At 60.9% G+C, this 57,671-nt stretch carries 46 protein-coding genes, 1 tRNA gene and 1 pseudogene (1 of these 48 running past the window's edge); 16 read left to right on the forward strand and 32 right to left on the reverse strand.

Translation table 11 applies throughout. The features are described 5' to 3' along the window. A partial coding sequence (locus GA0061105_RS20615; RefSeq protein WP_483434106.1) for an acetyl-CoA C-acetyltransferase occupies positions 1-505 on the reverse strand: 505 nt, incomplete at its 3' end. A gap of 239 nt (positions 506-744) precedes the next feature. On the opposite strand from GA0061105_RS20615, the gene phaR reads away from it, so the two are divergent. Continuing rightward, positions 745-1,320, forward strand: a complete 576-nt coding sequence (phaR, locus tag GA0061105_RS20620; RefSeq protein WP_064696642.1) for a polyhydroxyalkanoate synthesis repressor PhaR — start codon at positions 745-747, stop codon at positions 1,318-1,320. Here phaR and GA0061105_RS20625 read toward each other — a convergent pair. From GA0061105_RS20625 to mtgA, 5 genes are all read right to left on the reverse strand, one after another. After that, entirely contained in the window at positions 1,315-1,722 is a 408-nt protein-coding gene (locus GA0061105_RS20625) for a hypothetical protein (protein ID WP_092752538.1), read from the reverse strand. The genes phaR and GA0061105_RS20625 overlap by 6 nt on opposite strands. A 245-nt stretch (positions 1,723-1,967) precedes the next feature. Next, positions 1,968-2,153, reverse strand: a complete 186-nt coding sequence (gene rpmF, locus GA0061105_RS20630) for a 50S ribosomal protein L32 (protein ID WP_003543812.1) — start codon at positions 2,151-2,153, stop codon at positions 1,968-1,970. Positions 2,154-2,309: 156 nt separating this feature from the next. Next, on the reverse strand, positions 2,310-2,957 hold the full coding sequence (locus GA0061105_RS20635) for a glutathione S-transferase family protein (protein WP_092752540.1): 648 nt from the start codon (positions 2,955-2,957) through the stop codon (positions 2,310-2,312). Positions 2,958-2,970: 13 nt separating this feature from the next. After that, entirely contained in the window at positions 2,971-3,693 is a 723-nt protein-coding gene (locus GA0061105_RS20640; protein ID WP_092752541.1) for a DUF1868 domain-containing protein, read from the reverse strand. 95 nt (positions 3,694-3,788) lie between these two features. Beyond that, positions 3,789-4,526 carry a monofunctional biosynthetic peptidoglycan transglycosylase gene (gene mtgA / locus GA0061105_RS20645; RefSeq protein ID WP_092752543.1) on the reverse strand — a complete coding sequence of 246 codons (738 nt, stop codon included), beginning with the start codon at positions 4,524-4,526 and terminating at the stop codon, positions 3,789-3,791. A gap of 135 nt (positions 4,527-4,661) precedes the next feature. On the opposite strand from mtgA, the gene GA0061105_RS20650 reads away from it, so the two are divergent. After that, positions 4,662-5,576, forward strand: coding sequence for a polyprenyl synthetase family protein (locus GA0061105_RS20650; protein WP_064696637.1), 915 nt, complete (start codon positions 4,662-4,664; stop codon positions 5,574-5,576). A gap of 9 nt (positions 5,577-5,585) precedes the next feature. Here GA0061105_RS20650 and hisC read toward each other — a convergent pair whose 3' ends face one another. The 4 genes from hisC to GA0061105_RS32910 form a co-directional block, all read right to left on the reverse strand. Then, positions 5,586-6,647: a histidinol-phosphate transaminase gene (gene hisC / locus GA0061105_RS20655; RefSeq protein WP_064696636.1), complete on the reverse strand. Its 1,062-nt coding sequence runs from the start codon at positions 6,645-6,647 to the stop codon at positions 5,586-5,588. Positions 6,648-6,663: 16 nt separating this feature from the next. Beyond that, entirely contained in the window at positions 6,664-7,914 is a 1,251-nt protein-coding gene (gene ispG, locus GA0061105_RS20660) for a flavodoxin-dependent (E)-4-hydroxy-3-methylbut-2-enyl-diphosphate synthase (protein WP_092752545.1), read from the reverse strand. Between the two features lie 96 nt (positions 7,915-8,010). Next, positions 8,011-9,204 carry an MFS transporter gene (locus GA0061105_RS20665; RefSeq protein WP_092752547.1) on the reverse strand — a complete coding sequence of 398 codons (1,194 nt, stop codon included), beginning with the start codon at positions 9,202-9,204 and terminating at the stop codon, positions 8,011-8,013. A gap of 64 nt (positions 9,205-9,268) precedes the next feature. After that, positions 9,269-9,442: a hypothetical protein gene (locus GA0061105_RS32910; protein ID WP_167358570.1), complete on the reverse strand. Its 174-nt coding sequence runs from the start codon at positions 9,440-9,442 to the stop codon at positions 9,269-9,271. Between the two features lie 333 nt (positions 9,443-9,775). Between GA0061105_RS32910 and GA0061105_RS20670 the strand changes: the two genes are divergently transcribed. From GA0061105_RS20670 to GA0061105_RS20680, 3 genes are all read left to right on the forward strand, one after another. Further along, positions 9,776-10,549, forward strand: coding sequence for an amino acid ABC transporter substrate-binding protein (locus GA0061105_RS20670; protein WP_092752549.1), 774 nt, complete (start codon positions 9,776-9,778; stop codon positions 10,547-10,549). 94 nt (positions 10,550-10,643) lie between these two features. Further along, positions 10,644-11,324 carry an amino acid ABC transporter permease gene (locus GA0061105_RS20675; RefSeq protein WP_088682954.1) on the forward strand — a complete coding sequence of 227 codons (681 nt, stop codon included), beginning with the start codon at positions 10,644-10,646 and terminating at the stop codon, positions 11,322-11,324. Next, on the forward strand, positions 11,321-12,082 hold the full coding sequence (locus tag GA0061105_RS20680) for an amino acid ABC transporter ATP-binding protein (RefSeq protein ID WP_064696631.1): 762 nt from the start codon (positions 11,321-11,323) through the stop codon (positions 12,080-12,082). The genes GA0061105_RS20675 and GA0061105_RS20680 overlap by 4 nt, the downstream gene beginning before the upstream one ends. 50 nt (positions 12,083-12,132) lie before the next feature. Here GA0061105_RS20680 and GA0061105_RS20685 read toward each other — a convergent pair whose 3' ends face one another. The 3 genes from GA0061105_RS20685 to GA0061105_RS20695 all read right to left on the reverse strand — a co-directional run bounded on the left by GA0061105_RS20685 (position 12,133) and on the right by GA0061105_RS20695 (position 17,365). After that, positions 12,133-12,705, reverse strand: a complete 573-nt coding sequence (locus GA0061105_RS20685) for an NADPH-dependent FMN reductase (RefSeq protein ID WP_092752551.1) — start codon at positions 12,703-12,705, stop codon at positions 12,133-12,135. A 266-nt stretch (positions 12,706-12,971) separates the two neighbouring features. Continuing rightward, entirely contained in the window at positions 12,972-16,436 is a 3,465-nt protein-coding gene (pyc, locus tag GA0061105_RS20690) for a pyruvate carboxylase (protein ID WP_092752553.1), read from the reverse strand. A 173-nt stretch (positions 16,437-16,609) separates the two neighbouring features. Further along, positions 16,610-17,365 (reverse strand): helix-turn-helix transcriptional regulator, encoded by a 756-nt coding sequence (locus GA0061105_RS20695; RefSeq protein ID WP_064696628.1) that lies wholly within the window; start codon positions 17,363-17,365, stop codon positions 16,610-16,612. Positions 17,366-17,752: 387 nt separating this feature from the next. Between GA0061105_RS20695 and GA0061105_RS20700 the strand changes: the two genes are divergently transcribed. After that, the gene (locus GA0061105_RS20700) at positions 17,753-19,516 is read left to right on the forward strand and encodes a glucan ABC transporter ATP-binding protein/ permease (RefSeq protein WP_064696627.1); all 1,764 of its coding nucleotides are present in this window, start codon (positions 17,753-17,755) and stop codon (positions 19,514-19,516) included. Positions 19,517-19,897: 381 nt separating this feature from the next. After that, a complete protein-coding gene (locus GA0061105_RS20705) occupies positions 19,898-20,251 on the forward strand; it encodes a VOC family protein (RefSeq protein WP_092752555.1) in 354 nt (117 codons plus the stop codon). A gap of 109 nt (positions 20,252-20,360) precedes the next feature. Here GA0061105_RS20705 and GA0061105_RS20710 read toward each other — a convergent pair whose 3' ends face one another. From GA0061105_RS20710 to GA0061105_RS20765, 12 genes are all read right to left on the reverse strand, one after another. Further along, on the reverse strand, positions 20,361-21,599 hold the full coding sequence (locus GA0061105_RS20710) for an OpgC family protein (RefSeq protein ID WP_092752557.1): 1,239 nt from the start codon (positions 21,597-21,599) through the stop codon (positions 20,361-20,363). Between the two features lie 101 nt (positions 21,600-21,700). Further along, on the reverse strand, positions 21,701-30,220 hold the full coding sequence (locus GA0061105_RS20715) for a glycoside hydrolase family 94 protein (RefSeq protein ID WP_092752558.1): 8,520 nt from the start codon (positions 30,218-30,220) through the stop codon (positions 21,701-21,703). Between the two features lie 850 nt (positions 30,221-31,070). Beyond that, positions 31,071-31,253, reverse strand: a complete 183-nt coding sequence (locus GA0061105_RS20720) for a hypothetical protein (RefSeq protein WP_064696624.1) — start codon at positions 31,251-31,253, stop codon at positions 31,071-31,073. A gap of 162 nt (positions 31,254-31,415) precedes the next feature. After that, positions 31,416-32,165, reverse strand: a complete 750-nt coding sequence (locus GA0061105_RS20725) for an ABC transporter ATP-binding protein (RefSeq protein WP_092752761.1) — start codon at positions 32,163-32,165, stop codon at positions 31,416-31,418. Continuing rightward, entirely contained in the window at positions 32,162-32,995 is an 834-nt protein-coding gene (locus tag GA0061105_RS20730; protein ID WP_092752560.1) for an ABC transporter ATP-binding protein, read from the reverse strand. Before GA0061105_RS20730 ends, GA0061105_RS20725 begins: the two co-directional genes overlap by 4 nt. Beyond that, on the reverse strand, positions 32,992-33,927 hold the full coding sequence (locus tag GA0061105_RS20735; RefSeq protein WP_092752562.1) for an ABC transporter permease: 936 nt from the start codon (positions 33,925-33,927) through the stop codon (positions 32,992-32,994). The genes GA0061105_RS20730 and GA0061105_RS20735 overlap by 4 nt, the downstream gene beginning before the upstream one ends. After that, entirely contained in the window at positions 33,924-34,991 is a 1,068-nt protein-coding gene (locus GA0061105_RS20740) for an ABC transporter permease (RefSeq protein ID WP_092752563.1), read from the reverse strand. The genes GA0061105_RS20735 and GA0061105_RS20740 overlap by 4 nt, the downstream gene beginning before the upstream one ends. Before the next feature lie 18 nt (positions 34,992-35,009). Continuing rightward, complete coding sequence (locus GA0061105_RS20745) at positions 35,010-36,653, reverse strand: ABC transporter substrate-binding protein (RefSeq protein ID WP_092752565.1); 1,644 nt, start codon at positions 36,651-36,653, stop codon at positions 35,010-35,012. Between the two features lie 102 nt (positions 36,654-36,755). Beyond that, complete coding sequence (locus GA0061105_RS20750) at positions 36,756-37,814, reverse strand: dipeptidase (RefSeq protein WP_092752566.1); 1,059 nt, start codon at positions 37,812-37,814, stop codon at positions 36,756-36,758. A gap of 267 nt (positions 37,815-38,081) precedes the next feature. Continuing rightward, on the reverse strand, positions 38,082-39,107 hold the full coding sequence (locus GA0061105_RS20755; RefSeq protein ID WP_064696618.1) for an ABC transporter permease: 1,026 nt from the start codon (positions 39,105-39,107) through the stop codon (positions 38,082-38,084). A gap of 34 nt (positions 39,108-39,141) precedes the next feature. Next, positions 39,142-40,683 (reverse strand): sugar ABC transporter ATP-binding protein, encoded by a 1,542-nt coding sequence (locus GA0061105_RS20760; protein WP_064696617.1) that lies wholly within the window; start codon positions 40,681-40,683, stop codon positions 39,142-39,144. Positions 40,684-40,751: 68 nt separating this feature from the next. After that, entirely contained in the window at positions 40,752-41,681 is a 930-nt protein-coding gene (locus GA0061105_RS20765; protein WP_092752568.1) for a sugar ABC transporter substrate-binding protein, read from the reverse strand. Between the two features lie 307 nt (positions 41,682-41,988). Between GA0061105_RS20765 and GA0061105_RS20770 the strand changes: the two are divergent. Next, positions 41,989-42,484: pseudogene (locus GA0061105_RS20770) on the forward strand (DUF1993 domain-containing protein). Positions 42,485-42,542: 58 nt separating this feature from the next. Here GA0061105_RS20770 and GA0061105_RS20775 read toward each other — a convergent pair. Further along, complete coding sequence (locus tag GA0061105_RS20775; protein ID WP_092752570.1) at positions 42,543-44,105, reverse strand: alkaline phosphatase family protein; 1,563 nt, start codon at positions 44,103-44,105, stop codon at positions 42,543-42,545. Next, a complete protein-coding gene (galE, locus tag GA0061105_RS20780) occupies positions 44,083-45,066 on the reverse strand; it encodes a UDP-glucose 4-epimerase GalE (protein ID WP_064696613.1) in 984 nt (327 codons plus the stop codon). Before galE ends, GA0061105_RS20775 begins: the two co-directional genes overlap by 23 nt. A 250-nt stretch (positions 45,067-45,316) precedes the next feature. Here galE and GA0061105_RS20785 point away from each other — a divergent pair, with 250 nt between their 5' ends. Continuing rightward, complete coding sequence (locus tag GA0061105_RS20785) at positions 45,317-45,961, forward strand: ThuA domain-containing protein (RefSeq protein ID WP_092752572.1); 645 nt, start codon at positions 45,317-45,319, stop codon at positions 45,959-45,961. 60 nt (positions 45,962-46,021) lie between these two features. Here GA0061105_RS20785 and GA0061105_RS20790 read toward each other — a convergent pair whose 3' ends face one another. The 3 genes from GA0061105_RS20790 to GA0061105_RS20805 all read right to left on the reverse strand — a co-directional run bounded on the left by GA0061105_RS20790 (position 46,022) and on the right by GA0061105_RS20805 (position 50,223). After that, on the reverse strand, positions 46,022-46,276 hold the full coding sequence (locus GA0061105_RS20790) for a DUF2934 domain-containing protein (RefSeq protein WP_064696611.1): 255 nt from the start codon (positions 46,274-46,276) through the stop codon (positions 46,022-46,024). 211 nt (positions 46,277-46,487) lie between these two features. Beyond that, entirely contained in the window at positions 46,488-47,900 is a 1,413-nt protein-coding gene (locus GA0061105_RS20795) for an RtcB family protein (RefSeq protein WP_092752763.1), read from the reverse strand. A 769-nt stretch (positions 47,901-48,669) separates the two neighbouring features. Continuing rightward, entirely contained in the window at positions 48,670-50,223 is a 1,554-nt protein-coding gene (locus tag GA0061105_RS20805; RefSeq protein ID WP_092752574.1) for a TROVE domain-containing protein, read from the reverse strand. Between the two features lie 208 nt (positions 50,224-50,431). Between GA0061105_RS20805 and rtcR the strand changes: the two genes are divergently transcribed. Next, entirely contained in the window at positions 50,432-52,039 is a 1,608-nt protein-coding gene (gene rtcR / locus GA0061105_RS20810) for an RNA repair transcriptional activator RtcR (protein ID WP_064696608.1), read from the forward strand. A 149-nt stretch (positions 52,040-52,188) separates the two neighbouring features. Here rtcR and GA0061105_RS20815 read toward each other — a convergent pair. Then, positions 52,189-52,263: transfer RNA gene (locus GA0061105_RS20815), tRNA-Gly, on the reverse strand. 257 nt (positions 52,264-52,520) lie between these two features. Here GA0061105_RS20815 and GA0061105_RS20820 point away from each other — a divergent pair. The 4 genes from GA0061105_RS20820 to GA0061105_RS20835 all read left to right on the forward strand — a co-directional run bounded on the left by GA0061105_RS20820 (position 52,521) and on the right by GA0061105_RS20835 (position 55,018). Further along, a complete protein-coding gene (locus tag GA0061105_RS20820) occupies positions 52,521-53,030 on the forward strand; it encodes a prolyl-tRNA synthetase associated domain-containing protein (protein WP_092752765.1) in 510 nt (169 codons plus the stop codon). Between the two features lie 55 nt (positions 53,031-53,085). After that, positions 53,086-54,060 (forward strand): thioredoxin, encoded by a 975-nt coding sequence (gene trxA / locus GA0061105_RS20825; RefSeq protein ID WP_064696607.1) that lies wholly within the window; start codon positions 53,086-53,088, stop codon positions 54,058-54,060. 73 nt (positions 54,061-54,133) lie between these two features. Further along, on the forward strand, positions 54,134-54,820 hold the full coding sequence (locus GA0061105_RS20830) for an LON peptidase substrate-binding domain-containing protein (RefSeq protein ID WP_208601681.1): 687 nt from the start codon (positions 54,134-54,136) through the stop codon (positions 54,818-54,820). 9 nt (positions 54,821-54,829) lie between these two features. After that, positions 54,830-55,018 carry a Trm112 family protein gene (locus GA0061105_RS20835; RefSeq protein ID WP_064696606.1) on the forward strand — a complete coding sequence of 63 codons (189 nt, stop codon included), beginning with the start codon at positions 54,830-54,832 and terminating at the stop codon, positions 55,016-55,018. Between the two features lie 16 nt (positions 55,019-55,034). On the opposite strand, the gene GA0061105_RS20840 is transcribed toward GA0061105_RS20835, so the two are convergent. Continuing rightward, positions 55,035-56,249, reverse strand: coding sequence for a ubiquinone biosynthesis hydroxylase (locus tag GA0061105_RS20840; protein ID WP_092752576.1), 1,215 nt, complete (start codon positions 56,247-56,249; stop codon positions 55,035-55,037). Positions 56,250-56,333: 84 nt separating this feature from the next. On the opposite strand from GA0061105_RS20840, the gene tesB reads away from it, so the two are divergent. Together tesB and GA0061105_RS20850 are read left to right on the forward strand one after the other, a co-directional pair. After that, the gene (gene tesB, locus GA0061105_RS20845; protein ID WP_092752578.1) at positions 56,334-57,218 is read left to right on the forward strand and encodes an acyl-CoA thioesterase II; all 885 of its coding nucleotides are present in this window, start codon (positions 56,334-56,336) and stop codon (positions 57,216-57,218) included. A gap of 210 nt (positions 57,219-57,428) precedes the next feature. Then, positions 57,429-57,671, forward strand: the 5' portion of a protein-coding gene (locus GA0061105_RS20850; protein ID WP_003543684.1) for a P-II family nitrogen regulator. The gene runs 108 nt beyond the window's last position; only the first 243 of its 351 coding nucleotides appear in the window; its start codon is at positions 57,429-57,431; its stop codon lies beyond the right edge, outside the window.

Genomic DNA, 57,671 nt, shown 5'->3' on the forward strand with positions numbered 1-57,671 from the left:
ACTGCCGTGCGATATTCTCGGCGGTGATGCCCATGTGGTAGCCGTGGAAGGCGTCGGTCAGGCCGTCCTTGATCATTGTGTCGACCATCTTCATGTCGCCCATCTTGACGCCGCCGCGAAGATGCGCGCAATGCGGCGCCATCGACATCGATTCCTGACCGCCGGCAACGATGATCCTGGCGTCGCCGGTGGCGATCTGCTGCATGCCGAGCGCGACGGCGCGCAGGCCCGAGCCGCAGAGCTGGTTGACGCCCCAGGCCGTCGCTTCCTTCGGAATGCCGGCCTTGATCGCCGCCTGGCGGGCCGGGTTCTGGCCTTCGCCGGCAGCCAGCACCTGGCCGAGGATCACCTCATCCACCTCGCCGGCATCGACGCCGGCACGCCCGAGCGCCCCCTTGATGACGGCCGCGCCGAGTTCATGTGCGGGGACCGTTGCGAAAGCGCCGTTGAACGAGCCGACGGCTGTCCGACCTGCGCTGGCGATGACCACGGATGAATTGCTCATGGGGAGGCTCCTCGTTTTACGTCCCACTTACATAAGGGGAAACTGGCAAAGCTTTGAGCACAAGTCAAACGCGAAGACCGCTCGGCGCCATTTTTCCGGTGGCCGCCGTCAAAGCCGATTCGTTTGATCTGTTAAAGGTTTGCCGCAGCGCACAAAGAGATTGTCACCGGCCTTCTTTTGCGTTTACAGTCTGAAGTGGAGGAACATCCAAACATCAGACGGGGGTTCAGGAGACTGATATGGCGAAGAATGAGGGTCAGATTGTTATCAAGAAATACGCCAATCGCCGCCTGTATAACACAGGCACCAGCACCTATGTGACTCTGGAAGATCTGGCGGAGATGGTGAAGAGGGGCGAAGATTTTATCGTCCAGGATGCAAAAAGCGGGGATGATATCACTCATTCCGTGCTGACCCAGATCATCTTCGAACAGGAATCGAAGACCGGTAATACGCTGCTCCCGATTTCTTTCCTGCGCCAGCTCATCACCTATTACGGCGACCAGATGCAGATGGTCGTGCCGAGCTTTCTCGAACATTCGATGCGCGCCTTCGCCGAACAGCAGGCCCAGATGCGTGAGCAGGTGAACCGCGCCTTTGGCGAGACGCCCCTCGGCAAGAACCTGCAATTGCCGATGCAGATGGTCGAGGACCAGGTTCGCCGTAATACCGAGCTGTTTCAGCAGGCGATGCAGATGTTCTCGCCGTTCATGACACCGCCGGCGGCCAAGGAAAGCCGCAAGGCCGAGGCCAAGGATATCGACGAGCTGAAGGAACAGCTTCGCGCCCTTCAGAACAAGCTCGACAACCTATAATCCGATCGAAACATCCCGCCCGGCGCTGCGGATCGAAACGGCAAAGCCGCCGATTACGTCGATCAGAGCGATCGTCAGCAAAATGAAGAACACCTGCGTCGCAGCGCCCTGGACGAGCAGAAACTCGACCAGGAAGGCGATGAAGATCAGCATCGACAATATATGGTTGACGAGGTTGCCGGATCCGGTTCTGGTTGCCTTCAGGATTTCGAAGAACAACACCACGAGTGCGACGACGATGAAGAGATCGCCGAGCGACATGCTCCAGGTCGCTCCCGAGAGCATCGACAGCACGATGATGTTATGCTGCAACGCTGCAATGCCGCCGCCGCCCATTAGGCCGAGCATCGCGAGGTTGTAAAGAATAAACGGAATAATCATCAGCGGCATTGCGGCTATCATCGGCAGTCTCCTACCGCATCGGCCCAAAAATCGGAATCGATTTTCGGAAAGCACGATGCGTAGATTCAAAGAGTTAGAGCGTCCTTTGTGCGTCCGAAAAGGACGCACGGCGCTCTAGAGCAGGAAGAATACTGCCGCAAACTGTAGTCTCACCGCAAGTCACTGCAAATATTATTCTGCCGAAATGCAAAAGGCCGGCGTTAAGCCGGCCTTGAAACTGTCGATCGGAGAAGCCGGATCGGCAATTATGCGCTTTCCTTCGGCGTCAGAACCTGACGGCCGCGATACATACCGGTCTTCAGGTCGATATGGTGCGGGCGGCGCAGTTCGCCAGAATTCTTGTCTTCGACGTAGGTCGGAGCCTTCAGCGCGTCTGCCGAACGGCGCATGCCGCGCTTGGACGGGCTCGTTTTTCTCTTCGGTACAGCCATTTTTCTTACTCCACTTGCGGGCAAAACATTCCCACGGCCAGACTGGCGGCCGAAACGGACATGTCGCGATTTCGGAAATTTTGCGCGCTTATACATGCAAGGGGCGGCCTTGACCAGTCCCCATGCGCATTTTTTGCGAGGCTGATGATTCGAACCTCAGACCTCGTCTTCCGGCACGATCCAGGGCTCAGCGCGGGCCGCCTCTTCCCATTTCTGCCAGGCCGGATGGGCCTTCATCGTCTCCATATAGGCCAATGTATCTTCCCGGCTGACGAGGTCATAGATCTCGAACCGATTGACGACGGGCGCAAACATCGCATCCGCCCCGGTGAAGGCACCAAAGAGAAACGGGCCGCCGGATTTCTGCAGGAGGTCTCGCCAGATCGCCTCGATGCGGCTGATGTCGATCTCGACGCCATCCGGCAATGCGATCTTCCCCTTCGGCCTTCGGATATTCATCGGGCAGGCGCTGCGCAGGGCCCGGAAGCTCGAAAGCATTTCCATCGAGACAGAACGGGCGAGCGCCCGTTCGGCACGGTCGTGTGGCCAAAGGCCCCCGTCCGGATAAAGCTCGGCGGCATATTCAATGATCGCCAACGATTCCCAGATCTTCAAACCGCCATGCTGCAGGACCGGCACCCGGCCGCTCGGTGATATCGCCTTGATATTGGGATTGCCGCCCGCATCGTCGAAGGGGATCAGGATTTCTTCGAAATCGACGCCGGCGCCTGTCAGCGCCATCCACGGTCGGAACGACCAGGAAGAATAATTCTTGTTGGCGATGTAGAGCGTCGGTCTGTCCATAGGCCCCTCCCGTTCAGGCGTCGAAATCGAAAATCAGCAGTTCGTGAAAATGATTCATGTCCTCATAAGCGCAGAATGCCGGCGGCGTCAGCGATAACACTGTGATCTTGCGGCGGATGCCCTCGACCACGCCGTCGAGCATCGCCTGCCAGCGCGGCAAGGCTTCGACCTCCAGCCATTCGATCGGATAGGCGAAGGTGACGTGGAACTTGTACTCCGCGTGGTTCGGCTGGCGATAGCCCAGGAGATCGGCAAACGCGTCGCGCCAGGCGCGCATGCTCCTGCGGTCCTTCTCCGTCGCTCCTTCGACAAGCAGGCCTGACGGGCGTGCTCCGACCACCGCGACCTTGAAAGGCTCGGCCATCGAAAAACCGTCAAGCCGAGCCGCCAGCAGCGCGGTCATATCGTCAATCGGCGTTTCAAGAGGGAGATCGGCCGGCCAGCGCTCCCGCCGGCGCATGGTCTCGATGATGCCGTCGAAAAGCGTCATGTGAAGGCTGGAGATCGGCGTGAAGAGGAACTGCGGCGCCTCCGGCATTGCCAGATATTTCTCGCGCGCCTCGATCAGTATCGCCTGGGTCGGCGAACCCTTCTCGGGGTGGCAGACGATGGTGTTGCCGGCCTCCGGCAGGAAACCGCCGATCTTGCGATATCGGCTGCCGAGATGGGCGGGCGGTTTTTGATTGTGCGTCTTCGAGTAAAGCAGAAGCTCGGAAGACAATGTCTGGGCGGTCATGGGCGACTCGGGGCTCTGGTTGGACTGCATTCGCCCATATGGCAGAACCAAGAATGTCAGATGACGCTCGCGGCATCTAACGACAAGTTCTGATCTCATTCATAGATGCACTTGACGTAATCGCCCGAACCCTGCGCACGCCTTTCGATAACGCCGGCCAGCCGGCGAAGGCCTCGCCCGGGTTTGCCCGCTTTGCGGTCGATCGGGTTCGGCAGCGAAACGGCAAGCAGCGATGCCTGGCGTCGCGTCAGCTTTGCGGCCGGCACCTTGAAATGATGCTGGGCGGCGGCCTCGATACCATAAATGCCTGGACCCCACTCGGCAATATTGAGATAGATTTCCATCAGCCGCCGCTTCGACAGGACGAAATCCGTGGTGACGGCGAGCGGAAGCTCCATCGCCTTGCGCACGAAGGAGCGGCTGTTCCAGAGGAAGAGGTTTTTCGCCGTCTGCATCGGGATCGTGCTGCCGCCACGCGTCGCCTGACCTTTGAGCGTATCCTCGACCAGCATGCGCATCTCCGCCCAGTCGACGCCGCCGTGGAAACAATATTGACCGTCTTCGGACATCATCACCGATTGCACCAGGACCGGGGAGACCTCGTCCAACGATACCCATCTGCGATCATAGCCGCGCAGCAGCACGAGATCGCGCAGCATCAGTGTCGAGACTGGGTGGATGAAGGGCAGCAGGTAGAGGAAGATCAGCAGGTAGGGAAGGATCAGCACGGCGAGCAAGCCAAAAACGATACGCTTCAGCACAGGCCGATTTTCGAACCATTGCCGACGGACCGGCATGTCGGCAATATCCTCTCTCTCCGGCGCTATATCCAATGTCCCAAGCCCATTTCGCTCCCTCCCGCTCTCATAACGCCTGTGAGGCGCTTATGCCAGAGCACATGGGGAATCTTGCGGCAGTCATCGACAATTCCGTTGCAAGCTCCGGTGCTCCATGCCAAACAGCGCGCCATGGACGCGAACTGGGACACTTTCGAGACGAGGTTTAGGAACAACGCCCGCGAAGTCGAGGCGCTGCTCGACGCATTGCTTTCACCAGGCCCCCTCGCGGATGAAATCGCCAGGCCCGAGACCCTGCGCAGCGCCATGCATTATGCCGTGCTGAACGGCGGCAAGCGGCTGCGCCCCTTCCTCGTTGCCGAAAGTGCCGCCCTTCTCGGCGGCGATGCGCAGGCAGCACTCCGCGTCGGCGCCGCACTCGAATGCGTTCACTGCTATTCCCTCGTGCATGACGATCTGCCGGCCATGGACAATGACGATCTGCGCCGCGGCAAGCCGACTGTCCACATTAGGTTCGACGAAGCCACTGCGATCCTTGCCGGCGACAGCCTGCTGACTTATGCCTTCGACATCATCGCAGCGCCGGAGACCGCCCTTCCCGATACGAACAAGGCAGCACTGGTGCTGGCCCTCGCCCGCGCAGCCGGTCTCGGCGGCATGGCCGGCGGCCAGGCGCTCGATCTCGCGGCCGAAAAACAGGCTCCTGACGAGGCGGGCATCATCCGCCTGCAGGCGATGAAAACAGGGGCTCTGATCCGCTTTGCCTGCGAGGCGGGCGCCATCATCGCAGGAAGCCCGGCCGAAGATCGCCGCCGCCTGCGCGCCTTCGGCGAAAAGATCGGCCTTGCCTTCCAGCTCGCCGACGACATTCTCGACCTGACCTCGGATATGCTGACCATGGGCAAGGCGACCGGCAAGGATGCGGCCCGCGGCAAGGGAACGCTCGTGGCGCTCCACGGCATGGAATGGGCCGAAACCGAGCTCCGCCAGAACGTCCGCGAGGCCGAAGATCTGCTCACCCCCTACGGGGCACGCGCCTCTACCCTCACCGCTGCTGCGCATTTCATCGCCGACCGTAAGAGCTAAACTGTCGGATCAAGCCGCCAGTATCTCCTTGAGAGCGGCAACTAGGCGCGCACATTCCTCGTCGGTGCCGATGCTGATGCGCAGGAACTCCGAAATGCGCGGCTTGGCGAAATGCCGGACGAGGACGCCACGCTCCCGCAGCCCGGCCAGAAGTGCTGCGCCCGGCCGGCTTTCATGCCTTGCGAAAATGAAATTGGCCAAAGACGGCAGCACCTCGAAATCCAGCGCCTCAAGCTCGCGAATGAGGTTTTCCCGGGTGGCGATGATCTTCCGCCGGCTTGTCTCGAACCAAGCCTCGTCCTTGATCGCCGCCGTCGCGGCGACCTGGGCCAGGCGATCGAGCGGATAGGAATTGAAGCTGTCCTTGACGCGCACCAACGCCTCAATCAGGTCGCGGTGCCCGAGCGCGAAGCCGACGCGCAGACCTGCGAACGAACGAGATTTCGAAAAGGTCTGGATGACGAGAAGGTTGGGATATCGAGAAATGAGCGGCACGGCGCTTTCGCCGCCGAAATCGACATAGGCCTCGTCTATCACGACGACTGCATCCGGATGAGCAGCAAGAAGCGCCTCGATCCCGGAAAGCGGCAGGCCGATACCGGTCGGCGCATTCGGATTGGGAATGATGATCGCCCCGCACGGCCTGTCGTAATCCGACAGCCGAATCCGGAACTGATCGTCGAGCGGTACCTCGATCGCCTCGACATCATATAGCAGGCTATAGGTCGGATAGAAGCTGTAGGTCACATCGGGATAGAGAAGTGGTCGATCATGTTTCAGCAGCGCTTGGAACGTGTGGGCAAGAAGCTCGTCGGAACCGTTGCCGACGAATACCTCTTCCACCGTCACGTCGAAACGGGCTGCGATCGCCTCGCGCAATTCGATGGCGGCGGGATCGGGATAGAGCCGCAGACGATCGTCCGCCGTTTGCCTGATCGCTTCGATCGCCTTCGGTGATGGCCCGTAGGGATTCTCATTGGTATTGAGCTTGACCAGGCCGGGAATACGCGGCTGCTCGCCCGCGACATAGGGCCGAAGCTTGCTGACGATATCAGACCAGTACCGGCTCATTCGAACACGCGGGCCTTCATTCCGCTGCGGTCCGCTGGCCGAAACGCTTCTCGATATAATCGATGACAAGCGCCTCGAAATCGGCGGCGATATTGGGGCCGCGCAGCGTCAGCGCTTTCTTGCCGTCGATGAAAACGGGTGCGGCCGGCGTTTCACCGGTGCCTGGGAGCGAAATGCCAATATCGGCATGTTTGCTTTCCCCCGGCCCGTTGACGATGCAGCCCATGACGGCGACGTTCAGTGCCTCAACGCCGGGATATTTCTCGCGCCAGACCGGCATGTTCTTGCGGATGTCGTTCTGAATGTTCTGGGCGAGTTCCTGGAAGACCGTCGAGGTCGTGCGCCCGCAGCCCGGACAGGCGGCAACGACAGGCACGAACTGGCGGAAGCCCATCACCTGCAGGATTTCCTGCGCCACCTGGACTTCGCGCGTGCGGTCGCCGTTCGGCTCGGGCGTCAGCGACACCCGGATCGTATCGCCGATACCGTGCTGCAACACGAAGCCCATGGCCGCCGACGAGGCGACGATGCCCTTGCTGCCCATGCCGGCTTCGGTCAGGCCGAGATGCAGCGCGTGATTGGAACGCTCTGCGAGCATCGAGTTGACGGCGATCAGATCCTGCACCTGGCTAACCTTGGCCGACAGGATGATGCGGTTGCGCGGCAGGCCGATTTCCTCGGCAAGGGCTGCCGACAGCAGCGCCGACTGGACGATCGCCTCGCGCGTCACCTGCCGGGCCGAAAGCGGCGAGCCAGCCTCGGCATTCTGGTCCATCAGCGCCGTCAAGAGATCCTGATCGAGCGAGCCCCAGTTGACGCCGATGCGCACCGGCTTGTCGTAGCGGATCGCCATCTCGATGATCTCGGCGAACTGCTTGTCCTTCTTGTCCTTGAAGCCGACATTGCCGGGATTGATGCGGTATTTCGCCAGCGCCTCAGCGCAGGCGGGATGATCGGCAAGCAGTTTATGGCCGATGTAGTGGAAGTCGCCGATCAGCGGCACGTCCATGCCGAGCCGCAGCAGCCGCTCGCGGATCTTCGGCACGGCAGCCGCACTCTCGTCGCGATCGACAGTGATGCGCACCAGCTCCGAGCCCGCCCGGTGGAGGGCGGCGACCTGGGCAACGGTCGAATCGATATCGGCCGTATCCGTGTTCGTCATCGATTGTACGACGATCGGCGCGCCGCCGCCGACAATGACGCCGCCGACATCGACGGCGACGGAAGCGCGGCGCGGTTTCGGATCAAAATCGGCGGCTGACAACATGCAGAGTTCTTGCACCCCTAAAAACAGTGCCATTCAGGTGGATCATGACCGCTTTCTTGTCAACCGCCCACTATATCACTTTTGTACCGGTCCGGATCAGTGGCCGCCTCCGGAGACCCCATCGGCATAATGAGCCAGCTTGGAGAACATGAGAACGAACAGCAGCAGCACCGGCAGCGCCATGAAGACGACGGCAAAACCGATATGCTCGGCGACGAAGCCGATCAAAGACGGCGCGACCAGCATGCCGGAATAACCCATCGTCGTCACCACAGAGATGCCGATGCCGGGCTTGAGACCGGGAATGTTGCCTGCGGCCGAGAAGGCGATCGGCACCATATTGGAAATGCCGATGCCGCAAAAGGCAAAGCCCAGAATCGCAAGTTCTGCATTCGGCGCCAGGCCGGCAAGCAACATGCCAGCGATGGCAAACAGCGTGCAGATGCGCAGCGTCTTGACGCCGCCGAGACGGTCACGCACCAGGTCGCCAGCAAAACGCATGACCGCCATGGTCGCCGAAAAGGCCGCGAAACCGAGGCCGGAAAGCGCGACCGAGGCATCCATTTCCTGCCGGAGATAGAGCGCGCCCCAATCCAGAACCGCACCTTCCGGCACCATCGAGAACAGCGCCATCAATCCGAGCAGCCACGGCAGCGGCACCATCGGCAGCCTCGTCTTCTCCTTCTTGGCATCGGGGTGCGGGGGATCCGCCAGGATCATGGGCCAAGCGATGGCAATAAAGATTGCCGCCAGTATCGTCGCCAGCTGCGCATGGCCGAGAATGCCGAGCTTGGCGATCACGACGCCGCCGAGACCCGAGCCGATCAGGCCGCCAAGGCTCCAGAAAGCATGGCAGGACGACATGATGGCGCGACGCATGGATTTTTCGACGGACACCGTGTTGGCATTCATCGCAACATCCATCGCGCCGATGAAACCTCCGAACAGAAAGAGCGCGATTGCTCCGGTGATCACGTTCGGCGCGAGCGTCAATGCTAGAAGCAATGGTACCACGCACACGGCGGTCACCCGAACGACGACGCGTGAGCCATGCTTGGCGATCTGCGCACCGGCGACCGGCATCATGACCAGGGAGCCGATTCCGAAGACCAGAATCATCAATCCGAGCTCGAACTTGCTCAGTCCGAGACGTTCGGCAAAATCCGGAATCTTCGGCGCCCAACAGCCGACGACAAAGCCATTCATGAGAAAGAGCAGGGATACAGCAGCTCTGCTTCTGGTAATGAAGCCGCTGCGGATTCCTGGTGGCGCACTCACGTGACTGTCCATACTCGGTCTTTCCTAGTTGCCGGGCTTGGGAGCGCCCGTTTTTTCTTAACTCTGTAACGGCGGCTCAGTTCGTTTTTTCCGGAGGTGCAGCCCTGCACCAACGGTCGCGATAACCCTCCAGAACCACGGGATCCGCATCGTCTTCGATGGTCAGGCGTTGGCAATCAGCAACCGGCGCGGCCATCGCGCGGTCGTCGAGCCGCAGTCCCTCGGAATTGAGACTTTGACGCTCGCGCAACAGAAACTCTGCGTGTCCCTCCCCGGATCAACGGCTGAGATAATACAAACCTACATGAAGACAAACACTTATGATCATGTTCGCAGTATGCACGGATACACGTTTTCTGACGTGGTGAAACAAAGCTGCACCACCGACCGCACCTGACGGATATTTTCCGGGCTGAGGAAAACGAGGCGTCAGGCGCTTCGATGGATTTCATGTTTCCGCCGACGGCTTGAGAAAAATATTTGCAGTTGCTGCTTTTTTTCGCGGTTTTCTACGCTTCCGGCGCCCTAGTTTTCTGCGAATGATGCCTCACCCGATCGCAACCTCCCAAGGATGGATAGAACAATGAACTGGTTGAAAACCATCGCCGCCGCTGCCCTCATTCAGGCCGCAGCTCTCCTGCCCGCCCATGCCGGCGAAAACCTCGCCGCAATCAAATCCGCCGGCGTCATCAAGATCGGCACCGAAGGCACGTATGCGCCGTTCACCTATCATGACGAGAGCGGCAAGCTCGTCGGCTTCGACGTCGAGATCGGCGAAGCGATCGCCGCCAAGCTCGGCGTCAAGGCCGAGTTCGTCGAAGGCAAGTGGGACGGGCTCATCGCCGGCCTCGACGCCAAGCGCTACGACACGGTCATCAACCAGGTCGGCATTACCGAAGCCCGCAAACAGAAATACGATTTCTCCGAACCTTATATCGCTTCCAAGGCCGTGCTGATCGTCCGCGAAGGCGACGACAGCATCAAGACCTTCGCCGACCTGAAGGGCAAGAAATCAGCCCAGTCGCTGACCAGCAACTTCGGCAAGATTGCAACTGAAGCCGGCGCCGAGCTCGTCGGCACCGATGGTTTCGACCAGTCGATCCAGCTCGTGCTGACCAAGCGCGCCGATGCAACGATCAACGACAGCCTCTCCTTCCTCGACTTCAAGAAGCACAAGCCGGATGCGCCGGTGAAGATCGCCGCCGAGCAGGAAAATGCTGATTATTCCGGCATCATCATCCGGAAAAACGAGCCTGAGCTTCTCGCCGAAATCAACAAGGCGCTTGCCGGCATCAAGGCCGACGGCACTTACAAGAAGATCGCCGACAAGTACTTCGGCCAGGACGTTTCCAAGTAAGCTTCGTTCAAAAAAGTCCCTCCCCCTTGTGGGGAGGGGTTGGGGAGGGGTATTCCGAGGTGTCACTACCCAATCCATGAGAGGGAATGTCCCCTTGCCGCACTGGCTTCAACTGATGGCGGAATCGCTTCCCTCGCTGCTCTGGGCGGGGTTGATCTTCACCATCCCCCTCACACTGCTCTCCTTCGCCTTCGGCCTGATCCTCGGCCTGGTCACCGCGATCGCTCGCCTTTTCGGCCCGGCGCCCGTCGCGGCGATCGCCCGCTTTTATGTCTGGGTGATCCGCGGCACGCCGCTGCTCGTCCAGCTCTTCGTGATCTTTTACGGCCTGCCGAGCATCGGTATCCTGCTCGACGCCTTTCCCGCCGCGCTCATTGGTTTTACCTTGAATATCGGCGCCTACAGCTCCGAAATCATCCGCGCCGTCATCTCCTCCGTGCCGAAGGGGCAGTGGGAGGCAGCCTATTCAATCGGCATGAGCTGGCGCCAGGCGATGAGCCGGACGATCCTGCCTCAGGCCGCCCGGGTCGCCGTCCCGCCTCTGTCCAACACCTTCATCTCGCTGGTCAAGGATACCTCGCTCGCGGCCGCCATCACCGTGCCGGAGCTCTTCCAGGCCGCACAGCGCATCGTCGCCACCACTTATGAACCGCTGATCCTTTATATCGAGGCAGCGCTGATCTATCTCGTCCTGAGCTCCGTCCTGTCGCAGTTGCAGGTGCGGCTGGAGCGCCGCTTCGCGCGTTACGGCGGCATGCTGGAGGCAAATGCATGATCGAGCTTTCCAACATTGAAAAGCGCTTCGGCGATGCCGTCATCCTGAAGGACATCAGCATCCGCATTCCTGAGGGCAGCGTCACCGCCCTCGTCGGACCGTCCGGCGGCGGCAAGAGCACGTTGCTGCGCTGCATCAACCTGCTCGAAATCCCGACATCAGGCTTGATCCGCCTCGGCGAGGAGGAGCTTTCCTTCGCACCCGGCAAACGTGTCGGCTGGCAGGCGATCCAGAAGATCCGCCGTCAGACGGGTATGGTCTTCCAGAACTTCCAGCTTTTCCCGCATCAGACCGCGATCGAAAATGTAATGGAAGGTCTGGTGACGGTGCTGAAATGGCCGAGGGAAAAGGCGCGCGAGCGCGCCATGGAACTTCTGACCAAGGTCGGCATGGCGCACAAGACCGATGCCTGGCCTTCGACGCTGTCGGGCGGTCAGCAGCAACGCGTGGCGATCGCCCGGGCGCTGGCGCCGTCGCCGCGCGTGCTTCTCTGCGACGAGCCCACCTCCGCGCTCGATCCGGAACTATCGGCCGAGGTGGTCGATGTGCTGGGCCAGCTTGCCCGCGAGGGCACGACGATGGTGATGGCGACCCATGATCTGCGGCTCGCCTCGAAAATTGCCAATGACGTGGTCTTCCTGGAAGCGGGGAGCGTGGTGGAGACGGGCAGTGCGAAAGCCATCTTCACTGCGCCGGAGCGCGAACGCACCAAGCGCTTCATCTCGACGATCAACGCAGCCCACACATACGATATCTGAATGTCTCACGTGAATCGTGATTCACGTGAGACGCTTCCGCCCGAAATGCCTCAGGCAGAGGTGACGACCGAGCGCGCTGCCTTCAGCGCATTGCCCCACCAGATGAGCTGGTCGAGCTGATTTCTGGCCGCCTCGTTGAGGTGCGGGTAATCGCTGAGGCTTTTGCCTTCCTTGAGCACGCTCAGATATTCGCTGAAGGCGATGTGGACACCCGTCTTCACCGAAGCGGCGGCCATTTCAACGAAGATCAGCCTCAGATGCTCGACGGCGCGTGCACCGCCGACGCCGCCGTAACCGACGAAGGCGACCGGCTTGTGGATGAATTCACCGAGATCGATGGCATTCTTCAGGACCGCGGTCGGCGCGTGATTGTATTCGGCGGCGGTGAAAATATAACCGTCGAATTCGCGCAGTTTCTTCTTCCAAAGTTCAGCCGTCTCATTCTCCGCTGCTGTCGCGCGCGCTTCGCCGAAGAACGGCAACGGATAATCACGAAGATCGAGCACCTCGACGGCAAGCTCGGAACGCTCTCCGGCAAGGCCGGCGATCCATTGGGCGGGATGGTCGGCAAAGCGGCCGATACGCGTGCTTCCGACGATGACGGCGATTTTCAACTGGCTCATGGGGTTCTTTCCTGTTGAATGGCGGGGTCGCTGGAGCGCCGCGGCCGACAGGGCACGCCATCGATGCTCCTTGAACAGCGTATAATCCTTTAGAGTTAAACGCCGGAGTTGCTTTTAGGAAAGAAGCGCCATGCCCGGCAAGCCGGAAAGTCCGCGAAACGCTTGAAAATCTCACCCTTCAGTTCAGCTGGTCGCACACAATCGAGTGATCGCAATAAAAGAGGGTGAGCTGCCGGAACGAGATCTCCGCTCCGGCAGCCGAACGATTAACCGCCGTAGACGACCAGCAAATCCTTGGCGTCGATCTGGTCTCCGGCTTTGACAAGCACTTCGGCGATGGTCCCGTCCTTTTCCGCATGGATCGCGGTTTCCATCTTCATTGCCTCGATGGAGACGAGCACGTCGCCGGCACTGACGGCCTGGCCTGAAGAGACGAAGACGCGGCTGATGACGCCTGGCATCGGCGCGCCGACATGGGCGGCGTTGCCCGGTTCGGCCTTGCGGCGGACGGCCGCTCCGGTCGCCCCATGCGCCCGGTCCGGCACCTTGATGCGGCGCGGCTGGCCGTTGAGCTCGAAGAAGACGGTGACCATGCCCTGGCTGTCGGTGGCGCTCATCGCCTGGTTAACGATGACGAGCGTCTTGCCCTTCTCGATGTCGGCGAACAGCTCCTCGCCATCCGCCAGGCCGTAGAAATAGGCCGGGGTCGGCAGCACCGAGACCGGACCGTAGGTATCGGAGGCGAGCGCAAAGTCAGTGAAGACTTTCGGATACATCAGATAGGAGGCGAATTCGAAGTCGCTGACCTCACGCTCCAGCTTCGTCTCGATAACCTTGCGCTCGGCATCGAGATCGGCCTCCTTCAGCAGCGAGCCGGGACGCACCGTATAGGGCTTGTCGCCCTTCAGCGCCTTCTTCTGCAGCGTTTCCGGCCAGCCGGACGGCGGCTGGCCGAGATCGCCCTTCAGCATCGAGACCACCGATTCCGGGAAGGAGACTTCGCGGTCCGGGCTGACGACATCGGCGACTGTCAGGTCCTGCGAGACCATCATCAGCGCCATGTCGCCGACCACCTTGGAGGACGGCGTCACCTTGACGATGTCGCCGAACATCTGGTTGGCATCGGCATAGGCCTGGGCTACCTGGTGCCAGCGGGTCTCCAGCCCCAGCGAACGCGCCTGCTCCTTGAGGTTGGTGAACTGGCCGCCCGGCATTTCATGCAGATAGACTTCCGATGCCGGACCCTTGAGATCGCTTTCGAAGGCAGCATACTGGTTGCGCACCGCTTCCCAATAGAAGGAGATGCGGCGGATCCATTCCGGATCGAGGCCGGGATCACGCTCGGAGCCGGAGAGCGCCTCTACGATCGAGCCGAGACAGGGTTGCGAGGTGTTGCCGGACAGCGCATCCATTGCCGCATCGACGGCATCGACACCGGCTTCGACGGCGGCAAGAACCGTTGCCGCCGCAATGCCCGAGGTGTCATGCGTGTGGAAGTGGATCGGCAGGCCGGTCGCCTCGCGCAGCGCCTTGAACAGAACCTTCGCCGCCGCAGGCTTGAGCAGACCCGCCATGTCCTTCAGCGCGATGATATGGGCGCCGGCCTTTTCGAGCTCGACGGCAAGGTCGGTGTAGTATTTCAGGTCGTATTTCGGGCGGGCCGAATTCAGGATATCGCCGGTATAGCAAATCGCCGCTTCGCAGAGCTTGTTCTCCTCGGCAATCGCATCCATCGACACCCGCATGTTCTCGACCCAGTTCAGGCAGTCGAAGACGCGGAAGAGATCGATGCCGCCCTTGGCCGCCTGGCGGACGAAGTATTTGACGACATTGTCGGGATAGTTGGTGTAGCCGACGCCGTTGGCGCCGCGCAGCAGCATCTGCAGCAGCAGGTTCGGCGCGCCCTCGCGGATCAGCGCCAGCCGCTCCCATGGATCTTCCGTCAGGAAGCGCATCGAGACGTCGAAGGTGGCGCCCCCCCAGCATTCGAGCGACAGCAGGTTCGGCAGCGCGTGCGCATAGGTGCCGGCGATGCTGGCGATGTCATAGGTGCGCATGCGGGTGGCGAGCAGCGACTGGTGGCCGTCGCGCATCGTCGTATCGGTTAGCAGCACCCGCTTCTCATTGCGCATCCATTCGCCGAACTTCTTCGGGCCGAGCTTGTCGAGAAGCTGCTTGGTGCCGTCCTTAACCCCGTTTCCATTGGCATAAGGCACCACCGGCCTCGCGGCGTTTTCAAGCGGCTTCGGCCTGTCCTTGGCCTCCGGATGGCCGTTGACGGTGACGTCGGCGAGATAGGTCAAGAGCTTCGTCGCCCGGTCCTGGCGCTTGACCTGCTGGAAGAGCTCCGGCGTCGTGTCGATGAACCGGGTCGTATAGCTGTTGTCCCGGAATTTCGGGTGGCCGATGATCGCTTCGAGGAAGGTCAGATTGGTGGCCACACCGCGAATGCGGAATTCGCGCAGCGCCCGGTCCATGCGGGAAATCGCTTCGGACGGGTTCGGCGCCCAGGCCGTCACCTTGACCAGCAGCGGATCGTAATAGCGGGTGATGATCGCGCCTGAATAGGAGGTGCCTCCGTCGAGACGGATGCCGAAGCCAGAAGCCGAGCGATAGGCGGTGATGCGGCCGTAATCCGGAATGAAGTTGTGCTCCGGATCTTCGGTGGTGATACGGCACTGCAGCGCATGGCCGTTGAGGCGGATGTCGGCCTGAGCGGGAACGCCGGATTCCGGCGTACCGATCGCGGCACCGTCAAGGATATGGATCTGCGCCTTGACGATGTCGATGCCGGTGACGACTTCGGTTACCGTATGCTCGACCTGAATGCGCGGATTGACCTCGATGAAGTAGAATTTGCCGGTATCGGCATCCATCAGATATTCGACGGTGCCGGCGCCGATGTAATTGGTCGCAGCCGCGATCTTCAACGAATAGGCGGCAAGCTCCTGGCGCTGCGCTTCCGTCAGATAAGGTGCGGGCGCACGCTCGACCACCTTCTGGTTCCGGCGCTGGATGGAGCAGTCGCGCTCGAAGAGATGCACGACGTTGCCGTGGGTATCGCCGAGGATCTGGCTTTCGACGTGGCGGGCGCGCTCGACGAGCTTTTCCAGATAGACCTCGTCCTTGCCGAAGGCGGCCATTGCCTCGCGCTTGGCCTCGGTCACCTCGCGGGCGAGATCCTTTGGATCGCGGATCGCGCGCATGCCGCGCCCGCCGCCGCCCCAGGAGGCCTTCAGCATGACCGGATAGCCGATCTCTTCAGCCATCTTCGCCACTTCGGCCATATCATCCGGCAACGGTTCGGTTGCCGGCACGACCGGCACGCCGACCGAAATCGCCAAATTGCGAGCCGCAACCTTGTTGCCGAGCTGGCGCATCGTATCGCCCTTCGGGCCGATGAAGATGATGCCAGCCTCGTGGCAGGCGTCAACGAATTCGGGGCTTTCCGACAAGAGGCCATAGCCCGGATGGATCGCATCGGCGCCTGAGAGCTTGGCAACGCGGATCACCTCGTCGATCGACAGGTAACTTTCGATCGGCCCGAGATCGCGGGCAAGATGCGGGCCGCGGCCGACCTGGTAGCTCTCGTCCGCCTTGAAGCGATGCAGCGCCAGCTTGTCCTCCTCCGCCCAGATCGCGACCGTTTTTATTCCAAGCTCGTTGGCCGCGCGGAACACGCGAATGGCTATTTCGGAGCGGTTGGCAACGAGTATCTTGGAAATGGGCAAAACGGTCTCCTCCGTCGTTCAGACACGGGCATGCTGCACCCGCGAAGAAAATTCTTAACTTCTTGTCACGGGAAGTTCAATTTCTCTTGCGACTGCGAAATGCACTTTCTCGCCATGCCACGAAATGCCGACCGTCAGTATGCAGCGTTTCAGCGAGATGGATAAGGAGAAGCTCAGCTTATGAGACCGTGACGGAAGGCAAGCGCCACTGCCTGCTGCCTGTTCTTCGCCTTCAGCTTGTCCTGCAGACCGTTCATGTACCAGTCGACGGTATGGTTTGAGATCTTCAGCATCTTGCTGATCTCCATCGACGTCATGCCCGCGGCGAGATAATGCAGGATTTCCATCTCGCGCCGCGTCAGCGGCGTCTCCGTCGGCAGAACTGTCTCCAGCGCCTCCGCCTCACCCGTCAGGTCGAGGAATCTCCAGAACGCCTTGCGCGCCACGGCCTCGAACAGCGAGATTTCCACCGGCGACAATTCGATCGGCTTGCCGCCGAGACTGAGGCTACCGAGAATGCCGTTGCGCCCATGGATCGGAAAGAGATACCCGTCCTCCAATCCATGGCCGAAGGCATCTACCATCATCTGCTCCATGCGGCGCTGATGCGCGTCGCCGTGGAAGGCTGCCATGCTCTCCCGCCAGCGGAAAGGTCTTTGCGCATGGGCGAGATAGCGCAGCCTCGGATCGATCCGGACATATTTTTTCGCTGCATATATCTGTAGCCATTGCTCCGGCCAGCGACCGGCAAGCGGCGCGGCCCGCAGTTCCAGTGTCTGCTGTGCCGGACTTTGCTGCAAATGTCGCAGCAGCCCGTAATACTCGAAACCGGAAGCGTGAAGGACCTGCTCGAGTTCGGTGACAACGGCGTCCGGATTTGAACAAGCTTCCAAAATGACAAGCAATTGAATTAACGAATTAATATTCACAAAAAACGCCCCTTGTTCGGACCTGATGCCCGCATCGAGGCCGTTGGCGGCTTTTCAGATGGTCGCGGAACGGTCTACGTAAAAAAATGCAGTCTCTAATTTAATGCTGCGCTAAATATTAAATAAAATGCAAGCACAAATTGTCGTGAGATATAATCGGGGTGTCATTGCGGCGCCAGGGCCCAATCCCGAAAAGATCTGAGGGGCCGGCGAACGATCCCCTGCGTTATCTTGTTGATGCAGCTCCGAATTCGCCAGAAGCTGCGGTTAGTGTGTAAGGTTATCTGTCCTCCGCCAAGCCCTGAATACGCCGTTAATCGCCGGTTCAGGTAGCCTTTTGTAGCATCGCGTCATCCCGTTTTTTCGCAGATGCACAAGAGGTTAGACGTGTCGCTATTCAAGGTCTATGCAAGAGCTCTGCGCTATCTTGGCGCCTATAAGCTCCGCGTATCCCTGGTCGTTATCGCCAACATTGTTCTGGCGACCATCACCATTGCGGAACCAATCCTGTTCGGTCGCATCATCGATGCGATCTCGGGCAAGGGTGAAGTCAAACCCATCCTCTTCATGTGGGCGGCCTTCGCCGTCTTCAACACCATCGCCTTCGTTCTGGTATCGCGCGAGGCAGACCGGCTTGCCCATGGCCGACGAGCAACTCTGCTGACGGAAGCCTTCGGCCGCATCATTTCCATGCCGCTCGCCTGGCACCATCAGCGCGGCACCTCCAACGCGCTGCATACGCTGCTGCGTGCCTGCGAGACGCTGTTCGGTCTCTGGCTGGAATTCATGCGCAACCACCTGTCGACGGTTATCGCGCTGGCCCTGCTGGTGCCGACTGCAATGTCGATGGACTTGCGCCTTTCCGCCGTGCTCATCGTGCTGGGCGTTGCCTATTGGCTGATCGGTCGCGCGGTCATGAGCCGCACCAAGGATGGCCAGGCTTCGGTCGAAAACCATTACCATACCGTCTTCTCACATGTCAGCGACTCGATCAGCAACGTTTCCGTCCTGCATAGCTACAACCGCATAGAAGCCGAAACCAAGGCGTTGAAATCCTTCGCCAGCCGGCTGCTCGAAGCGCAGTATCCGGTGCTCGACTGGTGGGCGCTCGCCAGCGCTCTGAACCGCATGGCCTCGACCATTGCAATGATGGTGGTGCTGATCATCGGCACGATGCTTGTCCAGTCCGGCGAGCTGCGCGTCGGCGACGTCATTGCCTTCATCGGCTTTGCCAACCTGCTGATCGCCCGTCTTGACCTGATGCGTCAATTCGCCACGCAGATCTTCGAGGCTCGTTCCAAGCTGCAGGATTTCTATACGCTCGAGGATTCGGTGCGTGAACGTGAAGAGCCGGCCGGCAACGGCGAGATCAAGAACGTCAAGGGTGCGGTCGAGTTCCGCGACGTCTCCTTCGGCTTCGGCAACAGCTCGCAGGGCCTGCACGGTGTCTCGTTCTCAGTAAAGGCAGGCCAGACGGTCGCCATCGTCGGCCCGACCGGCGCCGGCAAGACGACGCTGGTCAACCTGCTGCAGCGTGTCTACGACCCGCAGGGCGGCCAGATCCTCGTCGACGGCACCGACATCACCAAGGTGACCCGGAAGTCGCTGCGTCGTCATATTGCTACCGTCTTCCAGGATGCGGGCCTGCTGAACCGTTCGATCAGCGACAATATCCGCCTCGGCCGCGAAGGTGCGAGCGAGGAGGAGATGCGTCGTGCGGCCGAAGCCGCCGCCGCCGCCGACTTCATCGAGACGCGTGAGGATCGTTACGATACTCATGTCGGCGAACGCGGCAACAAGCTCTCCGGCGGCGAGCGTCAGCGCATCGCGATTGCCCGCGCCATCCTGAAGGATGCGCCGATCCTGGTGCTCGATGAGGCGACCTCGGCGCTCGACGTCGAAACCGAGGCCCGCGTCAAGGCCGCGATCGACAATCTGCGGCAGAACCGCACCACCTTCATCATCGCGCACCGCCTCTCGACGGTCCGCGAAGCCGATATGGTGCTCTTCCTCGATGACGGGCGGGTCGTCGAGCAGGGCAGCTTCGACGAACTCAGCCACAGCAACGGCCGCTTCGCCGCTCTGCTGCGTGCCAGCGGCATCCTGACGGACGAAGAAGTCCGCAAGGCTCACGCCACCGAAGCCGCCTGATCGCTTCGGAATTCCGAGACAAGGCCGGAAGGGCGATGCTCTTCCGGTCTTTTATTTGTCTGGGGTAGCGGAACACGTTCGCCCCCTCCGTCCCGCCGGCCACCTCCCCACCAGGCGAGATCGGAGGCGAGATTACTGAGCAAAGAGTAATTCGCGCCTAAAGGCTGCGACGACCGTCTGCTGTTCGGCTGCAGCCATTCTCCCACCAGCCGTACGCTTGTCGTGAAGAGGCGGTCGACCGCCCGGTCACCGGCTTGGCCCTCGAGCTTAGCGAGGACACGCGCCGCCGGTCCACATCCGAACCCGTTCGAGCCCAGAGAATGCTTTAATCCAAGCCGGAAAGGCACTAACCTGTTGCTAGCCGACATCCAGGAGAGCGACATGAAAGTCCTGCGCATCGTCGCCAATGTCCAGGCGCCTGACATGACGGCCGCCAAACGCTTTTATCAGGATATTCTTGGGCTCGAGCTGGTGATGGATCTCGGCTGGATCGTTACGTTCGGGACGAATACTTCCATGAAGGTTCAGTTGAGCGTCGCCAGCCAAGGCGGCTCCGGGACCCCGGTGCCCGATCTTTCCATCGAGGTGGATGATCTCGACGGCGCGCTCAAGGCGATGTCGGCCGCTGGCGTTCCGATCGAATACGGTCCGGCCGACGAACCCTGGGGCGTCAGGCGTTTCTACGTGCGCGATCCGCTCGACCGGCTGGTCAACATTCTCGTTCATAAAAATTGAGCCGAGGGATTACAGCGTTGCGCGTCTTTTCAGACACGCGACGGACGCTGCAACACTTTCGGTCTAAGCGTCCTTTCCAATCGATGCCGATTTCGGGCGCGAGCCGCTCCTATTTCCGATTGGTCCGGCGATAGGTATTCGCTGCTCTGCCAACGGGCACAGGCACCGGGACGGTGGCAATCTCCGTCACGAGCTTGTTCTTGATTTTGCCGAGCTGGCGTTTGTGCTCGAGGTAGTAGGCATAGGCGAATTGCGTCGCGATGCCTGATATGACGAAGAGCGGGCCGACCAACGGATCCCTATTGGTGATGTAGAGCACGACCTGGCCGACCATAGCGAGGATTGTGCCGGCGACGAAGATGTTCAGCGAATGGCGGCCGAGGATCGTCAGCGGGTGGTCGGCGGGACGCCGCAGGAGGCGCGAGAACGATGGTATGCTAATGATGAGATAGGTCAGCGCCAGCACATGCAGCAGCCGCGGCAGCGACAGGAAGGTCTTGTCGAAACCGGTGATGACGGTGGGCAGGCCGAGCGCAGCCAACGAATTGCCGAAAATCCAGAGATGGCCGGTTACCCAGACGAAGGACAACAGGACATAGAAGGCGGCAGCCGCAAACAACAAAGGATGCCGTGGGATCGTGCCGCCGCGCTTGATATGCATCATCGACACAATCCCGATCGAAAACAGGAACTGCCAGGAGAGCGGGTTGAGGAACCAGTAGCCCTCTATCAGCATATTGTGCGGCGCCACCTCGTAAATGCCGGCGAGCAGCCAGACCGTGCCGGAAACGGCGAGCGCCAGCAGCGGGCTTCGCTCGTTGAGGAGCAAGATGATCGGCACCATCAGCAACAGTGCCCCATACATCGGCAGGATATTGTTGTAGCCGATCTGGTGACCGAGCAGGAGCAGCGCCGGTATGCCTTCCTTCAGGTTCATCAAAACCGCCAGAATATTGATCTCGACCAGCAGCCCCGGCCGGTGAAACAGCCAGGCACCACAGATGAAGAGCGCCAGCGTCATGAATGTCGTGATCATGTGGGCGAGGTAGAGCGTGAATGCCCGCTTTGCTGCCTTGATCGCCGTTGCGAGCCGCTTGCCGGGCTCGAAGCGGCTTCCGTAAGCAAGGCCGACGGCAATGCCCGATATCAGCACGAAGGCTTCCGCGGCATCGGAGAAGCCGAAATTCTTCGTCGTCGCATATTCGAAGATCTGTCCGGGAACATGGTTGATGAAGATCATGATCAGGGCTAGGCCACGCAGCACATCAAGCCGTGTATCGCGCCCCTGCGCAGTTGCGGATGGGGAACTGCGCTCGGCGCCGATAGCTTCGGTCAGCGTGCTTGCCATGGGGTGTCTCCTGTTGTCCGATTTGCAAACGCGACGACGGCCAAAAGGGTTCCCTTTTGGCCGTTCGCGAATCGCCGTCATGTCAGCGTGGAGAAACGCTTTTATCCGAGCGGATATCCCTCTTCGGGATCGGCGACTTCGCTGCCGTTGATCGACAGAGTGTAGCCGCTGGCATTGGACGCTTTTGAGACCGAAATGCGGTATTTGCCGCCGTCGCGCTCCACCTCTGCCGCAAAACCGTCCCATTCCGACGGGAGCGACGGACGCACGTAAAGCCTGCCGTTCTGCAACCGGATACCGAGAAGGCCCTCGACCGCGGCGCGGTAAAGCCAGCCGGCCGATCCGGTATACCAGGTCCAGCCGCCACGCGACGCATAGGGCTCATGCCCATAGACATCGGCTGCCACGACATAGGGTTCTACCCGGTATTTTTCGGCCGAAGCCTTGTCGAGTGCATGCGTGATCGGATTGAGGATCTGGAAGCAGCGTAACGCGTCGTCGCCCCGCTTCAGTTCGGCGAGCGCCATCACCACCCATGTCGCGGCGTGGGTATATTGCCCCCCGTTTTCGCGCACGCCCGGCGGATAGGCCTTGATGTAACCGGGATCCCTGGCGGAATTGACGAATGGCGGCGTGAACAGCCGGATGATGCGCGCCTCCTCATCGACCAGTTGGTCGAGCACCGCATCCATCGCCTTTCCGGCACGGGCCGCGTCGCCCTCGCCGGACAGAACGCTCCAGGATTGCGCGATCGAATCGATCCGGCATTCCGGGCTCTCCTTGGAACCGAGCAGCGCGCCGTCGTCGAACGTGCCGCGGCGATAATAGCCGCCGTCCCAGCCAGCCGTTTCAAGGGCCTTCTTCAACTCGGCGAGATGCGCCGACCAGCGCCCCGCGCGGGCCGTATCGCCGCGCTCTTCGGCATAGGGGATAAAGGAGCGCAATGCCCCGGCCAGGAACCAGCCGAGCCAGACGCTGGTGCCGCGCCCGCCGATGCCGACGCGGTTCATGCCGTCGTTCCAGTCGCCGCCGAGGAACAGCGGCAGGCCGTTCGCGCCCTTGCGCGCGATGGCGAGGTCGAGCGCCAGCGCCGCATGTTCGTAGACGCTCGCTTTGTCCTCCGAAATCTCCGGCTTGTAGAAGGAGTCGTGCTGACCTTCGAGAAGAGCGGGGCCTTCCAGGAAGGCAAGCTCCTCGTCGAGCACGCTCTTGTCGCCGGTGACGCTGCAATAATGATGGATCGCATAGCTCAGCCAGACGACGTCGTCCGAGATCAATGTGCGAACGCCGGCACCCGTTCCCGGCAGCCACCAATGCTGCACGTCACCTTCGCGGAACTGGCGCGAGGCGGCGTTCAGGATCTGCCGCCGGGCGATCGAAGGTTCGTGCAGCAGGAACGCCAACGTGTCCTGCAACTGGTCGCGGAAACCGAAGGCGCCGCTTGCCTGATAGAAGGCGGTGCGGGCCATGATGCGGCAGCCAAGGCTCTGATAGGGCAGCCAGGTGTTGACGAGATTGTTCATCCCGCGATCCGGTGTCGAGATCTGCAGCCTGCCGGTGAAATCCCGCCAGAAGGCGCGGTTAGCCTCGACCGCATCGTCGAACGAAGTCTTGCGGATATCCGCGATCAGGACGCGTGCTTCTGCTTCCGTCGGCGTATCGCCAAGGAAGAAGGTGATGTCGCGCTCTTCGCCGGCCGCGAGTTCGATGTCGAATGCCAGAGCCGCAGCCGGATCGCCATCGAGTTCGGTGGCACCCGAAAGGGCGGCTGCGGCGCTGACGGCTTGCGGCGCCTGGATCGTTCCCGCCTTGCCGATGAATTCGCGCCGGCTTGCCGAGAAGCTCGAAAGCGTCTCGCTCGCCGCGAAGAAGGCCGTCCGGCTGGAAAAATCGATGCTGTAAGGATTGGTGGCAAACAGCGCCCCGATCTCCTCGTCATGCTTCGACAGGATGAAGGGTGCCGTGCGTCCGGGATTGCTGCCGAGAACCCATTCGACGTAACCATAGAGACGCAGCTTGCGGCCGGTCGAACCGGTGTTGCGCAGACGCAGGCGCTGCAGTTTCACCGGCTTCTCGCGGTCGATCGTCTGTGTCAGCTCGAGCGCGATCTCGTGCTGAACGGTGGAGAAGACCGAATAGCCGAGCCCGTGACGGGCTTCGAAACGAATGTCCGGCCGGCGCGAAAGCGCTGCGAACGGCGTCATGACGGCGCCGCTTTCGAGATCGGCGAGATAGAAGGCCTCACCCGATCGGTTGACCACCGCATCGTTCGACCAGGAGGTCAGCTGATAATCGCGCGAATTGACGCTCCAGGTGAAACCTGCGCCTTCGGCCGACACGTGGAAACCGAACCTGTCGTTGGAGATGACGTTGATCCAGGGCTGGGGCGTCGCATGACCTCCGGGCAGGCGGACGACATATTCGCGGCCATCGCGGGCAAAGCCGCCAATGCCGTTCCAGAAGTCGAGGTCGCCTTCCTCCTCAATGGCAACCGCCGGCACCACCGGCGGCGGCGCCGGTGCGATGCGCTTGACCGGCGCCCTGTTGCGCTCGGCGCGCTCCATTTCCTGCAGTTCATCCTTTGACGGTGCAAAGAGGGCGACGGCGCGATTGATCTGGTCGACCACCTTGCCGTTCTTCGCATGCAAGGTGACGCGGGAAGCCGCGATCAGTGCGTTGTAGGTGCTCTCCTCCATCAGGTCCTTGCGAACCGCGAAAATATGCTGGCGCAAGCCATCGGCCTGTCCCATGCGGCGTACGTTCTCGCACATGGCGTCGAGGGCGTGCTGCATGTCCTGCGCGTAGGAGGAGGCGCGTTCGTTCATAATGACGAGATCGGCGGTGACGCCACGCGAGCGCAGATATTCCTGCGCCAGCAGTGCCTCGCGGGCGATATCGAGATCCATGTCGTCGTTGACGCGCAGCGTGAAGATCGGGAAATCGCCGGAGATCGCCAGCGGCCAGAGCGCCGACTGCGATTGCAGGCCAGCCTCGACCGTCGCCTCGTCCTTGCGCAGCTGCATGTCGGGATAGACGAGGTAGCGTCCGAGATGCTGGAAGGCGGCCGCCTGCTGCGAGGTGACGCCGACATGGCGCATCTGCACCTGCGTGCGCGTCCAGGCCTGGACGAGCTCATGGTTGAAGGCATCGGGGTGACGGTAGCGGTTGACCGCCTTGTCGACCTCCTCGCGGCTTGGCGCGGCGATCGTCCAGAAGAACACGCTGACCTTCTTGCCGGCCGGCACACGCACCGTGCGGCGCAACGACATGACGGGGTCGAGCACGAAACCGTCGCTGCCGGAAAGTGTCGCGCCCGGATCGAAGGCCGCCGCATCGGCAAGGCTGCGGCCACGACCGATGAATGTGCGCCGGTCGGTCTCGAATTCGGTGTGACGGGTGTCGCCGGCATTGTCGACGATCAGATGCGCGAGGCTGATGTTCGGCTCGTTCGGATCACGCTTATTGCGTTCGGCGCGGATGACGTCGCCGCGCTTGCCGATCTCGGTCTTGACGAACATGCGGGCGAACGCCGGATGCGCGTTGTCGGTATCATCAGCGGTGATCACCGGTTCAAGATAGGACGTGACCTCGATGAAGCGGTCTTCCCCACCCATGTTGAGCAGGGTGACACGGCGGGCTTCGGCATCGTGCTCGGTCGCGATGATGCACTCCACCTCGCTCGTCAGGTCGCCGACCGTCTTGGTGAACTGCGCCTTCTCGTCGGCGAATTCGACCTTTATCTTTTCACCCTCGACACCCTTCGGCTCCGCTGTCGCCGACCACCATTCGTTGGTGGCGGTGTCGCGCAGGAAGATGAAGGTGCCCCAGCGGTCTTCGGTCGGATCGGCTTTCCAGCGGGAAACGGAAAGACCGTTCCAGCGGGAATAACCGGCGCCCGTCGCGGTCAGCATCAGCGAGTAATGACCGTTCGAAAGGAAGACGAGTTCGCGGTCGCGCGAAAGGGGATCACTGATCTTTCTGATTTCCGGCCGCAGCAGATCGTCCTGGATGCTGGCCGGCGTATCAGATTCGTGCTTGCCGCTCATGACGGGAATGTCGCGCGGCGCCTTTTCCTGCAGCAGAAGTTCCGCCGCCTCGATGACTGGGTCGGAGTGGAAGAGCTCACGCAGATGGCCGTTGAAGGCAACATTGGCGACGGCCGCGATCGACATGCCGTGATGGTGCGCATAATAATTGTAGACCACCGCGCATTTCTTGCCTTCCGGCACGCGCGTCGGCGTGAAATCGACTGCGTCATGGAAGCCGAACTTGCCGAGCGCGCCGACCTTACGCAGCCTCTGCAGATTTTCGAGCGCGCCCGGCGGGTCGTACTGGCTGGCGAGCAGCGATGCATAAGGCGCGATGACGGCATTGTGGCCGAGGCCGCGCTTCAAGCCGAGCGTCGGCACGCCGAAATTCGTGTACTGGTAATTGAGGTTATGGTCGCGAGCATTGAAGGCCGCTTCCGAAATGCCCCACGGGATACCGAGCTTGCGGGCGTAATTCATCTGCTCAACCACCACCAGATTGTTGGTCTGGTTGAGAATGCCTCCGCCGCGTTCCTGCATGACGAGCGGCGGCATCAGATATTCGAACATCGAGCCGGACCAGGAAACCAGCGCGCCGCGTGAACCCACAGGCACGACTTGTCGGCCGAGGCGGTACCAGTGCTCGGTCGGCAGATCGCCCTTGGCGATGCCGAAGAGGCTGGTCAGACGGCATTCCGAGGCGAGAAGGTCATAGCAGGCCTGATCGAGCTCACCGCTTTCGACGCGGTAGCCGATCGACAGCAGGCGCCGTTCCGGCCGGAACAGGAAGCCGAAATCCATCGAGAAGGCGAGATCGCGCGCCTTGTCGCGCAACGCCACCAGGCGCGGCCTGAGCGCATCGACTTTCGAAAGATCGAAGGTGCTGTCGGAAATATGCGCTTCGCAAACCCGCACCAGCGACGCCGCCCATTGGGTGACCTCTTCGCTCTGCTTCGACTTGACCTCATGGTCAAGATTGGCGGCGAGCTTCTCGATGTCGCGGGCAAGAACGGCGAGGTTGATGATGCGGATCGAGGCGAATTCATGCTCGCGCTTGACGGCGGCAAGCGCATTCTGGAAGCCGACGATGCGCTCTTCCAGGCGCCGGCGCAGCGGGCGCACTGTCTTGCGGTCGTCGGGCAGGTCCGCCAGCACCTCGCCGAGAATGCCGGCGGTGTCACCGACGCCGTCGAGATTGCCCTGCATGTGGGCAGAGGGGGCCTCGGCCCAGTTGCGGCAGGCCGAGGAAATGGCGATCAGATGGCCGGCGAGATTGCCGCTGTCGACGGCAGAGACGTAACGCGGCCCGAGCGTCTGCAGCGTATCAGTGTGATACCAGTTGAACAGATGCCCGCGGAATTTCTCCATCCTGTCGACCGTGGCGATCGTCTGCTCCAGCCGCTCGAGCGTCTCCTCGAAGGAGAACCAGCCGAAATGCCGGCCGGAAACGACGGAGAGCAGATAGACGCCGATATTGGTCGGCGAGGTGCGGGCCGCGACGATGACATGCGGCGTTTCCTGAATATTATCGGGCGGCAGATAATTCTGCTCGGGAGTCGTGAAGGTCTCGAAATACCGCCAGGTGCGCCGGGCGATCTTGCGCAGTTCGCTGGACACGGAATCGGCGACTTCGAGGCGGTCTTCGGTCTCCGCCGACTGGCTGACATACCAGGCGACGACAGGCGAGAGGATCCACAGCAGCGCAAAGGGGATGCCGACAAGGAAAGCGTTGTCGCCGGGCAGAGCTGCGAAAGCGAGCGCCAGCAGCGCCAGCACCGGCGCATGCCACATCTGCTTGTAATAAGAGGCGAGGGTGCCTTGGCCGCCGGCCTGAACGCTGGCGGCGGTCCGCCACTGCAGCATCAGCTTGCGGCTGACGAACAGGCGGTAGAGCGAGCGGCCGATCGCATCCGCCATCATCGCCGCCGAATCGGCGATGAATACGATGCGCAATGCTACCTGCGCATTGGCAGCGGTGATGTCCGACCAGACCGTGTAGAGATGGGCGCGGGCGACGATATCGCTGGTGCGCGGAATGATGCCGTTGATGAGCGACAGCGTCGGCGCCACGAAGAGGCAGAAGATCAAGAGAATCTGCCAGACGAGCGCGCCGAGCGGATCCATGAAATACCAGCCGAGCACCGAGGCAAAGAACCAGGCGATCGGCGTCAGCGAACGGCGCAGATTGTCGAACATCTTCCAGCGGCCAAGGGCCGTGACGCCGTATTTCGGATTGAACATATAGGGCAGGAGCTGCCAGTCGCCGCGCGCCCAGCGATGCTGGCGCGATGTCTCCACCTCGTAACGGATCGGAAAATCCTCGACCAGTTCGAGATCGGTGACGAGCGCGCAGCGCGCCATCGAGCCTTCGAGAAGGTCGTGGCTGAGCACGGAATTCTCCTCGATCCGGCCTTTCAGCGAGGCTTCGAAAGCATCGACATGATAGAGACCCTTGCCGGTGAAGGTACCTTCGCCGGCAAGATCCTGATAGACGTCGGAAACGGTGAAGACATAGGGGTCGAGACCGCGATTGATCGAGAAGACGCGCTGGAAGACCGAGGCATCCTTGCCCGTGGTCAGCGACGGGGTGACACGCGGCTGCAGCACGCCATAGCCGCTTTCGACGCGGCCGGTCTTCGGATTGATGACCGGGCGGTTGATCGGGTGATAGAGCTTGCCGGCGAGCTTGGTGACGGCATCGCGCATCAAACGCGTGTCGGCATCGAGCGTCATGACATATTGCACATTGGCCGGCACGGTGTTGGCGCCGGGCAGATAGGTCGTGTCGCGGTCGCCGCGCAGAAGCATGTTCAGCTCATGCAGCTTGCCGCGCTTGCGCTCCCAGCCCATCCACACGCCTTCCGCGGGATTGTAAAGACGGCGGCGATGCAGCAAGTAGAAACGCGTCTTGCCGTCATAGGCATAGCGGGCGGAAAGATTGGCGATCTCGCGTCTCGCATAATCGAGGACTTCGAGATCGGCGGGCGTCTCCTCGGCATCGCTGTCGGGCCAGTCGCTGAGCAGCGCGAAATAGATCTCGCCCCGGGGATTGGCGAGATAATGGACCTCGAGGTTGCGCACCTGATCGTCGACGCTGTCGCGATTCGAGATCAGGCAGGGCACGACGAGCAGCGTGCGCGCATCCTCCGGAATGCCTTCCTTGAACTCGTAGCCGACGAGGCGGGCCGGCGTCACGAAGAAGGAAAGCACGGTATTAAAAAGACCTGTCGCGCCCTCCGAGGCCGGCAATGAGAACATGATCAGCAGGATTGCGATCTCGATCGCACCCATTCCGGCACTTGCCATGAACCTGCCGACGATCGCCATGGCGATAATCGTCAGGAGCATGACGGGCAGGGCGATCGCCAGCCAGTTGAACTGGCGTACGGCGCGCACGAAATGCTGGGTGATCGTCGGGCGATAGTTCGCCCGCGCCTCGAGCTTCGGCCGTTGCGCGCCGGACAGGAAGCCGCCGACATTCGGTTCATGCGGCTGCGGCTCGTCGGAGGCCTTGGCGGCCTCGGTCATGTCGAGCGCCAGCTGGGCGATTTCCATTTCGGTCAGCGGCGAACGCTTGGCCAGTTTCTCGATCTGCTTGCGATATTTGTTGCGCGAGCCGGAATCGAGGATCCCGTAATCCGAATGCTCCCAGAGCAGCTTGTCGACATGGCTGACCTGCTCGACCCAGACCGACCATTCGGTATCGTCGATCTCACGCAGGCTACGGATGATGTTTCCCATCGTCACGTTGCCGGAAGAGAGACGGCTGTGCTCGGCCGTCGTCGCCTCTTCGGTGTTGCGGCCAAGCGCTTCCAGGCGCTCGTCGAGCCAGGTGATCGCCAGACTCGATGTCTGCGAGCCGTCACGAAGGCGATAGAGGAACTGCGTCGAGAAGGTATTGTCTTCGGCGAGCGGCTCCAGCGTCTTCAAATAGGCGGCGGCCTTGGCCGGATCGGTCAGGCGCACCAATTCGTCGGCCGCCTCGTTGGCGCGGCGGCGCAGGCGCCGGCTGGCTTCGACACGGCTCGAAATGCGGCGAAGGTTTTCCACCAGTACGTAGCGCACCAGCGAGGGCAGAGCCCAGAGTTCACCGATCCGCAGCGTCTCGCTGGCCTGAAAGCCGTCGACCAGCGCCGTCAGGCTTTCCTGTGAGACCGTGCTGTGGGTATGGGCGACGTAGAGCCAGGCAAGCACCAGCGTGCGCGGAATTTCGCCGCCGCTGACGCGCATCGTCGGTAATTCGCGGTAGAAGCGGCGGGGAAAGTCGCGCCGTACCTCCTGGATCGCCTCTTCAACGATGTAGTGATTGTCCAGCAGCCATTCCGCCGCCGGCGTTATCGTCTCTCCGGCCTCGACGTCGGTTGCCGTGGTGCGGTAGACGCGCAGGATTTCCTTCTCGTTTTCCTTGTGGCGCGCGAAGAAATCAAACGGGGCGAAAGCCGGCAGCTTGTCGACGCCGTTGACGGCGACTGCTGTGCCCATCTCCTTGATGTCTTCGATGGAAAGATAAGTCGAGCGGATCGAATCATTGTGATCGATCTGCTTCGTGTCGGGTTCGCGGAAAAGGCTCGGAGAAAGATTGGCAATAGACATGGGTTCGGTTCTGGATCCAAACGAAGTTATGGCTGTTTTGCTCAGCCTTTTGCACTGCTTATCATGACTGCTACATGAACGGAGCCCGATTCTTCGAAGATCGATGAAGCCGGGGTGAATGACGTCTGGGCCACGCCATGACCGGGCGCAGCCTTGGTCCGGGGCGGCCCGAAGGGCGATCAATACCCTCTCCGCAAAACCATGGCGAAAAGTTGGACAGTTTCGAGATAATTCAAGTCAAGAGGCATGAGCCGCAGGGTGGTCCGCCTGCTCGACCGAGGCGGGAGCCAGGATCATGCCTGCACCGGTTGCCGCTGGGCAGAGCGTCCTGCCCGCCGGCTTCCGCCCAATGTCCTGACAGGCGCGTACAGCAACATTGAGATCGGCCAAAGACATAGCGAGACCAAAAACGTCGCATTCCATCGTGTCAGGAGGCGCTTTCGATCGCGCCAAAGATGGAGGAATGATCAGGGGAGCGAAGCGCCGTGACTGGATGTCCGGGTGCCAAAAATGCGGCAATTGCCGCAGCCTCGGCACGTGCCGAGGCTTATCATCTGCCGATTATCCGAGAACGCCGCAGACCATGGCCACCACGAACAGGAACGCCGCGGTAAATATCGTTCCATGGAGCACGGCCTGAAGCCTTTGGCGCGCAGCGTGCGGCTTCCTGCTCTGTACGGAACCATAGTGGTTCACGTGAGTATGCGAAATACCCAGCTCTGCCATGTGTCGCCTCCGTTGTTCTCATGCGGCCGGTTGTGCGGCTCGCCGTTATATTTCTTATTCCCTATCAAGTAGGTAGAGATAAATTTCCGTCCAGAGCGAGCGGAAGAGAAAATTCAACCACTCTTTAGCAGAGCGTGCGCCATGCCCAGATCAACGAGCGCTCAATGGCGTTCTCGTTCTGCGGCAGGTTGGAGGTCTCGATCAGCCGCCGGTCCTTTTCCGCTGGCATGGAAACTGTATGTTCCTTGCGGTCGGCTCTTACGGGAGGATCGAGGTAGCCCATGGTCATCCCGCCGAGAAAGAACATGCATTGACCTCCATCGATCACGAAAGCTAACAATCGTTAACAGGATCATGACAGAAGCGGGGCAGCTGTCAATAGTCTAGTCGAATGGTCGTCTTTTAAGGAAACATTATCCTTAAGCCTCGCGACGGTCGTTTCCTTTCAATGGCTTGAAATGACTGGCTTTCAGCCCTTGACGAAACCCTTGCTCGCGATCATCAGATTTTTTGTGTAATCCTCCTGGACCGCGCCCTTCACCAGCTGTTGCGAGCTCAATCGCTCGACGACGGCGCCATTGCGCATCACGGCAAGCCTTTCGCACATGTGGGTGATGACGCCGAGGTCATGGCTGACCATCACGAAGGTGAGCTTACGGTCGCGCCGGATCTGTTCGAGCAGGTTCAGAACCTCCGCCTGCACCGAGGCGTCGAGCGCCGATGTCGGCTCATCGAGCAGCAGGATCGACGGTTGCACGATCAGCGCCCTGGCGATCGCGACACGTTGCCGCTGACCACCAGAAAGCTGATGCGGATAGCGGAAACGGAAACCATTGCCGAGACCGACCTCGTCGAGCGCGCGGGCAATGCGCTTGTCGCTGTCGGTAACCGCGTGGATCGCAAGGGGTTCGAGCAGCAGCCGGTCAATCGTCTGGCGCGGATGCAGCGAGCCATAGGGATCCTGGAAGACCATCTGCACCCGCCGATAGAAGACCTTGCTGCGCTTTGAACCTTTCAGCTCTTCGCCGTCGATGCGGATCGTACCGCCGCTGATGGGCGCAAGTCCGGCAACGGCGCGCAGCAAGGTCGATTTTCCCGACCCGGATTCACCGACGAGGCCGAAGGATTCACCGCGTTCGACGCTGACGCTGACATCCTTCAGCGCGTGAAAATCATCGTAGACGACACTGAGACTGTCGAGGTGGAGGGCTGCGGTCATGCCGTCCACTCCGGTCTGCGGTCGAGCACCGGCAGCGGATGGCGGTTTGCGCCGATTTCCGGCATGCAGTTCAGCAGTCCCCGCGTATAGGGATGCTGCGCATGGTTGAGGTCGGCCGCCGCCAGCTCTTCGACGATCTTTCCGGCATACATGACGATGACGCGATCGCAGAAGGAGGAAACCAGTCTCAGATCATGCGAGATGAAGATCAGGCCCATGCCGCGCTCCGACACCAGCCTGTCCATGATCCGCAATACGTCGAGTTGCACCGTCACGTCGAGCGCCGAAGTCGGCTCGTCGGCAATCAGCAGTTCGGGCCCCGCGATCAGCATCATGGCAATCATCGCGCGCTGTCCCATGCCGCCCGAAACTTCATGCGGGTGCAGGTCGAACACCCGTTTCGGGTCGCGGATCTGCACCGCTTCCAGCATGGCGAGCGCCCGTTCGCGCGCCTCCGCCCTGCCGACCTTCTCATGCGCGCGCAGCGTTTCGCAGATCTGCCGCCCGATCGTCATGACCGGATCGAGCGAATATTTCGGATCCTGCAGGATCATGGCGATGCGCTTGCCGCGCAGCCGGCGCCTTTCGCCGACGGATGCCTTGAGGAGATCGATGCCGTTGAAATCGAGCCTGTCGGCGGTGACGATGCCGTGTTTCGGCGTCAGCCCCATGATCGCCCGGCCGGTCTGCGACTTGCCGGAACCGGATTCGCCGACGATGCCGAGCCTTTCCCTGCCGAGGGTGAAGGAGACGCCGCGCACGGCCTCGATCACGCCGGTGCGGGTGGGATAGCTGACCTTCAGCCTGTCGACCGTCAGAAGTGTCGTCACTGCCCGCTCTCCTTCGGATCGAGCGCGTCGCGCAGGCCGTCGCCCAAGAGGTTGAAGCCGAGGCTGACGATGAGGATGGCGATGCCCGGCATCGCCGCCACCCACCATTGATCGAGGATGAAGCGCCGGCCCGAAGCGATCATCGCGCCCCATTCCGGCAGCGGCGGTTGTGCGCCGAGACCGAGGAAGCCTAGGCCGGCCGCCGTCAGGATAATGCCCGCCATATCGAGCGTCACGCGGACGATCAACGAGGACATGCAGAGCGGCATGACATGACGCACGATGATGCGCAAAGGCGACGCACCCATCAGCCTCACGGCCGAGATATAGTCGGAACGCCGGACCGTCAGCGTCTCGGCGCGCGCGATGCGGGCATAGGGCGGCCAGGAAGTGATGGCGATGGCGATCACCGCATTCTGGATGCCGGGGCCGAGAGCGGCGACGAAGGCGAGCGCCAGCACCAGTTTCGGAAAGGCAAGAAAGATATCGGTGATACGCATCAGCGTCGCATCCACCCAGCCGCCGGCATAGCCGGAGACTGTGCCGACGATCAGCCCGATCGGCGCGGAGATAATGGCGACGAGCACGACGACGAACAGCGTCAGTCGCGACCCATAGATCAGCCGAGAATAGATGTCGCGGCCCTGATCATCGGTACCGATCAGGTAGCCGGCCGTTCCCGGCGGCAGCAGGCGGGCATTGCGGAGATCGCCGACAACGGGATTGTGCGTAGCGAGGAGATCGGCAAAAGCGGCGACCAGGAGCAGTCCGACGATGATCAGCAGGCCGACGACGGCAAGCCTGTTTGCCGTGAACTGCCGCCAGGTGACGTAAGCGCGGCCGAGACGGGCCTGCATGCGCGATTGCGGCCGGTCGGAAAGCAGCCATTCGCGGCGGCTCATCGTTGGAGATGGGCTGGCAGGGGCCGTCATCGGGTTCGCGTCCTTGGGTCGAGCGTCCGGTAGAGAAGATCGGACAGAAGGTTGATGCCGATGAAGATTGTCCCGATGACGATCGTGCCGCCGAGCACGGCGTTCATATCGGCGTTCTGCAGCGAATTGGTAATGTAGAGCCCGATGCCCGGCCAGGAAAAGACCGTTTCCGTCAGCACCGATCCTTCGAGCAGGCCGGCATAGGAAAGGGCGATGACGGTGACGAGCGGCACGGCGGCGTTGCGCAACGCGTGCCCCCAGATCACCCGCATCTCCGAAAGCCCCTTGGCGCGCGCGGCGACGATATATTCCTGCGAAAGCTCGTTCAGCATGAAGCTGCGCGTCATGCGGCTGATATAGGCGAGCGAGAAATAGCCGAGCAGCGAAGCGGGCAGGATGATGTGGCGGAAGACATCGTAGAAGACATCCCATTGCCCCTGCCAGGCGCTGTCCAGAAGATAGAAGCCGGTGATCGGCGTGAACGTATATTCGAAGACGATGTCGATGCGGCCGGGAAAGGCCACCCAGCGCAGCTGCGCATAGAAGATGACGAGCGAAATCAGCGCCAGCCAGAAGATCGGCACCGAATAGCCGATGAGGCCGATGACGCGCACAACCTGGTCGGCGATGCTGCCGCGGCGCACGGCTGCGAGAACGCCGAGCGGCACGCCGACGCAGGCGCCGATCAGCGTTCCCAGCGTCGCGAGCTCGATCGTCGCCGGCATGACCCGGCGGATGTCGACCATGACAGGATTGGTCGTCAGCACCGAATTGCCGAAATCGCCGGACAGCACGCCTTTGATATAAATGTAAAACTGCTGATAGAGCGGCAGGTTGAAGCCCATCTCCTGGCGCACCCGCTCGACGACATGGGTAGGAGCGCGGTCGCCGAGGATGGCGAGCACGGGATCGATCGGCACGACGCGGCCGATGAAGAAGGTGACGGCCAGAAGGCCGAGATAGGTGGTGACGGCAGCGAACAGGAAACGCCCTGCCGCCTTTGCGAAGGTACCGGCACGGCCCTTGCGGGGCCGCGCCTCTTGTGTGGTTTCGATCGTGTTCACGCCGCTAATCCCGCCGGATTATTCCTTGGCGATCGGACCGACGAAGTTGGTGTCGAAGCTCGGACCCAGCTTGAAGTCCTTCAGGTTCTTGCGATAACCGGCCACCTCGGTTTGCTGGAAGATGATGACGAAGGGGCTGTTGGCAAGGAACTTCTTCTGGATATCCTCATACATTGCTGCGCGCTTGGCGTTGTCACGTTCGAGAAGTGCTGCCTTGGCTATCTTGTCGAGCTCCGGCGTCTCCCAGGTGTTGCGCCATGCGAGTGTCTTTACCGTACCGGCATCGGAATTGTCGGGATTGCTGGTGAAGGTATCGGCATTGGAATTCGGATCGAAATAATCAGAGCCCCACTGGCCGATATAGATGTCATGGGTGCGGGCGCGATATTTGGTCAGCGTCTGCTTGCCGTCGCCGGGAATGATCTCCAGCTTGACGCCGGCCTGCGCCAGGGTCTGCTGCATGGATTCGGCGATACCTGTCACCGGCTGCGTATTGCGCACATCCATCGTAACCGAGAAGCCGTCCGGAACGCCGGCCTTGGCAAGCAGTTCCTTGGCCTTGGCGACGTCGAGCTTGTAAGGGTTCTCGTCGAGGGCGCCGAGCTGGCCCTCCGGCAGGAAAGTCTGGTGGATCTCGCCGATACCCTTGATCAGCGTCGCGCCGATCGCGTCGTAGTCGACCAGATATTTGAACGCTTCCTGTACCTCGGGTTTCTTCAGGTTCTCGTTCTTGTTGTTCAGGCTGACGTAGTAGATCGTGCCTTTCGGTGCGCTTGTCGTTGCGAGATCGGCATTCTTGGAAACGGCGTCGATGTCGCCCGGCTCAAGGTTTCGGGCGATATCGATGTCGCCGGCTTCAAGCGCCAGCCGCTGGGCCGCACTTTCCTTCATGTAGCGATAGATGACGCGGTTTAGCTTTGGCTTGTCGCCGTAATAATTGTCGTTGCGCTCCAGCACCACGACTTCGTTGGCCCGCCATTCGCGCAGCTTGAAGGCGCCGGAGCCGGCATAGCCGGTCTTCAGCCACTCGTTGCCGAAATCATTGTCGTATTTATGCTCGGCATCCGGCGTCACCGCCTTCACATGCTCCAGCACCAGCTTCTTGTCGACCACGGAAGCGACCGTCGCCGTCAGGCAGTTGAGCACAAAGCTCGGCGCATAGGCCTTGTCGACTGTGAAAACGAAGGTGTTGGCATCGGTCGCCTTGGCCTTTTCGGTAACGTTGTCGCCGGTCAGGCCGAACTGGGTGAGGATGAAGGCGGGGCTCTTGTCGAGCTTAACGGCGCGCTCGAACGACCAGGCGACGTCTTCGGCGGTAATCGGATTGCCCGAGGCGAATTTCAGGCCGGGCTTCAGCTTGAACGTATAGGTGAGGCCGTCATCGGAAACGCTCCAGCTTTCGGCCAGATCGCCCTTGACCTTGGATGTATCAGCGAGATCGAGGCGGACAAGCAGGCTGTAGCTGTTGCTGGTGATCTCCGCCGTCGAAAGCTCGAAAGCTTCGCCGGGATCCATGGTGATGATGTCGTCGATGGCGAAACCCTCGACCAGCGTGTCCTTGGGCGTTTCGGCAAAGGCGCCGGGCGCCGTCATCATCAGAAGCGAAAGAGCGGCTCCTGCCGAAAGCAGGCGGAAATTGCGGCTGAGCTTGGTGATCATCATGGTTTGTTCCCCTGTTCGTGATTGATTACGAAGCGTTTTGTCGGTCATACCCTGTTAAAACTATTGTCCGTTTTCAGTGCGTCCAGAGGCGCGCGCGGCACTCTAGGCGGCGTCCTCCCGCCAAGCGTGTGCCAGAATGCGAAGCCAATTTTCACGGGCAAGTTTAGTCAGGTCGGCTTCACCATATCCAACCTCCCGGAGAGCGGCAATCAGCTTCTGATTGCCGGCAGCATCGCCGATTTCCTCAGGAATGGTGGCGCCGTCGAAGTCTGATCCGAGCCCCACACAGTCGATGCCGATGCGGTTCACCAGATAGTCGATGTGCCGGATCATGTCGCCAAGCGGCGTATCGCTGTCGGAGCGGCCGTCGGCGCGCAACATGGCGGTGGCATAGTTGATGCCGACGAGCCCGCGGCTTTCGCGGATCGCGTCGAGCTGCCTGTCCGTCAGATTGCGCGCAACCGGCGTCAGCGCGTGCGCGTTGGAATGGCTGGCGACCAGCGGCTGGTCCGTCGTCTTCGCCACGTCCCAGAAACCTTTTTCGGTGATATGGGCAAGATCGATCAGGACACCGAGGCGGTTGCATTCCCTCACCAGCTCGAAACCGGCCCCGGTGAGGCCGGGCGCCGTATCAGGCGACATCGGAAAGGCGAAGGGCACGCCGTGACCAAAGACGTTGTGCCGGCTCCACACCGGCCCCAGCGAACGCAGCCCCGCTGCATAGAAGACTTCGAGGGCCGAAAGATCGGCACCGATCGCCTCGCAGCCTTCCATATGCATGACGGCGGCGAAAATATTGTCCGCCATGGCGCTGCGGATGTCCTTCACCGTCCGACAGAGCCGCCAGGCACTTGCCGCATCGAGGCGCAGCGCGATCGCGGCCATTTCGGTGGCGATGGCAAGGGACGGCAGCGGATCGAGAGGGGCCGCCATCGGCGTGATATAACGCCCCTCGACGTCCGGATCGGCAAAAACGAGATCGCCTGATGGAATGTAGATGGCGCAGAGACCACCGGAAAGGCCGCCCTCCCTGGCTCGATGCGCATCTATATGGCCGACCGTCGTGCCATCTGCGAATTCGGCGATCGGGTCGCTGCCGTCCTTTGCGTGTGTCCAGAGCCGGAGGAGAACGTCGTTGTGACCGTCGAATACGAATTGCATCTGTCTTCCTGCGCTGCCCACTGCATAATTCCTTAAATCGGAATCGATTTAAGAATAAAATTATGCAGCATTCAAAGTGCTACAGCGTCCTTTGCGCGTCCTTTCAGACGCGCGGCGCTGTAGAGGGCGTATGACGTGGCAGAATAGAAAAGCTGGCGGGATTCGCCATCTCTTTTTTAAAAAATCTGTCGTCGTCTCCAAGAGCTTCGCCGCAAATGGAAACGGGGGCCGAAGCCCCCGCAAATGATCCGTTCGCACTGCCTGAGATCAGTGCTTGCGCCTTTTCTTCTGTCTGTAGACGTCGATGACGACAGCCGCGACGATGATGAAGCCCTTGACGATTTCCTGATAATAGGCGTCGATCCTGAGGAAGGTGAAGCCTGACGTCATGACGCCGAGAATGATGGTGCCGATGACGGTGCCGGTGATGCGCCCGACGCCGCCGGTGAGCGAGGTGCCGCCGATGACGGTTGCGGCGATCGCATCGAGTTCGTATCCGACACCCATGCTCGCCTGCGCCGTTTCGGCGCGTGCCGCCGTGACGATACCGGCAAGACCTGCGAGCAATCCCGCGATCACATAGACTTTGACGAGGTGCGCCTCGATATTGATACCGGAAACACGGGCGGCCTGCGGGTTCGCGCCGATGGCGTAGGTGAACTTTCCATAGCGGGTGTAGCGCAGCGCGATATGAAAGATCAGTGCAACGACGAGGAAGACGACGACTGGCCAGGCTTTCGTTCCAATGAAATGAAACTGTTCGGTGATGCCGGAAACCGGCTGTCCCTTCGTATACCACTTGGCAACGCCTCTGGCCGAAACGAACATGCCGAGCGTTGCAATGAATGGCGGGATCTTCGTGTAGGCGATGAGCGCACCGTTCGCCAGACCGGCGGCCGCGCCGATCAGCAGGCCAACCATGATGGGCACGACAGCCGGCAGGTCGGTCAGCGAGGGGAAGACGGCCCGCCCCCAGGTGGAGGACTGGGCGAAACTTGTTGCGATCATCGCCGTCATGCCGACGACCGAGCCCGATGAGAGATCGATGCCACCTGTAATGATGACCTGCGTGACGCCGACAGCGATGATGCCGATGACCGAGACCTGCAGAATCATGATTGTCAGGCGCTGCGAATTCATCAGGAAGCTTTGGCCGATGAACATCCAGCCGAGCACTTCATAGATAAGCGCAATGCCGACGAGCACGAGGAAAATGCTGAGCTCCGTCGGCATACGCCGCCGCCGTTGCCGGGTTGCGAGCGGCGCCGCGCCCTCTGCTGCCTTGGTACTCATGTCAAACCTCCCTTCGGCGATCGCAGACGGCGCATCACTGCGCAGCCAGCTCCATCACCTTGATCTGCGTTGCTTCATCGCGATTGAGGAAACCGGTCACGCGTCCTTCATGCATGACCATGATGCGATCGCTCATTCCGAGAACCTCGGGCATTTCGGACGAGATCATGATAACCGCCACGCCGTTTCGCGCCATTTCGGTGACCAGCCGGTGGATTTCCGCCTTGGCGCCGACATCGATGCCGCGCGTTGGTTCATCGAGGATCAGGATCTTCGGATGGGTGAGCAGCCAGCGCCCGATCAGGACTTTCTGCTGATTGCCGCCCGAAAGGTTTTCCACCCGCTCGTAAAGGTTAGGCGTTTTCACGCGCAACCTTTTCGCCATGTCTTCGCAGGTCGCCTCGAGTGCGCCCTGCTGCACGAAGCCACCCTTGACATATTTGTCCTGCAGGACGGCAATCTGCATGTTTTCCAGAATATCCAGGATCAAGAGGCAGCCGGTGTCTTTCCGGTCCTCTGTCAGGAATGCCATCTGGTGACGAATGGCCTCGGTCGGCGAGGAAATCGTCACCGGCTTGCCGAATAGCTCGATTGTTCCGGAGCTTGCCGGCGTCACGCCGAAGAGCGTTTCGGCGACGTTCGACCGTCCGGAGCCGACGAGGCCGGCCACGCCGAGGATCTCGCCGGCCCTGACCTCGAAGGAAACGTTGCGGAAGACGCCGTTGAGACAAAGATCCTTGACTGACAGGACCACCTCACCGATCGGTACTTCTTCCTTCGGAAACATCTGGGTGATCTCGCGCCCGACCATCATGCGGATGATGTCGTCGCGGGTGACCTCGGTCGAGGCATGCGTGCCGATATATCGGCCATCGCGGAAGACGGAGAACTCGTCGGCAATCTCGAAAAGCTCGTTCATCTTGTGGGTGATGTAGACGATGCCGATCCCCTGGGATCTCAGATCGCGGATGATGCGGAAAAGATGCTCGACCTCACGCTCCGTCAGAGCTGAAGTCGGCTCGTCCATGATCAGGACGTCGGAATTGTAGGAAACCGCTTTGGCGATTTCGACCATCTGCCGGTTGGCGACCGACAGGTACCGGACCTCGATATCGGGATCGATGTCGATATTAAGCCGGGAAAACAGCTCCTCGGTCATGCGATGCATCACGCCGTGATCGACGAAACCCAGGCGGTTCTTCGGCTCGCGGCGGATCCAGATATTTTCCGCAACGGTCATGAATGGCATCAGGTTCAGCTCCTGATGGATCATGGCAATGCCGTTCTCCAGCGCGTCGAGCGGAGATTTCAGCCGGATCTCGACGCCCTTCAGGCGGATATCGCCCTTATCGGGTATGTAGATGCCGGCAAGGATCTTCATCAATGTCGATTTGCCAGCGCCGTTTTCGCCCATCAGCGCATGCACGGAGGCGCGCTTCAACCGGAACTGCACGTCATCGAGGGCGACGACACCAGGAAATTCCTTGCGAACGCCTTCGGCGCTCAAAAGATATTCCGCATTCGGAACTGCGCCGCTTGCGCGCACCGCTGCCATGGTTGTCGGGCTGACGGCCATATCATCTCCTCCGGATCGGACAGGCTGAAAGGATGCGGGCAAAGCCCGCATCCCCGTTGGCACTCGCCTCAGTTCTTGGCGACGAAGTCCTTGACGTTTTCAGGCGTGACGAGCTGGAAGGGAATGTAAACCTTCTTCTCGACCTTTTCGCCCTTGGCAATCTTGAGCGCCGCATCGAGCGCACCCTTGCCTTGGCCGGCGGCATCCTGGAATACCGTGACGTCGAGGTCACCCGCCTGCATGGCGGCAAGCGCGTCCTGGGTGGCGTCGACGCCGCCGATGACGACCTTGCTCATATCCTTGCCGGCTGCCTTCAGCGCCTGGATGGCGCCGATCGCCATTTCGTCGTTGTTGGAGATGACGGCGTCGAACTCGATGCCGCTGGACAGCCAGTTCGTCATCAGGTCGGCGCCCTGGGTGCGGTCCCAGTTGGCGGTCTGCTCTTCGACGATCTCGATGCCCTTGCACTCGTCGGTCTTGACGACGTCATGGATGTCCTGGGTGCGCATGCGCGCAGCCTGGTTGGAAAGCTCGCCCATGATAACGACGGCTTTGCCCTTGCCACCGAGAATGCGGCAGATTTCCTTGGTTTCCAGCGTGCCGGATTCCTGCTCGTTGGAAGCGACGAAAGCCTGCTTTTCCGGCAGCGTATCGACGTTGACCGGCTGGCGGTTGACGTAAACCAGCGGAATGCCGGCATCGGCCGCAAGCTTCGACATTGCCGTCGTCGCATCGGTATCGACAGGGTTGACGATGATTGCATCGACCTTGGAGGCGATGAAATTCTGGATCTGGCTCTGCTGCTTGGAAACGTCGTTCTGCGCGTCTTCGACCTGCAGGGTGACGCCGGAAAGGGTCTTAGCATAATCGGTCATGCCGTTGCGAAGAACGGTCAGGAAGTTGTCGTCAAACTTCGCCATCGAGACGCCGACGGTTTCCGCGTGAGCGGCCGTCGACATGACGAGCGCCATCGCGGTGCCCAGGATAAACTTTTTCATTTTACTTCCTCCACAAAGCGGTGCCCGGCTGCACCCTCCTCACGCCGGAGCTCCAGGCATCCGCCCTGAAGCCGCTATTTGCTGCGCCGCCTCTCCCGCGGCGTTCCGAAAACGGAACAAACAAACCGTAAAATTTGCTCTGCGGAATATTCATTCCATTTTCTGGGGGCCGCGTCAAGCGCATTCTCGGGCGTTGTGCAAGACAGGGGCAGCCTCCATCTATGGGAAGGTCGAAGACAGACTCACCGCCGCAGGCCCTTCGACATCCACCGCGGCCGCTCATTTGAAGATCTTGGAGACAGGACCGATGTCCATTTCGATTTATCGCCTTACCGTTCCCATGTTCCAGCGCGGCCTCGCCAGCCTGAGGACCTATCTCGACAAGGCTGAAGCATATGCGAAGGAGAAGAATATCGACCCTGCGATCCTCGTCTCCGCTCGGCTTGCGCCCGATATGCTGCCGCTCGCAGGCCAGTATCAGCGGGCCAGCGACAGCGCCAAGTTCACGCTCGCCCGTCTGACTGCGACCGACGCTCCGAAGTTTGAGGATAACGAGACGACGATCGAGCAGCTGCGCGAGCGCCTGGCAAAGACTGACGCCTATCTCGCCGGCATCTCGGCGCAAGCGCTGGAAGGCGCGGAAAGCCGCCAGATCACTCTACCGGGCAGGAGCGGCATCGTGCTGCCGGGTGATGAATATGTCGCCACCTTCGCCCTACCGAACTTCTACTTCCACGTCGCCACCGCCCGCCATCCTGCGCAACCAGGGCGCACCGATCGGCAAGCGCGATTATCTCGGCTGATTCAGTCGGGTAAAAATAAAGGGAGCTTCGTCGTCATTCGAAGAAGACGGAAAATGCTCTACCGGGGGCGGCGCGTCACCGGCCCCGTTTCGGTCAACTCGGTATAGGCAAGCGTCTGGTCGAGATGGCGCGCTCTCAGCGAAAGCAACTTCTCGGCATATTCAAGCCGGGTCGCCGCATAGGCCGGATCAGTCGCGACATTGTCGAGTTCCATTGGATCGTCGCAGAGATTGAAGAGCAGCGGCGGCAGTGCGGCAAAATGCACATATTTGAACCGATCGTCGCGGATCACGGCGAGATTGCACTGGTTCGACTTCAGACCGAAATGCCGCTCCGCCTCGCCTTTGGCGATGTCGCGGAAATCGAACTCCCAGAATATCGCGTCGCGCCAGCTCTCAGAACGCCCGCCCATGATGAATGGCATCAGGGACCGGCCGTCGAGCCCGTTCTTCGCCTCGATGCCGAGCCTTTCGCAAAGGGTCGGTAAAATATCCGCGGCGCTGGTGAAATCGTCGACGATCCTGCCGGCAGCACCGTTTGCGGGATCGCGGATTATCAGCGGGATATGGTAGCCGCCGTCGAAGAAGCCGCCCTTGCCGAGCGTCCAGTGATCTCCCGCCATCTCGGCATGGTCCGAGGTGAAGACGACGAGCGTGTCGTCCCAAGCGCCCGCATCCTTGAGCGCCTGCCAGATGCGGCCGAGCTGCGCGTCGACCTCCGATATCATCCCGTAGTAAATCGCCCGGATCGCCGCGAAATCCTCGCTGTTCCAGGCGCTGAGCGGCCCTTGCGCCCCGTGGATGAAGCTGCCTTTGTCGGTGAGCGCCATGGCATAGGCGAGATAGGGATGGGCTGCCTGTTCCGCTTCGCAATTTTCCGCACGCGCAAAGGCCGGCCCGGCATCCGGCTTGAACATCCGGTTGAACGGCGCCGGCACCGAAAATGGCGGGTGCGGCCGCAAGAAGGAGAGATGCGCAAACCACGGCCGGTCCTGTTCGCCCATCCAGCGAATGAACTCGCCGGCCAGGAAGGCGGTCTGGGTCTCATCGCTGGAATAGGCTGGCGCCGCATCGGAAATTTCGCCGGCCTGCGCACCGACGGGGATATGAAGGTCGCGGCTGACGGCATTCAAATGGCCACGTGATCTGAGCCATGATAGCCATTGCCGCTCATGCTCGGGCAGCAGCTGGCGAGCGGTAAAACCAGGCAGCACGCCTTCATAGGTCGTCAGATGCGGGTCGGCCGCATCCATGCCGCGCGGATCGGGCGCCGTGTCCGTATAACCGAACAGCGTCGGGTCGTATCCCGCCCGCCGGGCCGCCAGCGCCAGATTGTCGAACCGCGCGTCAAGCGGCGAACCATTGCGGCAGACGCGGTGGTTCATCTGATACAGGCCGGTATAGAGCGTGGCCCGGGCCGGCGAGCAGGGGGCCGCCCCGGCATAGTGCCGCCGGAAGAGCGTGCCTTCCCTTGCCAAGACATCGAGATTAGGCGTTTTCACGCAAGCATGGCCGAGCGCCGACAGGCAGTCGCCACGCCATTGGTCCGCAGTGATCAGCAGAATATTGGTCCGGCGGAGCTTCTCAATGCTCATTGGCTCAATGCTGGTTGGATTTTGCATGCCAGTTCCAGGCAGAGCGGATGATCTCGGACAGATCATACTGCGGCACCCAGCCGAGCACGTCACGCGCCTTGTCGTTGTTGGCGACCAGCGTATGCGAATCTCCTTCGCGCCGCCCGATATATTCGACGGGGAAGGGCCGGTTCGACACGTCCTCGATCGCCCCGAGCAATTCCTTGACCGTCGTTCCCGTGCCGGTGCCGAGGTTGAGCGCGACGGATTGGCCGCCCTTCAGCAGATATTCGACGGCGCGCACATGCGCGTCGGCAAGATCCAGCACATGGATGTAGTCGCGCACGCAGGTGCCGTCGCGCGTTTCGTAGTCACTGCCGAACACCTTGAAGCCCTGGCGACGGCCGAGCGCGGCGTCGATCGCCAAGGGAATCGCATGCGTTTCCGGCTGGTGCCACTCGCCGATCCGGCCTTCGAAATCCGCGCCGGCCGCATTGAAATAGCGCAGCACCACCGAGCGCAGGCTCTTGTACTGGTCGTAATCGGCAAGCGCCTGTTCGACGATATATTTCGTCCGCCCGTAGGGATTGATCGGCAGCTGCCGGTGCGTCTCGTCGAGCGGAACGCTCTGCGGCAGGCCATAGGTGGCGCAGGTGGAAGAGAAGACGAAGGCCTCGATACCGGCCGCCTGCGCCGCCGAAAGTAGCGTCAGAGTGCCGATCACATTGTTTTCATAGAAGGAAACCGGATCCTTGACCGATTCGCCGACTTCGATCAGCGCCGCGAAATGCAGGATGGCCGAAGGCTTGTGCTTGGCCAGCACCTCATCCAACCGGGCGCGATCGCGGATATCGCCCTCCTCGGCCGGCCCCCATTTGACGAACTCGCGATGGCCGTTCGAAAAATTGTCGAAGACGACAGGACGATAACCCTTGTTCGCCAGGTCAAGGCACGTATGCGAGCCGATATAACCGGCGCCGCCGACCACAAGAACCGTTTCACCTGCCATGCACCACCCTTAATTATCAGTGAGAGATGGAAGAAACCTAGACGAGATAGACGTCAATAAAAAGAAGGAACTGCGAACGGCACGAGCGGACAATACGTCAATTGCCGCAACCCGCGGTCTCCCGCGCGTTTTGCCCGAAGCCGCGTCATTGATGAATTATTCGCGTGATTTGCATAACCACCCGATTTAAGCGGCTTCTACCATCGGATGATGATCAACGATCCGCGGCAATCCGGCAGGGAGAACGGGAATGAGGAAGGCATTGATCGTCTGGGGCGGCTGGCAGGGCCATGAGCCGGAACAATGTGCCCATATCGTCGCCGATCTCCTGCGCGAAGACGGCTTCGCTGTGGAGGTGACCGGCGATCTCGGCATATTTCGATCTCCGACCCTGGCCAAGGCGGATCTGCTGGTGCCCATCATCACCGGCGAAACGCTGGACAAGCCCTATGCTAGCGCCTTGGTCGAGGCCGTGCGCGGCGGGTTGGGACTTGCCGGCCATCACGGCGCGCTCGCCACCTCCTTCAAGGAAAGCGCGCCGTTCCGCTACGTCTCCGGCGTCACCTGGGTCGCTCACCCCGGCAACATCATCGATTTCCGCGTCGCCGTCACCCGGCAGGGCGATCCTGTCATGGCGGGCATTCCCGACTTCGACTATCGCTCGGAGCAATATTATCTGCATTATGATCCGACAGTCGAAATCCTCGCCACCACCACCTTCACCGGTGCCTACGATCCGGCGGCGCGCAATGTGGTAATGCCCGTCGTCTTCAAACGCCATTTCGGCGCCGGTCGCATCTTCTATTCCGCTCTCGGCCATGTCGCCGCCGAATTCGACCATCCCTATATGCCGCTCATCCTGCGGCGCGGCCTCGGCTGGGCCGCTCGCCAATAGCACCAGGACGACACATGCTGTTCCTGGCGGCTGAGTGTTTCAATCTGAAAGCGAAAGGTTTTAACGAGCCGCTTTCAGCTGCAGGTCGTTCTCGGGGGCGGCGACCGCCCCGTCATAGACCCGCATCAGCCGTCCGGCCGCCTTCAGCTTCTCGATGAGATCGTGTCCGTCGGGCGAGGCCTTCGTCAGTTCCAGCTGCTCGAATTCCTTGAGCGCCTGCATCCAATGGCTATCCCCGCGCCCCTCCGGCCGGCCTTCCGATTCCCACAGCGAATAAGCGCGCTGGCTGACCCAGACGTCCCTATTGTGACTCATAACAAACCCCAGCCGAAAAATTTGGAAGCGAATATCGATAGCCGACAAGGTGCCAAAGCTGGCTTTAGGAGTCGTTACGAGGCAACGTTATTTTTTAGATAATACGAAGAAATGCCGATACTTAGGCCGTGATAAAGTAATATGAATTGACGCGATCACGCTGCTGCGGCCCTTGCCGATACGGCAAAGGCCGCAGCATTGTCTGAGGCAATCAACGGCGTTCCCGTTTACGACGCCAGGGCGCGTCCTTCTGCCAGTCGCCGGCCATGATGCTTCCATACGGGACGACCTCGTCGACCACCTCGGCCAGACCGTAATGCTCGATCTGGGCCCGCACGTTGGCGGCGGACTTGTAGGCGCTCGGCAGTTCCGAGGCGTCGGCGAAGCCCGAGAAGAAGCGAACGTCCAGGCCCGCCGTCTCCTTTTCCAGGATCGCCGCCAGGTTGTTCGGGCTCAAGCCGCGGGCATCGGCGCCATATTCTTCCGCCAGGCGCCTGAGATGAGCGCTGCGCGAAAAATTACGGCCGGCCCCGTGCGGCGAGAAGCCGAGGCCATGGGCGGCGTTGGAGCCGCGGACGATCAGGATCGGTTCCGCCATGTTGAGCGGAATGATCGTCAGATCGGTCGCATCCTCGGCCCATTTGTCGAAGGCCGGCGTCGCCCCCTTGCCGTGGTAGAACAGGCCATCCGATTTCCGGAAAACGAAATTGTGTTCGTTCCAGAAACGATCGGCCACCTTCGCCGAGAGCCTCTCCGCTGCCATGTCATGCAGGACATAGTGGTTTTCCCTCGTCCACTGCCTGACTATCTGCAGGGCCGACCAGTAGAGGTCGCCCTCTTCAGTGTCGGCGGGAATCCACGCATTGTCGCGCAGGGTTTCCGGCGAGATCCGCTCGCGAAAGCGGTTTGCGGCCTTCATGCCCTTGTCGTAGAGCCGGGCACCCGGGGCGCGCGACCCGTGATGGGTGACCAGCGCGGTCTCGCCGGTCGATTTCATCGTCCCCACATAGGCGAAGTGGTTGCCGTCACCCTGCGTGCCGAAATGCTCGATACCGGCGCTCAGCGCTCCTTCCTGCAGAAACGGGTTCTGCTGGAAGGCCGAAAGCGTCGCTTCGGAAGGCTTGATCTGCGCACCGCGCGGACGGCCGCCGGGACCGAAATGCGTCACCGCATGCACGGCATCCAGAAGCGATTTCGGATCGACGTCCGGAAAGATCGAGATCGCCATGGAGCAGCAGATATCCGCCGAGTGCATGCCCGGATGGATCGCCTCCGATGCCACGACGCCGCCAACCGGAATGGTGCCGATCGGCCCGGCCGGGCAGGCGTCCGGCATGATCGCCGCAGCCCGGACGACCGGCGTGCGCACCAGCGCCCGCATCGTGGCGTTGACCTTCTCGACATTGTCCTGCTCGAAGGCGTCCTCGGCGCGGATATTGGAATAGATCTCGATATCGTTATCCGCTCTCAGGGCGAGCGTCGGCCCCGGCTGGAAAGCCCTTGCCGCTTCGAGCGCCTCTGCGGCCGAACCGCCTTGGCTCAAAACCCTGTTGGCGGCATCGAGAGCTGGGCGAAACCATTTTCCCTGGCTCATGCCTGCGTCGATCAAATCCTGTCCGCTCATTATCTCGGTCATCTTCTTTTCTGCGTCTGCAGTCCTTCTTCTTCGTTGCATTTCAGGCTGGCCAGGGCGACGATTTTCCCGGAGACCTTACCGCACGCATTCCATCACCGATGGCGCGATGCGGCCCTGTAGTCCGACCGGCGGCATTCGCCCTAGCTTCTTGCATCCCGGTGACAAGACGTTGGCGGGACGTTGCTGAGCTACACATTCCTTGCGGGAACATGGGATGATTTGAACATCCGACCTCTCCGCCGGAGATCGGCGGAGAGCTCTTTCCTGTTGTCCTGCCGGCATTCACCGGCCATTTTTGCCACGGCGACAAGGGTGGACGAAACCGGTGTGGCCCCGCTCGTGCCAGAGAGCGCCGCCAAGGACAGGAGTCGAACCTGTCGGGCCACCTCAGGGTGGAGGCTGTAGTTCCGTCCGGCATTCGCCGCTGCAATTTCGGTCATGGCGACAAGTGTTGAGGAAACATCCTGCGCATCCTCCTCCCTTTCGGGATTCGGGCGGCAAGGCGGGCCTTGAACCCGCGCCCTTTCGGGTTACCGATGTAGTTTCCTCGGCATTCGCCATGTCTTTTACATGTTTTTCGATTGGTCCGTGACGACGAGATGTGGTGGAACACCCGCTCTATCCGCTGAGCTACGGGTCCTTGTTTTTTGGGGGACCCGACGGGATTCGAACCCGCGACCTGGAGATTAACAGTCTGTAGTTCCATCCGGCATTCGTCACGGTGCCTCGCGCCGTTCACTGGCGGCGCGAGGCAATTTCAAAGATCGATCGCTTCGATCCGGCGAACCCATTCGCCCGGACCAGACTTGCCGGCCGCGAAGCTGGTGATGGCTCCGTAGACGGCATCCGAGAAGCCGCCGATGTTCAGCACGTCCGCTCCCGTTGCCGGCGTCTGGACGTAGGGCTGGATGTCGAGGCAGACCAGCTTCGCCGCCGGGTTCAGCCTCTTGATCCGCGCCCATTCAGCCATCATCGCGGTCGCCTGGCCGTGCCCCCGCGCATCCATCCAGGACTGGTTGTCCGAGACGAAGAGCACGAGGTCGACCGCCGCCTTCTCCTTTGCCAGCAGCCGCAGCGGCGCAGAGCAGTTCGTTCCGCCGCCGCCAACCGCCGCGAGCTTCGCCGCGTTGGTCATCACGCTGTCACGCCCGTTCAGGTGGACGTTCACGACGTCCTGTTCGAACGGGATGATACGTGTCTGCCGGTTACGCCGCAGGAACGACGCAGCCATGAGTGCTGCGACATCGATGCAGCGGACGGCTGATGCCGCGCCCTTCCGGTAACCGGTAACGGGGGACGACATGGAGCCGGAGACATCCGGGCAGACCACGACATTGCCGCCGATGGTCGGCACGCTGGAGATGGCCACCTCCATCGCATCCTGCAGAGCATCGGCAACGACAGCCGGAGCCGACTGGTTCGCCATATGCCACGCCACCATCAGCTGGTAGGGGAAGACGCGCGCCTTCCGCACCGCTTCCGGATCGGCGATCCGTGCAGCAAGCCGTTCGGCCACGCCATCCACCTCGAACACGCCGTTTCGGGCAAAGGTGTTGAGGTTCTGGCGCACCATCTGCCAGGAGCCCTTCAAGGCGACTTCCGACCACTGCTCCTTGCTGAGACCGAGCGAGGTGAGCATCTGAAACGGCACGGACGGCAGCGGCAAGCTGCTATCGCGCTTGAACGCTTCGAAGGCCTTTACCTCCGCCGGCAATGCGGCGACATCATAAGGCTTGCCGATCGCCCAGGCATAGAGCGCCTGACGCTCCGCGTCTTGCGGCTTCGGATGTACCATCCGGATCACATCCGGCAGCGAGGGATCATTGCCGACCATCGCGTGCAGGAACTGTTCCGTCGTCACCCGGTCGAACCAGGCCTGCACCATCTTCTTCGGCCGCGTTCCGAGCGATTTCCGGCCGGTCACATCCGATCGGATGACCTGCACGAAGCCGCGCAACATCTTGCCGCTCTTCACGACACGCGGAAAAGCCCGTGCAAAGGCATCGCTTTCGAGGCCCGAAAGCATAGCCAGCAGCATGACCGGCATGTCCTTCATATGGCCCTTCTCTGCCGCATGGATCGCGAGCTTTGCCAGGAATTCCGGCTCGACCTGCGCGCCATGGCGCATCACAGCATCGAGCTGTTCCCCGGCATCCGCATAGAAAGTGTCGCTGAACGTTCCGGTAACGGCATATTGCGCCAGGGCTTCACGGGGCGAGAGCGCATAGGCTGCAGCGCCTTCGTGATTGGTCGTCGTCGTGCCGCCAAGCAGCTTTCCGACATAGGACTTGAAGATTGCCTTGTTCACCATGGCAGCACCTCTTTGATTGAGTTCTGCGTGATACAATTCAAGTGGCGTGCCAGTTTCTAAAAACTGCGGCAACCCTCTATGGTTTGCGGTCATCTCATTGATTCCAAACCGTTAAAATTCACGAGAAAATTTCAGCTGAAAATTGCGAATTCTGCGGAAACGAATTACTCTATATAAAAATATAGGAACTTATAATTTTGGATAGGATATGAAGCGCCGCGTCGCCATCAGCATTCTCGGCACCACGCTCGATATGGGTCGTCGCGAAGACCGGTGGACGCGATGGCGGCCGAATGTCGGCCTCTGCCAACAGGCCGGCCTCTTCATCGATCGGCTGGAACTGATCCACGACAACCATTCCGACTGGCTGGCCAAGACCGTGATCAGGGATATCGAGACGATTTCGCCCGCGACGGAAGTGCGTCAGCGCATCATCAATCTGGGAGATCCGTGGGATTTTTCCGAAGTCTATACGAGCCTCCGGGATTTTGCCCGCGGCTATAGTTTCGACCCTGACGCCGAAGACTATCTCATCAACATCACCACCGGGACTCATGTCGCCCAGATCTGCTGGTTCCTCTTGACCGAAGCGCGCATCATTCCTGGCAGATTGCTGCAGCTCTCTCCGCCGCGCGACCGCGAACCGGGACAGGATTTTGCCGGGACACATCGCATCATCGACCTCGATCTGTCCCGTTATGATGAAATCGCCAAGCGCTTCGCATCCGAACAGGCCGATGCCGCCTCGTTTCTGAAATCCGGCATTTCGACGCGAAATCTCGCCTTCAACCGCATGATCGACGAGATCGAACGTGTGGTCATTCGCTCCACTGCCCCTGTCCTGCTGACCGGCCCGACCGGTGCGGGAAAATCCCAGCTTGCCAAGCGCATTTACGAACTCAAGAAGGCCGAGCGAAAAGTCAGCGGCCCGTTCGTCGAGGTTAACTGCGCAACGCTGCGCGGGGATCACGCCATGTCGGCGCTTTTCGGCCATATCAAGGGCGCCTTCACCGGCGCGGCAGGCGAACGGCCCGGCCTGCTGAAGTCGGCGGACAAGGGCGTGCTCTTTCTCGACGAGATCGGCGAACTCGGTCTCGATGAACAGGCCATGTGCCTGCGGGCGATCGAGGAAAAGCGCTTCCTGCCGGTCGGCGCCGATCGCGAAGTTTCCGCCGACTTCCAGCTTCTTGCCGGCACCAATCGCGATCTAGGCGAAGCCGTCCATCGCGGCCAATTCCGCGAGGATCTTTTTGCCCGGCTCAATCTATGGACTTTCCAGTTGCCGGCATTGCGCGAACGCAAGGAGGATATCGAGCCAAATCTCGATTTCGAACTGCGACGTTTCCTTGAGCGTGAAGGGCAGAACGTGACCTTCAACAAGGAAGCGCGGAGCCGCTATCTCACCTTTGCGACCGGCTCGGAGGCTGTCTGGAGCGCGAACTTCCGCGACTTGTCCGCCTCCGTCACGCGCATGGCGACGCTTGCGCCTCAAGGCCGAATCACCGTGGAGGTCGCCGACGACGAGATCCGACGCCTCAAAGCCGCCTGGCGCGGTTCATCGGGACGCCAGTCCTCCGACGACATCCTGATCGATCTGCTCGGCGAAGACGCCACTGCCCGCCTCGATCGTTTCGACGCCGTTCAACTCGCCGCCGTGCTTCGCACCTGCCGGGAGCATGCCAGCGCCAGCGCCGCGGGCCGGGCATTGTTCGCAAATTCGCGTCTGGAAAAGAAGAGCAGCAACGACGCCGATCGCCTTGCCAAATATCTCGCGCGTTTTGAGCTGAAATTCGAAGACGTGAGGAAAGGCGGCTAGCCGGCATCTCCTCGCCTGCATCTTGATTCCGATTCCGGATGTATCGACCGAATGACCTTGCAAGTAGCGGCAACCGTCCGACGCGAAATGCCGCCCATGTTTCTGGGTACGCTTCGTGCCTGTGTCTTCGGTATGGACAAGAGAGAAACTGGAGCGGGCGAAGGGATTCGAACCCTCGACCCCAACCTTGGCAAGGTTGTGCTCTACCCCTGAGCTACACCCGCTCAATCCGCATCGGTCCGGGGTAGTCGTTGGACCGTGGGCGCCGCCTCGTGGCGACGGGCGCTATATGGCCTAACGGATTTTCAAATGCAACAGGGAAATGACGGCGAAGCGAAGAAAAATTCCGATGTTCGCAGAAGTGGCGCGGAAAGGCCGCAAAAGTGGGGGTAGAGCGTCGGTTGTGAAGATTGCCAAACATTGTGGACGGACTTAATCAGGACGCCTCGACTTTCCCTATCCCCATCCGATGGATTGCCAGATGTCCGAAAATACCCCCAAGACAAGAGAAGAATTGTTCGCCTTCCTAGACGGGCTCGGCATCGCCCATAAGACCGTGGATCATGCGCCTGTTTTCACCGTGGCCGAATCAGTTGCGTTGCGCGACGCGATCCCCGGCGGCCACACGAAGAATCTGTTCGTCAAAGACAAGAAGGACAGGTATTTTCTGCTGACGGTGGAGGAGAATGCCGAGGTCGACCTCAAGCAGGTTCACACCATTATCGGGGGTTCCGGCCGGGTCTCCTTCGGCAGAGCCGAGAAGCTGATGGAGTATCTGGGTGTCATTCCGGGGGCGGTCACCGCCTTCGGCGCGATCAACGATGCCGGTGGGAACGTCACCTTCGTGCTGGATGCCGATCTGATGGAAGAGGAGATCGTCAATTGCCACCCGCTCTCCAACGATGCGACGACATCGATTGCGAGCGGCGACCTCGTCCGTTTCATGGAAGCGACCGGACATAAGCCGCTTGTCTTGAAAGTGACGTCCTGACATACGATTTTAGCGCTACAATGAGCCGGCAGGATCGGCGCGGCGGGAGATACCTATGAGCGGCAGCAACAACCCCTATAACGGTTCCTTCGGAAATCAGATGTCGGCAACGGCAAGCTTCGGCGCTCAGCCGGAACCGGCGGCTGCGGCCGGCAGCTACATCACTGACACGACCACCGCGAATTTCGGCAAGGACGTCATCGAGGCATCGCGCAAACAGCCGGTGCTGGTCGATTTCTGGGCGCCCTGGTGCGGTCCCTGCAAGCAGTTGACACCGGTTCTGGAGAAGGTGGTCAACGAAGCCAAGGGCCGAGTCCGGCTGGTCAAGATGAACATCGACGACCATCCCTCGATTGCCGGCCAGCTCGGCATCCAATCGATCCCTGCCGTCATCGCCTTCGTCAACGGCCGTCCGGCCGATGGCTTCATGGGCGCGGTGCCCGAAAGTCAGATCACTCAGTTCATCGACCGTATCGCCGGCCCGGCCGGTGCCGACGAGGCGGCCGAAATCGAAGCCGTGCTGACGGAAGCGGCGGAGCTTCTCGCCGCCGGCAACATCAACGAGGCGGCGCAGCTTTTCGGCGCGGTCATGCAGGCCGATCCCGAAAACGCCAAGGCGCTTGCCGGAATGGCCGAATGCATGATCGCCGCAAATCAGCACCAGCGGGCGCGAGAAACGCTGACCGATCTGCCGGAAGAGCTTGCGAAAGACGCCGGCATCCAGGCGGTGCTGAAGAAGCTCGACCAGATTGAAGAGGCCCGCAAACTTGGCGATCCCGTTGCGCTCGAGCGTGAGCTGGCTGCCAATCCTGATAATCACGAGGCGCGGCTGAAGCTCGCGAAGATCCTCAATGTCGAAGGCCGGCGCGAGGAGGCGGCCGATCATTTGCTGCTCATCATGCGCAAGGATCGCACCTTCGACGATGACGGCGCCCGCCGGCAACTGCTGCAGTTCTTCGAGGTCTGGGGTTTCAAGGATCCGGCGACGGTTGCTGCCCGGCGCAAGCTTTCGGCGATGCTGTTCTCCTAAGATCAATATCCGCCCTTGCGTTTTCGGGCGGGGGCACCACATTCTCGTCAGAACGGGCGTGCCCGTTACAAGAATGCGGGACGGTTTCATGCAAGTCGGTAATGCCAGATACCTGAAGCCGGGCGATCTGCCTGATGCGATCGCCGTCTTCCCCCTGACCGGGGCTCTCCTCCTGCCCGCCGGGCAGCTTCCCCTCAACATCTTCGAGCCGCGTTATCTGGCGATGCTGGATGCAGCACTCGCCGGGAACCGGCTGATCGGCATGGTGCAGCCGGCACTCGGCGAACATGAGGAGAAGGGCGGCGAGCACAGCCTCGCCACTGTCGGCTGCCTCGGTCGAATCACATCCTTCGCCGAGACCGGCGACGGCCGCTATATCGTGTCGCTGACCGGGGTGTGCCGCTTCCGGCTCCTCGAGGAGAAAGCGACCAGCGACCCGTTCCGCACCTTCCGGATCGCGCCGTTCATCGCCGACCTCTCGGCTGAGAACGAGGAGGAGGCGGTCGACCGCGTGGCGCTGCTGACCGCCTTCAAAGCCTATCTCGACGCCAATAAGCTGGAGGCCGACTGGGAGAGTGTCGAGCGGGCAAGCAACCTGACGCTCGTCAATTCGCTCGCCATGATGTCGCCGTTCGGGCCGGCTGAAAAGCAGGCGCTGCTGGAGGCGCCGGACCTAAAGACGCGGGCCGAGACGTTGATCGCGATTACCGAGATCGTCCTGGCGCGCGTCTTCGGTGACTCCGACACGGTTCTGCAGTAGACTTCGGTGATGGACGAAAAACTCAGCCGTGTCGACCCGAAGCTGCTCGAACTCCTGGTCTGCCCGCTCTCCAAAGGGCGGCTTTCCTATGATCGCGAACACAATGAGCTCGTGTCGCAAAAGGCGCAGCTCGCCTATCCGATCCGCGACGGCATTCCGATCATGCTGGTGTCCGAGGCTCGCCGGCTCGACGAATAGCCTCGTTAGATCCGCTTCAAATCGTTTGGCCGGCCAACAGTCGTGGATTGTTCTTCGCCGTCGTTCCCGCCGCCTGGCCGATGAAGAAGGATTTGAGGCGCGGCAGCCGGTCGACGATGCCAAGACCGACATCGCGGGCGATGCGGATCGGCATTGCGTCGTTGGAGAAGAGCCGGTTCAGAACGTCTGTGGTCACACCCATGCGGAAGGTGTCGAAGCGCCGCCACGTCTGGTAGCGCTCGAGAATATTGATCGAGCCGATATCGAGGCCGAGGCGGTCGGCCTCGACGATGGTTTCGGCGAGTGCCGCCACATCCTTGAAGCCGAGATTAAGGCCTTGCCCTGAGATCGGATGGATGCCGTGGGCGGCATCACCGGCCAGCGCGAAACGCGGCACGACGAAGGAGCGGGCGAGCGTCAGGCCGAGCGGGAAGGCGCGTTTGTCGCCGATAACCTTGAGCGCCCCGAGCTTATGACCAAAGCGACGTTCCAGCTCCTCCTCGAAGATCAGATCGTCGGCGGTGACCAGCCGGTCGGCATCATGTGTGCGCTCCGTCCAGACAAGCGAGGAGCGGTTGTTCCGGAGCGGCAGGATGGCAAAGGGGCCGGCCGGCAAAAAATGTTCCTCGGCGCAGCCGTCATGCGGCCGCTCATGTTCGACGGTCGCGACGATGCCGGACTGGCCGTAGTCCCAGGTGACGGTCCTGATGCCGGCGAGATCGCGCAGCTTCGAGCGCACGCCGTCGCAGGCAACCACCAGCCGGCAGTCCAGCGTGCTGCCGTCCGAAAGCGTGACGGTCACATGGCTGTCGTGCGTTTTGAGCTCCGTCGCGCCAAGTCCGTGGCGTATGTCGATGCCGAGCCGTTCGCAGGCGCCGCGAAGGGCTGCGACCATGGCGACATTCGGAACCATGTGAGCGAATGGCCGGCCTTCGGCCACTTCGCCGTCAAAGGTGAGGAAAACCGGGCGAACCGGATCGGAGGTCCGGGAATCCGTCACGATCATCTTGGTGATCGGCTGCGCTTCCGGCTCGATCTCGGTCCAGATGCCGAAGATTTCCAGCATCTTTGCCGCCGCCGCGATGACGGCGGAAGCGCGCGTATCGTTTTTCCAGACATGTTCGGGCGCGGCCTCGACAACCGTGACGTCCAGATGGGGTGCTGCCTGCTTGACCGCGACGGCCGCGGAAAGGCCGACATAACCCCCGCCCACAACCAGCATATCCAGCATCGCGCCGCTCCCGTACCTTGTACCTCAGATATGACCTATATAGATCATCGCAACTTCACTTCCTACCGCCGGGAGGCATACAAAATGACGCGCGAGACATCAGAACCTTCGGCGATGGAGAGGCTGCTTGCGACGCTCGATCTCGAACCGATCGAGGTCGATATCTTCCGCGGCCGCAGCCCCCAGGCCGGCTGGCAGCGGGTCTTCGGCGGGCAGGTGATCGGCCAGGCGCTGATGGCGGCGCAGCGTACCATCGAGGCCAGGCGTTTCGTTCATTCGCTGCACGCTTATTTCATGCGACCCGGCGATCCCTCGGTGCCGATCATCTACCAGGTGGAGCGCATTCGCGACGGATCGAGCTTCAACACAAGGCGTGTCGTCGCGATCCAGCACGGCAAGGCGATCTTCGCGTTGTCGGCTTCCTTTCAGGGAGAGGAGCCGGGTTTCGACCACCAGATCGTCATGCCTGACGTGGCGATGCCCGAAGAGCTGCTCGGCGAACAGCAAATCAAGGAGCAATATCTCGCACATGCGCCCGAAGCGATCCGGAAATACTGGGAGCGCGAGCGGCCGATCGAAATCCGCCCCGTTTCGCTGACCCATTATTTTTCCGACCGGAAGCTCGATCCCAGGCAGGACGTCTGGGTGCGCGCCACAGGTCCGGTTCCCGACGACCGGCTCTATCAGGCGGCGGTACTTGCCTATCTCTCCGACATGACGCTGCTCGACACGTCGCTTTATGCACACGGCACGTCCATTTTCGATCAAAGCCTGCAGGTGGCGAGCCTTGATCATTCGATGTGGTTCCACAGACCCTGCAAACTCGACGACTGGTTGCTCTATACGCAAGACAGCCCGTCGGCCTCTGGCGCCAGAGGGCTGACCCGCGGCAGCCTTTTTACACGGTCGGGCGTGTTGGTCGCTTCCGTTGCGCAGGAGGGCCTGATTCGGAAAAAGGCAGATGATTAAAAGACGTGCATATTTTTAAATTTGCGCATTATTTGTGCGCTTATTGGCCAATCATTTGCCTGTTTATTGGCGTTTCTTCATAAATTCTTTATATTTCAATATGTTATCCCGAGCCACGAATCTGGCACGTCCTTTGAATGTCTATCGCCGGTCGCTGTTCAGGAAGGTCAGCGGCAAGGAGAGTCGGCTCCGCGCCGAGGATAACGAAGGATGGGAAACCAGATGAAAATTGTGATGGCTATTATCAAGCCGTTCAAGCTCGATGAGGTCCGCGAAGCCCTTACGGCGATCGGCATTCAGGGCCTTACCGTAACCGAGGTAAAGGGCTACGGGCGCCAGAAGGGACATACCGAGATCTATCGCGGCACTGAATATGCCGTCAGCTTCCTGCCGAAGCTCAAGATCGAAATCGCGGTTGCATCGGAACTGGTCGACAGGGCGGTCGAGGCTATC

The organism is Rhizobium aethiopicum (genome assembly GCF_900094625.1).
Lineage (GTDB): Bacteria > Pseudomonadota > Alphaproteobacteria > Rhizobiales > Rhizobiaceae > Rhizobium > Rhizobium aethiopicum.

Coding starts and splice junctions, on each gene's coding strand:
- GA0061105_RS20725 (WP_092752761.1), bottom strand. CDS start 32,165: ATGACCGCAGCCCTCCACCTCGACAGTCTCAGTGTCGTCTACGATGAT.
- hisC (WP_064696636.1), bottom strand. CDS start 6,647: ATGAGCCGGTACTGGTCTGATATCGTCAGCAAGCTTCGGCCCTATGTC.
- GA0061105_RS20640 (WP_092752541.1), bottom strand. CDS start 3,693: ATGACCGCCCAGACATTGTCTTCCGAGCTTCTGCTTTACTCGAAGACG.
- GA0061105_RS20685 (WP_092752551.1), bottom strand. CDS start 12,705: ATGAGCCAGTTGAAAATCGCCGTCATCGTCGGAAGCACGCGTATCGGC.
- phaR (WP_064696642.1), top strand. CDS start 745: ATGGCGAAGAATGAGGGTCAGATTGTTATCAAGAAATACGCCAATCGC.
- rpmF (WP_003543812.1), bottom strand. CDS start 2,153: ATGGCTGTACCGAAGAGAAAAACGAGCCCGTCCAAGCGCGGCATGCGC.
- GA0061105_RS20670 (WP_092752549.1), top strand. CDS start 9,776: ATGAACTGGTTGAAAACCATCGCCGCCGCTGCCCTCATTCAGGCCGCA.
- GA0061105_RS20765 (WP_092752568.1), bottom strand. CDS start 41,681: ATGAAAAAGTTTATCCTGGGCACCGCGATGGCGCTCGTCATGTCGACG.
- GA0061105_RS20820 (WP_092752765.1), top strand. CDS start 52,521: ATGTCCGAAAATACCCCCAAGACAAGAGAAGAATTGTTCGCCTTCCTA.
- GA0061105_RS20760 (WP_064696617.1), bottom strand. CDS start 40,683: ATGGCCGTCAGCCCGACAACCATGGCAGCGGTGCGCGCAAGCGGCGCA.
- GA0061105_RS20720 (WP_064696624.1), bottom strand. CDS start 31,253: ATGTTCTTTCTCGGCGGGATGACCATGGGCTACCTCGATCCTCCCGTA.
- tesB (WP_092752578.1), top strand. CDS start 56,334: ATGACGCGCGAGACATCAGAACCTTCGGCGATGGAGAGGCTGCTTGCG.
- GA0061105_RS20805 (WP_092752574.1), bottom strand. CDS start 50,223: ATGGTGAACAAGGCAATCTTCAAGTCCTATGTCGGAAAGCTGCTTGGC.
- GA0061105_RS20775 (WP_092752570.1), bottom strand. CDS start 44,105: ATGCAAAATCCAACCAGCATTGAGCCAATGAGCATTGAGAAGCTCCGC.
- galE (WP_064696613.1), bottom strand. CDS start 45,066: ATGGCAGGTGAAACGGTTCTTGTGGTCGGCGGCGCCGGTTATATCGGC.
- GA0061105_RS20710 (WP_092752557.1), bottom strand. CDS start 21,599: ATGGCAAGCACGCTGACCGAAGCTATCGGCGCCGAGCGCAGTTCCCCA.
- GA0061105_RS20790 (WP_064696611.1), bottom strand. CDS start 46,276: ATGAGTCACAATAGGGACGTCTGGGTCAGCCAGCGCGCTTATTCGCTG.
- GA0061105_RS20840 (WP_092752576.1), bottom strand. CDS start 56,249: ATGCTGGATATGCTGGTTGTGGGCGGGGGTTATGTCGGCCTTTCCGCG.
- trxA (WP_064696607.1), top strand. CDS start 53,086: ATGAGCGGCAGCAACAACCCCTATAACGGTTCCTTCGGAAATCAGATG.
- rtcR (WP_064696608.1), top strand. CDS start 50,432: ATGAAGCGCCGCGTCGCCATCAGCATTCTCGGCACCACGCTCGATATG.
- GA0061105_RS20830 (WP_208601681.1), top strand. CDS start 54,134: ATGCGGGACGGTTTCATGCAAGTCGGTAATGCCAGATACCTGAAGCCG.
- GA0061105_RS20705 (WP_092752555.1), top strand. CDS start 19,898: ATGAAAGTCCTGCGCATCGTCGCCAATGTCCAGGCGCCTGACATGACG.
- GA0061105_RS20650 (WP_064696637.1), top strand. CDS start 4,662: ATGGACGCGAACTGGGACACTTTCGAGACGAGGTTTAGGAACAACGCC.
- GA0061105_RS20835 (WP_064696606.1), top strand. CDS start 54,830: ATGGACGAAAAACTCAGCCGTGTCGACCCGAAGCTGCTCGAACTCCTG.
- GA0061105_RS20755 (WP_064696618.1), bottom strand. CDS start 39,107: ATGAGTACCAAGGCAGCAGAGGGCGCGGCGCCGCTCGCAACCCGGCAA.
- GA0061105_RS20785 (WP_092752572.1), top strand. CDS start 45,317: ATGAGGAAGGCATTGATCGTCTGGGGCGGCTGGCAGGGCCATGAGCCG.
- GA0061105_RS20735 (WP_092752562.1), bottom strand. CDS start 33,927: ATGACGGCCCCTGCCAGCCCATCTCCAACGATGAGCCGCCGCGAATGG.
- GA0061105_RS20715 (WP_092752558.1), bottom strand. CDS start 30,220: ATGTCTATTGCCAATCTTTCTCCGAGCCTTTTCCGCGAACCCGACACG.
- GA0061105_RS20625 (WP_092752538.1), bottom strand. CDS start 1,722: ATGATAGCCGCAATGCCGCTGATGATTATTCCGTTTATTCTTTACAAC.
- ispG (WP_092752545.1), bottom strand. CDS start 7,914: ATGTTGTCAGCCGCCGATTTTGATCCGAAACCGCGCCGCGCTTCCGTC.
- GA0061105_RS20795 (WP_092752763.1), bottom strand. CDS start 47,900: ATGAGCGGACAGGATTTGATCGACGCAGGCATGAGCCAGGGAAAATGG.
- GA0061105_RS20680 (WP_064696631.1), top strand. CDS start 11,321: ATGATCGAGCTTTCCAACATTGAAAAGCGCTTCGGCGATGCCGTCATC.
- GA0061105_RS20750 (WP_092752566.1), bottom strand. CDS start 37,814: ATGCAATTCGTATTCGACGGTCACAACGACGTTCTCCTCCGGCTCTGG.
- GA0061105_RS20665 (WP_092752547.1), bottom strand. CDS start 9,204: ATGGACAGTCACGTGAGTGCGCCACCAGGAATCCGCAGCGGCTTCATT.
- GA0061105_RS20745 (WP_092752565.1), bottom strand. CDS start 36,653: ATGATGATCACCAAGCTCAGCCGCAATTTCCGCCTGCTTTCGGCAGGA.
- GA0061105_RS20635 (WP_092752540.1), bottom strand. CDS start 2,957: ATGGACAGACCGACGCTCTACATCGCCAACAAGAATTATTCTTCCTGG.